Below are 57,081 nucleotides of genomic sequence, written 5' to 3'. Positions count from 1 at the left end.
CGCCGCGCTCGCGCAGGGCCGCCACCATCCCGGGGATGTCGGTGTTGTCGCCCAGGCGGCGCCCGTCCTCGGTGAGGACGAGTGTGTTGACGGCCTCGACGGCGGAGGCGGTGTCGCCGACCTCGTCCAGCAGCGGGATGACCGCCCGCTTGAGCGGCATCGTGAGCGACAGCCCCGCCCAGCGTCCGTCGCCCGGCAGGTCGGCCAGCCCGGCCAGGAACCCGGGCAGCGCGGCCTCGTCGACCTCGTAGCGGTCGTACGTCCAGTCGGTCAGACCCAGTTCCGTGTAGGCGGCGCGGTGCAGCACCGGGGAGAGGGAGTGCGCGATCGGCGATCCGAGGACCGCTGCCCTAGGCACGCGACGCCTCCCGAGGGCTCTTCGTCATGGGCTGGTCCCCTCGGCTGCGTGGTGTCCGGCGGTTCGGGCCGCCCCTCACAGGCCGGGGTCGGCCCCATCGAGTCTAGGGCCCGGTGATCCGCCGGGGCCGGGCAGCACCAGGGAGCCGCACGGGGGATGTTCCCCGCGCGGCGCCCCGGTGGCGGCTCAGCCGTTGTGCTTCTTGTCGAACTCCCTGGCGAGCTTGTCGTGCTCCGCCAGCGTCTCCGTGAACTCGGTCGTGTGCCCGTCCAGAGAGATGAAGTAGTACCACTTGCCCGGTTCGGGATCCATGGCCGCGGCCAGCGCCTTCGCGCCGGGGTTGCCGATCGGTCCCGGGGGGAGTCCCCGGTAGTAGTACGTGTTGTAGGGGTCGTCGAAGGTCCGGAGCTCCTTGAGCGAGAGATTGATCTCGCTCTGGTTCTTCAGGTAGTTGTACGTCGAGTCGAACTCGAGCTTGCCGTTGGTCTCGGTGTTGGTCGGCTTGAGGCGGTTGTAGACCACCCGCGACATCTTGCGGAAGTCCTCGTCCGACTTGCCCTCGGCCTGCACCAGGCTGGCCAGGGTGACGACCTGCAGCGGCGACTCCAGCCCCAGCTTCTCCGCCTTCGACTCCACGTCGTACTTGGTGTACTGCTTCTTGGCGTTGGTGACCATGCTGCGCAGCAGGTCGACGGGCTTGGTGTCCTTGCCGACGCTGTAGCGGCTCGGCCAGAGGAAGCCCTCGAGCGGGTCCTTGATCTCCTTGTTGTCGTCCGCCCAGTCGGGCAGCCCGAGCTTGCCGATCTGGTCCTCGGCGACCTTGGCGGTGGTGCCCTTGTCGAGCCCCAGCTTGGCGTCGACGATCTCGTAGATCTGCACGTCGCGCAGGCCCTCGGCGATGACCAGGACGTTCTGCGACTTCGGGTCGAGCATCATCGTGACGGCGCTGGAGGCGGCCATCTCCTTGTGCAGGACGTAGACGCCCGCCTGGATGGAGTTACCGTCGGGGTCCTTGCTGACGGCCGCGGTGAAGGCGTCGACGCTCTTGACCACGCCGGCCTTCTTGAGGATGTTGCCGATCTGGATACCGCTCGCACCCTGCGGGACCTCGACCTGGACCTCGCCGCTGCCCTTCCCCGCGAAGTCCGGCGGCGGGCCGAAGTTGCTCTGGTAGTAGCGGTAGCCGAACCAGCCGACACCGGCGATGCCGCCGCCGAGGACGACCAGCACGACCAGGCACGCCATGCCTGAGCGTCGCTTCTTGCCGCCCTTCCCGGTCTTGCCGCCCTTGCCCCCGTTGCCCGCACGGCCACGCCGGTCGTTGCGGCCCGGCTGCGGCTCGTCGTCCTCGTCGTCGTCCGCGCCGGAGAAGAACGAGTGGTCGTCGGCGGCGCCCGCCTCTTCGTCCCAGAGCGGGGCGTCCTGCTCGGCCGGGCGGGAGCGCTGCTGCCGTTGCGGCGGCTGCTGCTGCGGTTGCGGCGGGTGCTGCTGCGGTTGCTGCTGCAACTGCTGCGGCTGCTGGTACTGGGGCTGCTCTTCCGGGTAGCGCTGGTCGGGCCGCTGCGGGGGCGGGTAGCCGCCCTGCCCGTAGTAGTCGGGCTGCTGCTGGCCGCCGTAGCCGTCCTGGCCGTAGCCCGCCGGGGCGCCCCAGGAGTCGTACTGCTGCTGGGGGTCGTACGGATACTGCTGCTGCTGACCGGTGTTGCCGTAGGGGTCCCAGCCGCCCTGCTGTTGCTGGTACTGCGGGTGCTGCTGGTTCTGTGGGTGCTGGGGCTGGTGCTGGTGCTGTACCTGCTGAGGTTGCTGCTGGTACTGGGAATGCTGCTGGTGCTGCTGGTGCTGCTGGTATTGCTGCTGCTCCGGGTGTTGCTGCTGCCCCCACTGATCGCCGAAGAGAGGGTCTTCGGGGTGCCATGCTTCGGAGCCCGGGCTCCGGCCATAGTCAGTCATCGATCCCCTACGGTTCGGTTCGCGAGGCGGCAGCAGGCCGGCGCTTGTGGCGCGGGCGGGACGGGCCCGGCCCGTCGGCACCCACGGATCCAGCTGTGGCCGCCGTGCTGCGCGGAACGTTACCGTACCGCGATCAGATAAACGGTTCGACGCTCTCGCCCGGCTCTTTACCGGACACCCGTTCGGTCTCGAGGGCGCTCTGCAGGATGACCACGGCCGCCGCCTGGTCGACCACGGAGCGTCCCTTCTTCGCCTTGACGCCCGATGCGCGCAGTCCCTGCGTCGCCGTCACGGTCGTCATCCGCTCGTCCACCAGGCGCACCGGTACGGGGGAGATGATCTTCGCCACATCCACGGCGAAGCCGCGGGCCTTGGCCGCGGCCTGCCCCTCCCGCCCGTTGAGCGAGCGGGGCAGGCCGACCAGCACCTCGATCGGCTCGTACTCCTCGACGATCTGTGCGATGCGACGGCGCGCGGCCGGGGCGTCCCGGCCGGGCACCGTCTCGACGGGTGTGGCGATCAGCCCGTCGGGGTCGCACGAGGCGACCCCGATGCGGGCGTCCCCGACGTCGATCGCGATCCTGCGACCCCTGCGCATCGCGGCCTCAGGCCGTCTCTGCGACCAGTCGCTGCACGGCGGCGATGGCCTCGCCGACCGCGTCCGCGTTCTGGCCTCCGCCCTGGGCGACGTCCGGCTTGCCGCCACCGCCGCCGCCGAGGGTCTTGGCGGCGGTGCGGACCAGCTCGCCGGCCTTCAGGCCGCGCTCACGGGCCGCCTCGTTGGTGGCGATGACGGTCAGCGGGCGGTCGCCCGCCACGGCGAACAGGGCCACGACGGCCGCGCGGCCGCCGCCGATCCGCTGGCGGACGTCCAGGACGAGCTTGCGCAGGTCGTCGGCGCCGGTGCCGTCCGGGACCTGTCCGGTGACCAGCGCGACGCCCTTGACGTCCTGGGCGGAGTCGGCGAGCCCGGCGGCGGCCTGCAGGACCTTCTCGGCGCGGAAGCGCTCGATCTCCTTCTCGGCCTCCTTGAGCTTGGCGAGCATCCCGGAGATCTTCTCCGGGAGCTCCTCCGGGCGGCCCTTGACCAGCTGCTGGAGCTGGGCGACGACCGTGTGCTCGCGGGCGAGGAAGTTGTACGCGTCCACGCCGACCAGGGCCTCGACCCGGCGCACGCCGGAGCCGATCGAGGACTCGCCGAGCAGCTTCACCAGGCCCAGCTGGGCGGTGTTGTGGACGTGCGTGCCGCCGCAGAGCTCCTTGGAGTAGTCGCCGATCGTCACGACGCGCACCCGCTCGCCGTACTTCTCACCGAACTCGGCGATGGCGCCCTGCTTCTTGGCCTCGTCGATGCTCATGATCTCGGCGCTGACGTCGAGTTCGCGGGAGAGCACGGCGTTGATCTTCTGCTCGACGTCCGTCAGCACGCTGCCCGGCACGGCGGCCGGCGAGCCGAAGTCGAAGCGGAAGCGGCCCGGGGAGTTCTCCGAACCGGCCTGGGCGGCCGTGGGGCCGAGGGCGTCGCGCAGCGCCTGGTGGGTGAGGTGGGTGGCACTGTGGGCGCGGGCGATGGCCCGGCGGCGGCCGAGGTCGATCTTGGCGAGGACGCCGGAGCCGACCGTCACCTCGCCGACCTGGACGCTGCCCTTGTGCACGGTGACGCCCGGCACGGGCTGCTGCACGTCGCGGACCTCGATGACGGCGCCCGAGTCGGTGCGGATCCGGCCGGTGTCGGCGAGCTGGCCGCCGCCCTCGGCGTAGAAGGGGGTGCGGTCCAGGATGACCTCGACCTCGTCGCCCTCGTTGGCGGCGGGCGACGGCACACCGTCGACGAGCAGGCCGACGACGCTGGCCTCGCCCTCGTTGTCGGTGTAGCCGGTGAAGACTGTGCTGCCTGCGGTGTCGGCGACGGCCCGGTACGCCGACATGTCGACATGCCCGCTCTTCTTCACCAGGGCGTCCGCCTTGGCGCGGTCCCGCTGCTCCTTCATCAGACGGCGGAAGCCGTCCTGGTCCACCGACAGGCCCTGCTCGGCGGCCATTTCGAGGGTGAGGTCGATCGGGAAGCCCCAGGTGTCGTGGAGCAGGAAGGCCTTGTCGCCGGAGAGGACGCCGGAACCGGTGGACTTGGCCTCGGTGACGGCGGTGTCCAGCACATTGGTGCCGGCCTTGAGCGTCTTGAGGAAGCGGGACTCCTCGGCGAGGGCGACCGTCTCGATGCGCTTGCGGTCCTCGACGAGCTCCGGGTACTGCCGGCCCATCGTCTTGATGACGGTGTCCACGAGGTCGCCGACCACGGCGTCCGTGGCACCGAGCAGCCGCATGTTGCGGATCGCGCGGCGCATGATACGGCGCAGCACATAGCCGCGGCCTTCGTTGCCGGGGGTGACGCCGTCGCCGATGAGCATGACGGAGGTGCGCATGTGGTCGGCGACGACGCGCAGCGAGACGTCGGACTCGTGCGCGGCGCCGTAGGCGACGCCGGTGAGCTCGGTGGCCTTGTCGATGACGGCACGCAGGGTGTCGGTCTCGTACATGTTCTGCACGTCCTGCAGGATCATGGCGAGACGCTCGAGACCGAGACCGGTGTCGATGTTCTTGGCGGGCAGGTCGCCGAGGATGGGGAACTCCTCCTTGCCGCTGCCCTCCCCGCGCTCGTACTGCATGAAGACCAGGTTCCAGATCTCCACGTAGCGCTCGTCGTTGACGGCGGGGCCGCCCTCGACACCGAACTCGGGGCCGCGGTCGTAGTTGATCTCGGAGCACGGGCCGCAGGGGCCGGGGACGCCCATGGACCAGAAGTTGTCCTTCATGCCCAGGCGCTGGATGCGCTCGGCGGGCACACCCACGACGTCGCGCCAGATCTGCTCGGCCTCGTCGTCGTCCTTGTAGACAGTGATCCACAGCCGCTCGGGGTCGAGGCCGTAACCGCCGTCCGCCACGGAGCTGGTGAGCAGCTCCCAGGCGAACTTGATGGCGCCTTCCTTGAAGTAGTCGCCGAAGGAGAAGTTGCCGCACATCTGGAAGAACGTGCCGTGGCGCGTGGTCTTGCCGACCTCTTCGATGTCGGGCGTGCGGACGCACTTCTGCACGCTGGTGGCGCGCGGGAAGGGCGGCTTGACCTCACCCAGGAAGTAGGGCTTGAACGGGACCATGCCCGCGGGCACCAGAAGGAGCGTCGGGTCGTCGGCGATGAGCGACGCCGACGGCACTACGGTGTGCCCGCGCTCCTCGAAGAAACGCAGCCAGCGGCGGCGGATTTCTGCCGACTCCATCAGTGTTCGTCCTTCCGGTGGTGGTACGAGATCGCCGGCCGCGGGGCCGACATGTCGAGGTCGGGGGCCGTGCGGCCCAGTGCGTCGTTGAGCTGTCCCTCGCGCTCGGACATGCCGGCGCGGACGTCCTGCGCGAAGGTGCGCAGCCGGTCCCCGGCCTCGAGGGCCTTGTCGGCCGCCTTCGCCGCGAGGCTCTCGGGCGTCAGGCTGCGGATCTTGCGATGAACCTTGTTGGTGGCCCACACGCCGGCGGCGGCACCGGCGGTGAACCAGAAGGCACGGCGGAACATGCAGGTCAGCCCCTTGACTTACGGCGGCGGGCGGACGGGAGCGTCCGGCCGACGACCACGGTGCGCTTCTTGGCGGCGCCCTTGGCCTGCAGGGTGACCGCGCGCCGCACGCCGTAGCCGAAGGCCGCGACCTTCACGAGGGGGCCTCCGAAGGTGGAGGCGACGGTCGTGGACAGGGCGGAGGCGTTGGCGGTCACCTCGGCGACGTCGGAGGTGATGCTGTCCACGCGGGCCAGCTGGGCGTGGGCCGCGCGGACCGCGTCGGAGGCCTCGCCGAGCAGCGGCACGGCCTGGTCGGTCACCTCCGCCACGAGGCGGGTCGCCTGACGGAGCGCCTGGGCGAGCCGTACGAGTGCCACGGCGAGGAACGACACGAGGATCGCCCAGAAGACGGCCACGATGAGGCCGGCCACCTCTCCACCGGACACGTTGCCACTCCCTCGGATTCCACCGCGCGAACCAGGTACCGATCAGATACCGACCTTATCGCGACGGGCAGCACGCTCCGTACCGCATTGCGGGCCGGTGCCGCCCTCGACCGCCCCCGGGCGACGGGCCCGGATTGTACGTTCCGCTTATTCGACGATACCCTCCGTGACCCATGCGCCATGAGACGACGCCCGGCAACCTGCCGTGCGAGCTGAACCACTTCGTCGGCCGGCGGCGCGAGCTCGACGACGTGGCCCGCCTGCTGGAACGGGCCCGGATGGTGACGGTGACCGGCGTGGGCGGGGTCGGCAAGAGCCGGCTCGCGCTGCGCGCGGCCGCCGGTCTGCGCGCCGGCTTCGCCGACGGGGTCTGGCTGGCCGAACTCGCGGCCGTACGGGACCCGGGGCTGGTGGACCACGCCGTGGCGGACGCGCTCGGCCTCACCGACCACACCAGGCGCGGCCCCCGGGCCGCGCTCGGCGCTTTCCTGGCCCACCGCGAACTGCTCCTCGTGCTGGACTGCTGCGAGCCGCAGGTGGAGGCGGCGGCCGAACTGGCCGACGCGCTGCTGCGGCGGGCACCGGGACTGCGGGTGCTGGCCACCAGCAGGCAGCCGCTGGGAGTGGCGGGCGAGCACATCGTGGCGCTGGAGCCGCTGAGCGACGCCGACGAGGCGGTGGAGCTGTTCGCCGACCGGGCGGCCGCGGTGCTGCCGGACTTCACCGTGGACGCGGGCAACCGGGCCGAGGTGGAGGAGCTGTGCCGCCGCCTGGACGGGATCCCCCTGGCGCTGGAACTGGCGGCGGGCCGCGTGCGGGCGCTGTCGGTGCGGCAGATCACCGGGCGCCTGGACGACCGCTTCCGGCTGCTCACCCGGCGCGGCGGCACCGGCGGTCCCGAACGGCACCGCGCGCTGCGCACCGCGATCGGGTGGAGCCACGAGCTGTGCACCCCGCGCGAACGGCTGCTGTGGGCACGGCTGTCGGTGTTCGCCGGGGACTTCGACCTCGACGCGGCCGAGTACGTGTGCGCGGGCGGCGAGGTGCCGGCCGAGTCGATGGTGGACCTGCTGGCGGACCTGGTGGACAAGTCGGTGGTGCTGCGCCGCGAGGACGCGGGCGTGGTGCGCTACCTGCTGCTGGACACCGTGCGCGAGTACGGGCTGGGGTGGCTGCGCGAGCTGGGCGAGGAGCGTCGGCTGCGGACCCGGCACCGCGACTGGTACCTGGGCTTCGCCACCTGGGGCGAGATGGAGTGGTTCGGCGCGCGGCAGGAGGAGATCTCGGTCGGCACCGAGCGCGAGCTGGCCAATCTGCGGGCCGCGCTGGAGTTCTCCCTGGAGGACCCCGAGGAGTTGCGGACCGGGCAGTACCTGGCGGCGAGCCTGTGGTTCTTCTGGGTCGGCTGCGGCCGGCTCGCCGAGGGCCGCTACTGGCTGGAGCGCGCGCTGGCGGCCGACCACGAGCCGACGGGTCAGCGCGCCAAGGCGCTGTGGGTGTGCGGTTACGTCTCGATCCTCCAGGGCGACGGCACCGCGGCGCTGGGCATGCTCTACGAGTGCCGCGAGCAGGCACTGGCCCTCGGCGACGCGACGGCGGTGGCGTACGCGGTGCACCGCATGGGGTGCGGGGCGCTGCTCGGCGACGACCTGCCGCGCGCCAGGGCGCTGTTCGAGGAGGCGCTGGGCCACTACCGGACGCTGGGCGAGCTGAACAGCAACGTGATCATGGCCGAGGTCGAGCTGGCGATGGCCGTGGCCTTCGACGGCGACCTGGAAGGCGGGATCGAGCTGTGCGACCACATCCGTGAGGTCTGCGAGGACCACGGGGAGCGGTGGGCGCTGGCGTACGCGCTCTACACGCGGGCGGTCATCGCCTGGTGGCAGGACGACCCGGTGCTCGCCGCCGAACTCGCGGCCGAGTGCGTGCGGATCAACCACACCTTCCGCGACATGGTGGGCATCGTGCTCGGCATCGAACTGCTCGCGCTGCTGCGCGTCCCGGGGGACGCCCGGGAGGCGGCGGTGCTGCAGGGCGCGGCGGGCGGCATCTGGCGGCTCGTCGGGCTTCCGGTGTTCGGCTCGCGCCACTTCGGCATCCCCCACCAGCGCTGCGAGGAGCTGGCCCGCGCCGAGCTGGGCCGGCTCGGCTACGAGGGGGCGTACGCCGAGGGCCTCGTGCTCGACCTCGACGCCGCGGTCGCCAGGGCCCTGACCGGGCTGCCCCCGACGCGTCCCGGCCCGCGTCAGCCCCGCGGTCCCGTCCCGCCCGCCGACCCGCTACCCGCCGGCGCGCCGATCGGCCGGTCGGCCCAGGACTGATCGCCTCGGACCGGGTCACCCCGGGTACGCGAAAGCCCCGGCGCCCCGCCGGAAGGGCGGGGGCCGGGGCTGACGTGTGTGCCGGGTGCGGCAGGCGTCAGCGAGCGTAGTACTCGACGACGAGCTGCTCGTCGCAGATCACGGGGACCTCACGACGGTTCGGCAGACGGTCCAGGCGGAAGGCCAGCGCCTGCAGGTTGACCTGCAGGTACTTCGGGGTCTCGCCCTCGCCGGCCCAGCCGCCCTCGCGGGCGACCTGGAACGGGGTCTTGGCGCGGGAGCGCTCGCGGACCATCACGACGTCGTCGGGGGTGACGCGGAAGGACGGCTTGTCGACCTTGTGGCCGTTGACCTCGATGTGGCCGTGGACGACCATCTGGCGGGACTGGTAGATGGTGCGGGCCAGGCCGGCGCGCAGGACGAGGGCGTCCAGGCGGCGCTCGAGCTCGACGATCAGGGCCTCGCCGGTCTTGCCGCTGACCTTGCGGGCGCGGTCGTAGGCGCGGGCCATCTGGCGCTCGGAGATGTCGTACTGCGCGCGCAGGCGCTGCTTCTCCAGCAGTCGGACCTTGTAGTCACTGTTCTGCTTGCGGCCACGGCCGTGCTCGCCCGGCGGGTAGGGACGGGCCTCGAAGTACTTGACGGCCTTCGGCGTCAGGGCGATGCCGAGGGCACGCGACTTCTTGACCTTGGGACGCGACTGGTTCACGTTTCCCAGACCTCCATGTAAGTTAGGTAAGGCTTACCTTAGCGAAGGAGATCGTATGTCGCGCCCAGGGAACACCACACGCATCACGGACGTATCGGACGCCACACAGGGCGCCGCCGACACCAACGAGGGCGCCGACTTGACGGAGGTCCGATCAGCTCATGGTCAGCCGCGTCCCAGCGGGCATGAAATCGCCCGACTGCCGTCAGCAGCCGAGCGCACACGAACTCTCGTACAGAGTACCGCCTCCGCCATCCTGGTGATCCCCGGCCTGGTGCCCGACCTCCCCGAGCTCATGGTCCCCGAGGAGCGGATCGTGGGCACCGACGGCGACCTGTTCCTGCTGTTTCCCGCGGAATCGCCCGCCGTCCGGGCCGCGACGCACGCCGAGGACGACGATCTCACGGCTGTGCTCGACATCACGGACGTCGCCCCGGTCGCGGTGCCCGGGCGCATCCGCGGCCGCGCCTGGATCGCGGGCTGGGTCACCGTCGCGCGCGACCTGCCGGCCCCGGCCGGGAAGGTGCGGCTGCGACTGGAGGTCGGCGAGGCGTCGCTGGACGACCTGTGGGGCGCGGAGCAGGTGGAGCCGGACGAGTTCGCCGCCGCCAGCCCCGACCCGCTCGTCGACCACGAGGCGGAGTTGCTGCAGCACCTCGCGGCCGCCCACGCCGACCAGGTGGGCTGGCTGTGCGCACTCGCCGGCGGCGCCGGCGCCTGCCGCGGCATCCCCGCCACCGCGGTGCCGCTCGCCCTGGACCGCTTCGGGCTGCGGGTGCGCTTCACCGGCGAGGACGGCGTCTTCGACGCCCGCTTCGAGTTCCCGGAGCCGGTACGGGGCCACACCGACCTGCACCGGGCCATGCACGCGCTCTTCGACGCCGCGCAGGAGGCTGTGGCCGCACAGGACCGCTGAGCACCCGGGCGCTCCGCGCTACTCCCCCGCCAGACGCTCCCTGACCCGCTCCAGCACGTCGGCGTAGCGGGCCTCGGCCCCGTAGCGGGTCGGCTCGTAGTAGCGCCGGCCGTGGATCTCGTCCGGTGCGTACTGCTGGGCGGCGATGGCGCCGGGCAGATCGTGCGGGTACTGGTAGCCCGTGCCGTGGCCGAGCTTGGCGGCGCCCTTGTAGTGGCTGTCGCGCAGATGGGACGGGACCGGACCGGCCTTGCCCGCCCGCACGTCGGCGAGGGCGGCCCCGATGGCCGTCGTCGCGGCGTTGGACTTGGGGGCCAGGGCGAGCGCGATCGTGGCGTGGCTGAGGGTGAGCGCGGCCTCCGGGAAGCCGATCATCGCCACCGCCTGGGCCGCGGCGACCGCCGTGGGCAGCGCGGTCGGGTCGGCCAGGCCGATGTCCTCGCTGGCGGAGATCATCAGCCGGCGGGCGATGAACCGCGGGTCCTCCCCGGCCTCGATCATGCGGGCCAGGTAGTGCAGTGCGGCGTCCACGTCCGAGCCGCGGATGGACTTGATCAGCGCGCTGGCCACGTCGTAGTGCTGGTCGCCGTCGCGGTCGTACTTCACGGCGGCACGGTCGACGGTCTCCTCGAGGGTGCTCAGGGAGATCTCCGGCTCGCCCTTGGCCAGGGCCGCGCCCGCCCCCGCCTCCAGGGCCGTCAGCGCCCGGCGGGCGTCCCCGCCGGCGATCCGCAGCAGATGCTCCTCGGTGTCCCCCGGCAGCATGACCGCGCCCTTCAGGCCGCGCTCGTCGGTGAGCGCCCGGCGCAGCAGGCCGCGCAGGTCGTCGTCGGTCAGCGGCTCCAGGGTGAGCAGCAGGGACCGGGACAGCAGCGGGGAGATGATCGAGAAGTACGGGTTCTCGGTGGTGGCGGCGATCAGGGTGACCCAGCGGTTCTCGACCGCGGGGAGCAGGGAGTCCTGCTGGGCCTTGCTGAACCGGTGGATCTCGTCCAGGAAGAGCACGGTGTCGCGTCCGTAGCCGCCGGACTCGCGCTTGGCGCTCTCGATGACCGCGCGGACCTCCTTGACGCCCGCGGTGATCGCCGACAGCTCGACGAAGCGCTTGTTGGTGGCGTGGCTGACCACGTAGGCGAGGGTCGTCTTGCCGATGCCCGGCGGACCCCAGAGGATCACCGAGGACGGTCCCGCCGGTCCGCCGCCGCCCTCGCCGACCAGGCGCCGCAGCGGCGACCCCGGGCGGAGCAGATGGCCCTGCCCCACGACCTCGTCGAGGGTGCGGGGGCGCATGCGTACGGCCAGGGGGCTGCCTCCGGGCTCCCTCGACTGGCGTTCCTCTGCGGCGGCGGTGAACAGGTCGGGCTCCACGGCAAGGAAGCCTATGTCACCGCACCGACAGCGCGGCGCCGGCGTCAGATCAGGGTGCTCCAGTACGTCCACCAGCGGGTCAGGATCGCCACCGCGATCGCGCCGTACCAGAGGACGGGGACGACCCAGTGGAACTCCAGGACCAGGTCCCGGACCCTGGCGGGCGCCGGGATGATCTCGTGCTTGAGGTTGTGGACGAGGGTGTACCAGAACAGCGCGATGGTGACGACCCAGGCCAGCGAGCACCACAGGCACAGCGAGCCGATGTTGTACAGCGACTGGTACTGCAGCCACGTCACGAAGCCGACGCCGAAGAGCGTGCCGCCCTGCAGTCCGAGCCAGAACCAGCGGCGGTAGCGGGCGCCGGCGAGCATCCCCGCGGCGAGGGCGATGACGACGGGGTAGGCGACCATGCCGATCATCGGGTTGGGGAAGCCGAAGGCGTGCGCCTGCTCGCTCTTCATGATGTTGCCGCAGGAGATGATCGGGTTCAGGCTGCAGCCGGGGACGAAGTTCGGGTCCTCCAGCAGCTTGAACTTGTCGATCGTGATGACCCACGAGGCGAGCAGGCCGAGCGCACCGCAGACCACGAGCAGCCAGGTGAAGGCCCTGCCCGCGCCGATGAGTCCGTCCGCGGACTCCTGGCTCCCGCTGTCGGTGCGAGCCGTGTCAACCGCCGTAGTCACCATGTCGCCGTTTCCGTGGGTGGGGGATGTGCCGCACTGCCCAACGGGTCGGACCCGCCGGAAGTGCCGGGTCCCATGGTGCCGTGTCACCCGCGCGAGCGACAACGGCCGGGCGGGAGGGCTGAATTCGCGTGCCGTACGTACACGTGTCTTCACGCTGTGCTATTGACCCGTGGCGGCGTTCACCGAGAACCACGCTCGCCAAAAATGCGTGGATATAAGACATATAGGATTCTGAGTGGACCCGTACATCCGAGGAATCACCCCGACGGGGAGAGGTGCCCCATGCGTCGACCCGAGTGGGTGCCCGCAGGGACGGACGTGGAGACGCCCAACGCCGCCCGGGTCTACGACTACTACCTGGGCGGGTCCCACAACTTCGAGGCCGATCGCGACATGGCGCGCCAGGCCATGGCGCTCTGGCCCGACCTGCCGGTGATCATGCGTGCCAACCGCGCCTTCCTGCGCCGCGCGGTCCAGCACCTCGCCGACCTGGGCATCACCCGCTTCCTCGACATCGGCTCCGGGATCCCGACCTTCGGCGCCGTGCACGAGGTCGCGCGGGCCGTCGACCCGCGAGCGCGCGTGGTGTACGTGGACATGGACCCGATCGCGGTGGCGCACAGCCGTCTGATGCTCCAGGACGACCCGCTCAGCGCCATGGTGATGGCCGACATGACCGACACCGGCGACCTGCTCTCCCGGCCCGAGGTCACCGACCTGCTCGCACCCGGGGAGCCGGTCGGCGTGCTGCTGGTGGCGATGCTCCACTTCGTCACCGACGCCGAGGACCCCGGCAAGATCGTGGGCGCGCTGCGCGACGCCGCGCCGCCCGGCAGCCACCTGGTGCTCACCCACGCCTCCCGTGAGAGCCGCCCCCGGCAGGCGGACTCACTGGCGGAGCTGTACGCCCGGCGAACCACGACACCGCTGGTCATGCGGACCAGGACGGACGTGGCGGCCTTCTTCGACGGCTGGGAGCTCCTGCCGCCGGGGCTGGTCTGGCTGTCCGAGTGGCGACCGGAGGACCCGGAGTCCGTGGGGCCCCACCCCGAACGGATGTCGGGTCTGGCCGGCGTGGGGCGGCGGCCGTGAGGGAGTCGCCGTCTCCCGTCGCGGGCCCCGCCCCGGACTTCGCGGACGCCTGGTCGCACCTGCTGCGCTCCGGCCCGGGGCTGGCGCTGCCCCCGCAGACCCTGAGCCGGGTGGCGGCCACGACCGCGGACCTGCTCCGCCGGGCGCTCGGCGACCGCACGTGCGACACCACGCTCGCGGAACAGGCCGGCACGCTGCTGGTGGAGGCCCACTTCACCGACCCGGAGATTTTGGCGGCCGCCGTGGCACTGCTGCAGAACCAGCCGGCCGGTCCCGAGCGGGCGCCGGTCGTGGCGGGCGCCTTCGCCTCCGGCTGGGCGGCCGCGCTGCGCGAGCGGACCCTGCGCGAGCAGGAGGCGATCCAGCGTGCCGCGTTCCGGGCCCGTGAGGACGCGGAGCGGGCCAGGAACGCCTCGGAGGCCCGCTTCCGCGCGCTGTTCGAGCACGCCGCCATCGGTATCGGCATCGCCGACGTGGACGGGACGATCGTGCAGTTCAACCAGGCGCTGCGGGAGCTGCTCGGGGCCCGCCCGGAGGACCTGTGTGGTCGCCGGGTCACCGAGCTGGTGCACCCCGAGGACGCCCCGGGCGTGTGGGAGGCGTACGAGGACCTGGTCAAAGGGCGCCGCGAGCGGTTCCAGTGCGACAAGCCGTACTACCGGCGCGACGGCGAGGTGGTGTGGACGCACCTGACCGTCTCGCTGATCCGTGACGAGCACGGGGAACCCCGCTACCAGGTGGCGATGGTCGAGGACATCACCGACCGCTACCGGCTCCAGGAGCGGCTGCGCCACCAGGCCACCCACGACCCGCTGACCGGGCTGCCCAACCGCACCGCGTTCTTCGAGCGGCTGGAGGGCCTCTTCGAGCAGCCGCCGCCCGACGCGCGCTTCGGCCTGTGCTACGTCGACCTCGACGGCTTCAAGGTCGTCAACGACAGCCTCGGCCACGAGACCGGGGACCAGCTGCTGACGGCGGTGGCGGAGCGGCTGGACGCCGCGCTCGCTCCGCTCGGGCACCTGGTGGCCCGGCTGGGCGGGGACGAGTTCGTGGTGCTGCTGGAGGAGTGCCGGGGCGACCAGGAGGCGGTGGCGGTCGCCAAGCTCGTCCTGACCACGCTCTCGCGGCCCTTCCTCGTGGGCGACCAGCAGCTGACGATCGGCGCGAGCGTCGGGGTGCTGGCGCAGCGGATCGCCGCCACCACGCCTGGCGCGGCGGTGCGGGCGGCGGATCTGACGCTCTACCGCTCCAAGGAGGCCGGACGGGGCCGCTGGACGCTCTTCGACCCCACGCACAACGCGCGCGCCGTGAGCCGCTACGCCATCTCCGTGCGACTGCCGGTGGCACTGGACCGCGGGGAGTTCTTCGTCGACTACCAGCCGCTCTGCTCGCTCTCCGACGGCTCCCTGGTGGCGGTGGAGGCCCTGGTGCGGTGGCGTCACCCCGAGTTCGGGGTGCTGGGCCCGGACGAGTTCGTGGGGACGGCGGAGGAGACCGGGCTGATCATGCCGCTGGGCCGCTGGATCCTGGAACGCGCGGTCGGGCAGGCGGCCGCCTGGGTGCGGCGGTACGGGGAGGCGGCCCCGCAGATCAACGTCAACCTGGCGGTCCGTCAGATCCGCAACCCCGGCCTGGTGCACGACGTCACGTCGATCCTGGACAGCACCGGCCTCGAACCCGGGCGGCTGGAACTGGAGATCACCGAGAGCGCGGTGATCGGACCCGAGGACGAATCGCTGCGCGCCCTGCAGGCGATCGCCGACGCCGGGGTCTCCCTGGCCGTCGACGACTTCGGCACCGGCTGGTCGAACCTCGCCTATCTGAGGGATCTCCCGGTGTCCGGACTGAAGATCGCCGGAGCGTTCGTCACGGACCCCCACCGCGCCGGGACGGACGACCCGGTGGGCTGGCGCATCGTCGGCGGACTGGTGTCCCTGGCGCACGCGCTCGGACTCACGGTCACCGCCGAGGGCGTGGAGAACTCGCAGCACGCCCGGCGGCTGCGCTCACTGGGCTGCGACTGGGGCCAGGGCTGGTACTTCGGCCGGCCGATGCGGCCCGAGCGGATCGCCCGGTGGATCGAGCGGGGCCGCCTCGACTGACCCGTGGCCGGGGGGCCGGTGCGCCGACGGCGCGGCCGGCCGGTGGGAGCACCGGCCGGCCGTGCCACCGCGTACGGTTCAGGCGAGCCGCTCGCGCACGGCCGCGACGACGCCGTCGAACGGAACGGCGCTCTGCTCGCCGCTCTCCAGGTCCTTGACCTGCACGACGCCCTCGGCGAGGTCGCGCTCGCCGGCGACGATCGCGAGACGCGCGCCCGAGCGGTTGGCGGACTTCATCGCGTTCTTCAGGCCCTTGCCGCCGAAGGCGAAGTCCGTGGCGACACCCGCCCGGCGCAGCTCGGTGACGGCACCGAACAGCACCCGGCGCGCCTCCTCGCCCATCGGCACCGCGAACACCTGTGTGGGCGCGGGCAGTTCGAGCTCGATGCCCTCGGCCTTGAGGGCCAGCACCGTGCGGTCCACACCCAGCGCCCAACCCACCGACGGCAGCTCGGGGCCGCCGATCATCTCGGACAGGCCGTCGTAGCGGCCGCCGCCGCCGACCGCGGACTGCGAGCCGAGGCCGTCGTGGACGAACTCGAAGGTGGTGCGGGTGTAGTAGTCCAGACCGCGCACCAACTTGGGGTCGTCCTCGAACTCCACGCCCGCCGCCGTCAGCAGCTCACGCACCTGCTCGTGGTACGCCTTGCACCCCTCGCACAGGTGATCGCGCATCATGGGCGCGCCGACGAGCTGCTTCTGGACGCTCTCGCGCTTGTCGTCCAGGACGCGCAGCGGGTTGATCTCGATCCGCCGGCGGGTGTCCTCGTCGAGGTCGAGGCCACGCAGGAAGTCCTGGAGGGCGGCCCGGTAGACCGGGCGGCACTCGCGGTCGCCCAGCGAGTTGAGCAGCAGGCGGAAGGTGCGCAGCCCGAGCGAGCGGTAGGCGTCCACCGCCAGGATGATCAACTCGGCGTCCAGCGCCGGGTCCTCGGCGCCGATCGCCTCGGCACCGACCTGGGAGAAGTGCCGGTAGCGCCCGGCCTGCGGCCGCTCGTAGCGGTAGTACGAGCCGGAGTACCAGAGCTTGACCGGCAGATTGCCGGCCTTGTGCAGGTTGGCCTCCAGCGCGGCGCGCAGCACGGAGGCGGTGCCCTCGGGGCGCAGCGCCAGCTCCGTACCGCCCTTGGTGGTGAGGGTGTACATCTCCTTGGTCACGATGTCGGTGGACTCGCCGACGCCGCGGGAGAAGAGCTCGACCTGCTCGAAGCCGGGGGTCTCGACGTAGCCGTAGCCGGCCCGCCGCAGCGGCGCGGAGAGCGCTTCGCGCACCGCCAGGAACACGGCGGAATCGGGCGGCAGGAGGTCATAGGTGCCCTTGGGGGCCTGGAAGGTGCTCACTGGGAGGTCTCTCGTCACATTCCTCGTCGCGGAGGGGACGGGTGGTCGTCCCCTCCGAGGCCGCGGGCCACCTCCGCCAGATACGGATTGGTGGCGCGCTCACGGCCGATGGTCGTCTGGGGTCCGTGGCCGGACAGCACCACGGTCGAGTCGTCGAGCGGCAGGCACACACGGGCCAGCGACACGTAGAGCTCGTCCATGGAACCGCCGGGCAGATCGGTGCGGCCTACGGAGCCGGCGAACAGCAGGTCGCCCGAGAAGAACACCGAGGGGATCTCGGTCGTCTCCGGGAGCCTGAACGTCACCGACCCCTTGGTATGGCCGGGCGCGTGCGCCACGGACAGCTCGAGACCGGCGAGCGCCAGCGTGCTGCCGTCGGTGAGCTCCTTCAGGTCGTCGGGCTCGCCGATGGTGAGGTCGCCGAGCAGCTGCGCGCCGATCGAGCGGCCGAGGGCCTTCTCCGGATCGTTCAGCATGTAGCGGTCCCGCGGGTGGATCCAGGCCGGGACGCCATGGGCCCCGCAGACCGGGACGACCGATGCCGTGTGGTCGAGATGGCCGTGGGTGAGGATGACGGCGACGGGCTTGAGACGGTGTTTGGCGAGCGTGTCCTCGACGCCCTGGGCCGCTTCGTGGCCCGGGTCGATGATCACGCACTCCTCTCCGGCGGCGGGGGCGACCACGTAGCAGTTGGTGCCCCAGGCCCCGGCGGGGAACCCGGCAATGAGCACGTTCGTCCTTCTGTCGGCTGTCGTTCTCGGCAGGTCGTCCGCACAACGGCGGCCCCACGAGCCTACCGGCGCGAACGCGGCCATCGCGAACCAGTAACGTCGCTGGACTGGGGGGCGCGCCGGGCGCGAAGATCGGCGGCGTACTCACATTCGGACGTGACGAGCAGAAGGCATCGGGAGACGGCTCAGTGGTCACCAAGGATCAGCGGCGGCGCCAGCTCGCCCGGGACAAGTTCGAGCGGCAGCACGAGCGCCGTGTGCAGGCCCAACGCAAGACCGTGCGGCGCAACGCGGTGGTCGCCGCCGTGCTCGCGGTCGTCCTGGCGGCGGGCGCCACGGCCTGGGCGGCCGGCGCCTTCGGCCCGGACGCCAAGAAGGACGACGCCGCTTCCGCGGACGTCTCCCCCACCCCCGCGGAGCCGAGCAAGGCGCCCGACCCCTGCGCCAAGCCGGCCGAGGGCAGTCCCGGCACGGAGCAGTGGAAGAAGGAGCCCGCGGTCACCGTCGACACCGCGGCGAAGTACACCCTCGCGCTGCAGACGACCTGCGGCGACATCGCGCTGGACCTCGACGCGAAGAACGCCCCTCACACGGTCAACTCCTTCGCGTTCCTGGCCGGCAAGGGCTACTTCGACCACACCAAGTGCCACCGGCTCACCACCAGCGGCATCTACGTGCTGCAGTGCGGCGACCCGACGGGCCAGGGCACGGGCGGTCCCGGCTACACCATCCCGGACGAGAACCTGAAGGCGAAGGAGATCGCCGGCGGTGCGTACCCGGCGGGCACGGTGGCGATGGCCAACACCGGGCAGGCGCACACCGGCGGAAGCCAGTTCTTCCTGGTCTACAAGGACAGCCCGCTGCCGCCGAACTACACCCCGTTCGGGACGATCAGCGCGGCCGGCATGAAGGTGCTGGACAAGATCTCCGCCGCGGGCGAGTCGACCGGCGCCGGTGACGGCGCCCCGAACGCCACCGTGGTGATCAACAAGGCGACGGTCGGGAAGTCCTGACCGCCGCGTCCCGCACCCGCGGGTTAATTTCGCGGGTGCGGGATGCGGACAGCCGGGGCACCGGTCGCCTATGTTGGCGTTGTGTAGGGTGCCTGCTTCGACGGCTGCACCATGGATGTGAGCGGACCGTCGGACCGGCCTGGGCACGGCCCGGCCGAATGGAACTGTGGACGATGCCCGCGAGCCGTGCGACGGCCGGGCATCACGTGGAGGAGGCGCTGTGAGCAGCGACCCGTGGGGCCGCGTCGACGAGACGGGGACCGTGTACGTGCGTACGGCCGATGGCGAGCGCGAAGTCGGCTCGTGGCAGGCAGGCTCCCCTGAGGAGGCGCTGGCCTACTTCGAGCGGAAATACGAGGGCCTCGTCGTCGAGATCGGCCTCCTCGAACGCCGGGTGAAGACCACCGACCTGGCCCCCAAGGACGCGTTGACCGCCATCGAGCACCTGCGCACCGCGGTGACCGAGGCGCACGCCGTGGGCGACCTGGCCGCGCTGGGCAAGCGGCTGGACGCGCTGACCGAGCAGGTCGACGCGCGCCGCGAGGAGCGCAAGGTCGCCAAGGCCAAGGCCTCCGAGGAGGCCAGGACGGCCAAGGACGACCTGGTCACCGAGGCCGAGCAGCTGGCGCAGAGCGAGCAGTGGCGGGCCGCCGGCGAGCGGCTGCGCGCCCTGGTCGACATCTGGAAGGGCCTGCCCCGGCTGGACCGCAAGACCGACGACGAGCTGTGGCACCGCTTCAGCCACGCCCGTTCGGTCTTCTCCAAGCGGCGCAAGGCCCACTTCGCGGCGCTCGACGCGCAGCGCGAGGACGCCCGCCGCCGCAAGGAGAAGCTGGTCGAGGAGGCGCAGGCGCTGTCCGGCTCCACCGACTGGGGTCCGACGGCGGCGCGCTACCGCGAGCTGATGACCGACTGGAAGGCCGCCGGCCGCGCCCAGCGCGAGGCGGAGGACGACCTCTGGAACCGCTTCCGCGGCGCCCAGGACGTCTTCTTCGCGGCCCGCTCCGAGGTCTTCGCCGAGCGCGACACCGAGCAGCGCGAGAACCTCACGCTGAAGGAGGAGCTGGCCATCGAGGCCGAGAAGCTGCTCCCGGTCACCGACCTGAAGGCGGCGCGCGCGGCCTTCCGCGGCATCAACGAGCGCTGGGAGGCCATCGGCCACGTGCCGCGCGACGCCCGGCCGCGCATCGAGGGCCGCATGCACGCGGTGGAGCGCGCGATCCAGGAGTCCGAGGAGTCCGAGTGGCGCCGCACCAACCCCGAGGCGCGGGCTCGTGCCGCGGGCCTGACCGGGCAGCTGCAGGCGGCCGTCGACAAGCTGCGTGAGCAGATCGAGGCGGCGCGGGCGGCGGGGAACACCGCCAAGGCCGAGAAGCTGCAGCGGGAGCTGGACGGGCGCCAGGCGCTGCTCGACCAGGCGCTCAAGTCCCTGGACGAGTTCGGCGGCTGAGTTTCACCCGGGCATCACCCGGACCACGGCGAAGGGCCCGTACGCGAGGCGTACGGGCCCTTCGCCGTGTCTGCGTCAGCGCTGGCGCGCCGACGTCACGCGGTAGACGTCGTAGACGCCCTCGACGCCGCGGACGGCCTTCAGGACGTGCCCGAGGTGCTTGGGGTCGCCCATCTCGAAGGTGAAGCGCGAGGTGGCCACCCGGTCGCGGGAGGTCTGCACGGCGGCGGACAGGATGTTGACGTGCTGGTCGGACAGGACGCGTGTGACGTCCGACAGCAGCCGGGACCGGTCCAGCGCCTCGACCTGGATGGCGACCAGGAAGACCGAGGACTGGGTCGGTGCCCACTCGACGTCGATGATCCGCTCGGGCTGCTGCGAGAGCGACTCGACGTTCACGCAGTCGGCCCGGTGCACGGAGACGCCGTTGCCGCGGGTGACGAAGCCGATGATCGGGTCGCCCGGCACCGGGGTGCAGCAGCGGGACAGCTTGACCCAGACGTCCTTCTCGCCCTTGACGATCACACCCGGGTCGGCGGCCGAGCGCCGCTTGGTGCGGCTGCGCGAGGGGGTCGTGACCTCGGCGATGTCCTCGGTCGCGCCCTCCTCGCCGCCCAGTGCCTCGACGAGCTTGTGCACGACGGACTGCGCGGTGATGTGCCCCTCGCCGATCGCCGCGTAGAGCGCGGAGATGTCGGGGTAGCGCATCTCGTGGGCGAGGGTGACCAGGGAGTCGCCGGTGAGTACCCGCTGGATCGGCAGGTTCTGCTTGCGCATCGCCCGGGCGATGGCCTCCTTGCCCTGCTCGACGGCCTCCTCGCGGCGCTCCTTGGAGAACCAGGCGCGGATCTTGTTGCGGGCGCGTGGGGACTTGACGAAGCCGAGCCAGTCGCGGGACGGGCCGGCGCCCGCCGCCTTGGAGGTGAAGACCTCCACCGTGTCGCCGTTGTCGAGGGTCGACTCCAGCGGTACCAGGCGGCCGTTGACCCGCGCCCCTATCGTGCGGTGTCCGACCTCGGTGTGGACGGCGTACGCGAAGTCGACGGGGGTCGCACCGGCGGGCAGCGCGATGACATCACCCTTGGGGGTGAAGACGAAGACCTCGTTGCGGGACAGGTCGAAGCGCAGCGACTCCAGGAACTCGCCCGGGTCCTCCGTCTCCTTCTGCCAGTCGAGCAACTGCCGCAGCCACGCCATGTCGTTGACGGCGTCGTCCTTCTTGGCGGACTTCGGGCTGTCGGTGCGCACCTTGGAGGCGCCGGCGACGGCCTCCTGCTTGTACTTCCAGTGCGCCGCGATGCCGTACTCGGCGCGGCGGTGCATGTCGAAGGTGCGGATCTGGATCTCGACCGGCTTGCCGCTGGGCCCGATGACCGTCGTGTGGAGCGACTGGTACATGTTGAACTTGGGCATCGCGATGTAGTCCTTGAACCGCCCCGGCACCGGGTTCCACCGCGCGTGGATGGTGCCCAGCGCCGCGTAGCAGTCGCGGACGGTGTCGACGAGGACGCGGATGCCGACCAGGTCGTAGATCTCGGCGAAGTCCCGGCCCCGCACGATCATCTTCTGGTAGACGCTGTAGTAGTGCTTGGGGCGGCCGGTGACGGTCGCCTTGATGCGGGCGGCACGCAGGTCCTGCTGCACCTGGTCGGTGACGACCGCCAGGTACTCGTCCCGCTTGGGGGCGCGCTCGGCGACCAGCCGGACGATCTCGTCGTACATCTTGGGGTAGAGGATCGCGAAGGCGAGGTCCTCCAGCTCCCACTTGATGGTGTTCATGCCCAGCCGGTGCGCCAGCGGGGCGTAGATCTCCAGCGTCTCGCGGGCCTTCTTCTCCTGCTTCTCCCGCTTGAGGTAGCGCATGGTGCGCATGTTGTGCAGGCGGTCGGCGAGCTTGATGACCAGCACGCGCGGGTCCTTCGCCATGGCGACGACCATCTTGCGTACCGTCTCGGCCTGCGCGGCCTCGCCGAACTTGACCTTGTCCAGCTTGGTGACGCCGTCCACCAGCAGGGCGACGGAGTCGCCGAAGTCGCGGCGCAGCGCGTCGAGGCCGTACTCGGTGTCCTCGACGGTGTCGTGCAGCAGCCCGGCCATCAGCGTCGCCGGGTCCATGCCCAGCTCGGCCAGGATCGTGGTGACCGCGAGCGGGTGCGTGATGTACGGGTCGCCGCTCTTGCGCTTCTGCCCGCGGTGCCACCGCTCGGCGACCTGGTAGGCGCGCTCGATCTGGCGCAGCTGCGACGAATCGCCCTTGGGGTCGTTGCTGCGCACTATGCGCAGCAGGGGCTCCAGGACCGGGTTGTACGGGCTGGACCGCTGCACACCGAGCCGGGCGAGGCGGGCACGGACGCGGTTGGACGAGGTGGCGGGCCGGTTCGGGGCCACGCTCCCGGGAGTGCGTACGGGCCGGGCGGCAGGGGCCGCCGGGGCGGCGGGAGCGGGCTTGGCGGCCTTGCCCTCCGCAGGTGCGGCCGGTGCGGCGGGCGCGACGGGAGGAGCCGTGGAGAGGGAAGCCGCCTGCTTCTTCCCGTCTGCGGCGGTCATCGGCTGAGCCTGCCTGGCCTCTTCTTGCAAGGGCACTCCTTCTGGTCCCCTCCCGGCCGGAAGACGGGCGAGGAGGGAAGTTCCGAGACACCATGGTAGCGATCTGATCGGGTGAACCGCGTCCCGTCCGCCCCGTGGACCCCCCCCGAAACGCCCGGAGGCGGGCTCCCGCGCCGCTTCCGCGGCCGGGAGCCCGCCTCCGGCGAGCCAGTGGCTCAGACGGCGATCAGCGCCTCCAGGGGGGCGCCGGCGAGGGACGGGGCGAGGCGGGCGCGGCCGCCCAGGAAGCCCAGCTCCAGGAGGACCGCGACGCCCGCGACCTCGGCGCCGGTGCGGCGGATCAGCTCCAGGGACGCCTGGGCCGTGCCGCCGGTGGCGAGCACGTCGTCGATGACCAGGACCCGGTCACCGGCCGAGAAGGCGTCCTGGTGGACCTCGATCTCGGCGGTGCCGTACTCCAGCTCGTACGCCTGGCCCAGCGTCGCCCCGGGCAGCTTGCCCGCCTTGCGCACGGGCACGAACCCGAGCCCGGCGCGGGCGGCCGCCGGGGCGGCGAGGATGAACCCGCGCGCCTCGAGGCCGACGACCTTGTCGGCGCCGTGCCGGACGCAGAGCCCGGCCAGGGCGTCGATCAGCGCGTTGAACGCCGCGGGGTCGGCCAGCAGCGGAGTGATGTCCTTGAACATCACGCCCGGCCTGGGGTGGTCGGGCACGTCCCGGATACGGCTGAGCAGCAGGCTGCGCAACCCCTCCGGGGTGGCGTCCGTCGTGGTCATCGCCTGGGTTCCTCGGTGCTCGTCCGCTGTGTCTCGTCCGTCGTCCGCCCCGTCCTCAGTGGCGCTTGCCGGAGGGACGGTTGCGGCCGCGGTTGTTGCGGGCCGGCTGGGTGCGCTGACTGCCGACGACGGCGCCCGCGTGGGTGTCCTCGTCCGACCCGCCGTCCGCGTCCCCGTCCGCGGGGGAAGCGTCCTGCTGCTCGTCCTCGGCGTCGCCGCCACGGCGGGCGTCGGCGGCGCGCTTGGCGAGCACGCGCTTGCGCAGCGCCTTCATCTGCGGGTCGCGCTCCTTGAGGTCGGCGACCAGCGGGGTCGCGATGAAGATCGAGGAGTACGCACCGGCGGTGAGGCCGACGAAGAGCGACAGGGCGATGTCGTTGAGCATGCCGGCGCCGAGCAGGCCGCCACCGACGAAGAGCAGGCCCGCCACCGGCAGCAGCGCCACGACCGTGGTGTTGATCGAACGCACCAGGGTCTGGTTGAGGCTCCGGTTGGCCAGCTCGCTGTACGTGTAGCGGTTCTGCTTGGTGATGTCCTTGGTGGACTCCTTCAGACCGTCGAAGACGACGACGGTGTCGTAGAGGGAGTAGCCGAGGACGGTCAGCAGACCGATCACCGTGCCGGGGGTGACCTCGAAGCCCACGATCGCGTACACGCCGATGGTGATCGTGAGGTCGTGGATGAGGGCGATCAGGGCCGCCACGGCCTTGCGCCACTCGAAGGCGATCGCCAGGTAGATCGTCACCAGGACCATGAAGATCACCAGGCCCTGGAAGGCCTTCTTGGAGATCTCGTCGCCCCAGCTCGGACCGATGATCTGCGGGTCGATGTCGTTCGCCTTGACGTTGAGATCCGTGGCGATCTCGCCCTGGATCTCCTTCGCCTCGTTGAGCGAGATGTCGCTGATCTGGATGCGGACGGCGCCGGAGCCGAGCTTCTGCACGATGGCCTGGTGCCCGCCGGTGTTGTCGGCGACCTTCTCCTGGACCTGGCTGACCGACATCTCGGTCTTCGGGGTGGTGAAGACCGCGCCACCGGAGAACTCGATGCCGAGCTTGAGGCCGTTCACGGCGAGACCGACGATCGCCGCGATGGTGATGAGGACCGAGACGCCGTACCAGAGCTTGCGGTGGCCGACGAAGTCGTAGGAGATCTCGCCTCGGTGCAGGCGGTGCCCGAGGTTACCGAGCCGGGACATCAGGCCTCCTTGACGTCGGTACGGGCCGCGGGGCGGCGGGTGCGGCGCAGCGGGGGGTTGACGCCCAGGGCGCGCGGGTCGAGCCCGGACCAGGGGTGTCCGCCGGCGTAGAACTTCTTGCGGGCCAGGATCGTCATCAGCGGCTTGGTGAAGAGGAACACCACGGCCACGTCGAGCAGCGTCGTCAGGCCCAGGGTGAACGCGAAGCCCTGCACCTTGCCGACCGAGACGACGAAGAGCACGGCGGCGGACAGGAACGACACGAAGTCCGAGACGAGGATCGTGCGGCGGGCGCGCGGCCAGCCGCGGGCGACGGCCGGCTGCAGGGAGCGGCCCTCGCGCAGCTCGTCACGAATGCGTTCGAAGAAGACGATGAACGAGTCGGCGGTGATGCCGATGGCGACGATGGCGCCGCAGACCGCGGGCAGGTTCAGCGCGAAGCCGATGGCCGGGCCGAGCAGCGTCATGATCTCGTAGGTGAGGATCGCCGAGACGATGAGGCTCAGGATCGCCACGAAGCTCAGGCCGCGGTAGTAGGCGACCAGGTAGAGCACGACCAGGGCGAGGCCGACGCCGCCGGCGATCAGACCGCCGTGCAGCTGCTCGCCGCCGACCGCCGCCGACACCTTGGTGACGTCCGACTTGTCGAAGGTCAGCGGAAGCGAACCGTAGGACAGGACGTTCGCGAGCTCCTCCGAGCTCTCCTGGGTGAAGCTGCCGTAGATCTCGGCGCTGCCGCTCAGGGTCTGGTTCACCGAGGGGGCGGAGACCACCTCGTTGTCCAGCACGATCGCGAACTGGTTGTTCGGCGGCTGCTGCTGGGACAGCTGCGAGGTGATCTTCGAGAACGCCTTGGAGCCGGCGCCGTCGAAGTTCAGGGTGACGACCCAGCCGTTGCCGCCCTGGGTGTCGAACTGCGCGGCGGCCTTGCTGACGTTCTTGCCGTCGACCGCGGCGGGACCGAGGGCGTACTTGGCGGTGCCGTCCTGGTTGCACGCGACGATCTTGTCGGTCGGCTTGGCCTTGAGGTTCAGGTTGGCGCGCGTCTTCGCGTCGGAGCAGTCCAGCGCGGCGAGCTTCGCCTGCAGGTCCTCGGGGATCGAGGTGTCCAGCGCGCTGCCCGGGGCCGCGGTGCTCGCCGAGGGCGACGGGTTCGGCGAGGGCGCGCCCGAGGCGGGGGCGGACGGCGTCGACGAGGCCTTCAGCGCGTCGGTGACGGCGCGGCCCTGCGTCGAGGCGCTCGCGGACGGGGAGCCGGAGACCTTGGCACCGGTCGAGGCGCTCGCGGACGGCGACGCCGGGGAGGAGGGCGAGCCCGAGGGGCTGCCGCTCGGCGAGGCCGGGGTCGCCGGGGTGTTGGCCACCTCGGCGAGCACGGGCCGGAAGTAGAGCTGGGCGGTGGTGCCGACCTGCTGCTCGGCCTGCGCGGCGTTGGTGCCCTTGGGGATGTTGACGATGATGTTCCGGTCGCCCTGGATCTGGCTTTCGGCTTCCGAGACACCCAGACCGTTGACACGCCGGTCGATGATCGACTTGGCGGTCTCCATGTTGGTCTTGTTGATCGCGCCGACCTGGTCGCTCTTGGCCGTCAACGTGATGCTCGTACCGCCGGCGAGGTCGATGCCCAGCCGGGGGGTGGTGTGGCCGGAGAGGAACATCCCTCCGGTGAGCGCCACGATGGCCAGCAGGATCACTGCCAGCGCCCGCCCGGGGTATCCCTGGCTCCCCGAGGGCCTACGGCCCCTCTTCGGTGCTGCCACCTTCTCGATTCTCCCTGTCCAACCGCCCTGCGACCTGCGCGCAGCGGAGCGGCACGATGAGTAGTACGGACTTGCCGACCCTGGAAAAGTACCGGGCGGGCCGTTACTTCTTGTCGGTGCCGTCCGTCTTGGCGTTCTCGGTCGCGGCCTCGTCGGCGGACTTGCTCAGGTCGACGGCCTCGTCGGCGTCGGCCTTCTCGGCGTCGTCGACGTCCTCGGCGCCCTGCGCCTCGAGCTCGGGCTCCGGGTCGATGCCGTGCACGATGCGGTCGTACTCGGCCTGGTCGAGGACCGCGGCGACGGCGTTCCTCGCGAAGTGCGCGTGGACGCCGTCGGCCAGCTCCAGCAGGACCGTGTCCTCGTTGACCTCCTTGACGACGGCGTACATGCCGCCGATCGTCCGGATACCCGAACCGGGGGCCATCTGGTCACGCATCTGCGTGGCCTGGCGCTGCTTGTTCTTCGCGGAGCGGGTCATCAGCAGCATGACACCGATGATCAGGACGAAAGGCAGGATTTGAACCAGATTCATGGTGTCTTGACGATCCTTCGCACGGCCGCTGGGGCCTGGTCTACGGGATTGTGGCGTCGGTCCCGGAGGGACGACGTCGGCGGAGTCTAAGCGTTCGTTCGCCGGTGGAACAACGCCAAGCATTACACCGAGGTTCCTGCGGCGGCGAGTCTCCCCGCCGTCAAGGGCCGAACAGCCCGTCTTGCCCGGGTCCGCCGCCCTGTGGCGGCACGAGGCCGAGGTGCGCCCACGCGGCGGGAGTGGCGACCCGGCCACGGGGTGTGCGCGCCAGCAGCCCCTCGCGCACCAGGAACGGTTCGGCCACCTCCTCCACCGTCTCCCGCTCCTCCCCCACGGCCACCGCCAGTGTCGACAGCCCCACCGGGCCGCCGCCGAAGAGCCCCAGCAGGGCGCGCAGCACGGCGCGGTCCAGCCGGTCCAGGCCGCGCCCGTCGACCTCGTACACCTCCAGCGCCTGCTCGGCGACCTCGCGCGTGATCACGCCGTCGGCCTTGACCTGCGCGAAGTCCCTTACGCGGCGCAGGAGTCGGTTGGCGATACGCGGCGTGCCCCGGGAGCGGCCGGCGATCTCGGCGGATCCCTCGGGTTCGATGTCGACGTCGAGCAGCCGCGCGGATCGGTGGATGACCCGCTCCAGCTCGGCCGGGGCGTAGAACTCCATGTGGCCGGTGAAGCCGAAGCGGTCGCGCAGCGGCGGCGGCAGCAGTCCCGCCCGGGTGGTGGCGCCGACCAGGGTGAACGGCGGCAGTTCGAGGGGGATGGCGGTGGCGCCGGGCCCCTTGCCGACGATGACGTCGACCCGGAAGTCCTCCATCGCCATGTACAGCATCTCCTCGGCGGGCCGCGACATCCGGTGGATCTCGTCGAGGAAGAGCACCTCGCCCTCGGCGAGTGAGGACAGGATCGCCGCCAGGTCCCCGGCGTGCTGGATGGCGGGGCCGGAGGTGATGCGGATCGGGGCGCCCATCTCCGCCGCGATGATCATCGACAGGGTCGTCTTGCCGAGCCCGGGGGCACCGGAGAGCAGCACGTGGTCCGCGGTGCCGCCGCGCCGGCGCGCGGCCTTGAGCACCAGGTCGAGCTGCTCACGGACCCGCTCCTGGCCGACGAACTCCTCCAGCGCCTTGGGCCGCAGCGCCGCCTCGACGGCCTGGTCCTCGCCGTCGGCGGCGGCGCCGACGAGACGGTCGGCGGTGGTCGGTACGGACTCGTCGTCCCAGTTCACTTCGGTGCGCCTTACGCTCGGCGGGCTACGGTCAGCGGGCTCGGTTCAGGGTCTGCAGGGCGGCCCGCAGCAGGGCCCCGACCTGCGGCTCGGCGCTCGCCTCCGCCTGCGGCGTCACGGCGGCCACGGCCTCCTCCGCCTCGCGCGGCTGGTAGCCCAGGCCGATCAGCGCTGCGTGCAGCTGCTCGCGCCACGAGGCGGGCCCTGCGGCCACCGCGGGACGTGCGGCGCCCGCTCCGCCGACGGGAGCGCCGAGGCGGTCCTTGAGCTCCAGCAGCAGCCGCTGGGCGCCCTTCTTGCCGATGCCCGGGACGGCGGTGAGGGCCTTCTCGTCGCCGGTGGCGACGGCCGTGCGCAGCGTGTCCGGGCTGTGCACGGCGAGCATGGCCTGGGCGAGGCGGGGGCCGACGCCGCTGGCGGTCTGGAGCAGTTCGAAGACCTGGCGCTCGTCGTCGTCGGCGAAGCCGTACAGGGTGAGGGAGTCCTCGCGGACCACGAGGGAGGTGGCGAGCCGGGCCGGCTCCCCCAGGCGCAGGGCGGCGAGGGTGCCCGGGGAGCACTGGACGGCCATCCCGATGCCGCCGACCTCGATCACGGCCGTGTCGGGGGCGAGGGCGGCGACCGGCCCGCTGACGAAGGCGATCATGTGCTGGGCTCCTGGGTTCGTGCTCGGGCGACGGCCTGCTGGAGGCGGTTGGTCGCGGTGCCGCGCCAGATGTGGCAGATGGCGAGCGCCAGTGCGTCGGCGGCGTCGGCGGGTTTGGGTGGTGCGTCGAGCCGCAGCAGCCGGGTGACCATGGCGCCGACCTGTGCCTTGTCGGCCCGACCGCTGCCGGTGACGGCTGCCTTGACCTCGCTGGGGGTGTGCAGGTGGACCGGCAGCCCGCGGCGGGCGGCGCACAGCATGGCGACCGCGCTGGCCTGGGCGGTGCCCATCACGGTGCGCACGTTGTGCTGGCTGAACACCCGTTCCACGGCGACCGCCTGGGGCGCGTACTCGTCCAGCCAGGCCTCTATGCCGCGCTCGATCAGCACGAGTCGGTGGCCGATGTCGGCGTCCGCCGGGGTGCGGACGACGCCGACCCCCGCCATGCGCAGCGGTCTGCCCGGAACCCCGTCCACCACGCCGACGCCGCACCGGGTCAGCCCCGGGTCCACGCCCAGCACACGCACCGCACCCCTCCCTCCCTCGGACAGCCGTTCAGCGGGTTCCTGGAGGCTATCGGGTGCCACCGACAACGACGGCGGCCCGGTGGGGGTGTGTCATCCCCACGGGCCGCCGTCCTGTCGTGCGTCCTGCGGACGGATCAGGCGTCGACCTTCTCCATGACCTCGTCGGAGACGTCGAAGTTGGCGAAGACGTTCTGCACGTCGTCACTGTCCTCGAGCGCGTCGATGAGCTTGAAGATCTTGCGGGCGCCGTCCTCGTCGAGCTCCACCTGCATGGTGGGGACGAAGTTGGCCTCCGCGGAGTCGTAGTCGATGCCGGCGTCCTGCAGCGCCGAGCGCACCGCGACGAGATCGGTGGCCTCGCTGAGCACCTCGAAGGACTCGCCGAGGTCGTTGACCTCCTCCGCGCCGGCGTCCAGCACCGCGCCGAGCACGTCGTCCTCGTTGAGCTCGCCCTTGGGCACGATCACGACGCCCTTGCGGTTGAACAAGTAGGACACCGAGCCCGGGTCCGCCATGGAGCCGCCATTGCGGGTCATGGCGACGCGCACGTCGGAGGCGGCGCGGTTGCGGTTGTCGGTGAGGCACTCGATGAGCACCGCGACACCGTTGGGACCGTAGCCCTCGTACATGATCGTCTCGTAGTCGGCACCGCCCGCCTCGAGACCGGCACCGCGCTTGACCGCGCTGTCGATGTTCTTGTTGGGCACCGAGCTCTTCTTGGCCTTCTGGATGGCGTCGAAGAGGGTCGGGTTACCGGAGATGTCGGCGCCGCCGGCACGGGCGGCGACTTCGATGTTCTTGATCAGCTTCGCGAAGAGCTTGCCGCGCTTGGCGTCGATCACGGCCTTCTTGTGCTTCGTCGTAGCCCATTTAGAGTGGCCGGACATCAGCCTGTCTCCTTCACGTCACCGATTGCTTCACGAACATTGCGATCCTACCGGGATCGCGTCACCCGGCGGCGCGCACCATGTCGACGAAGTACCGGTGCACCCGGTGGTCCCCGGTCAGTTCGGGGTGGAACGAGGTGGCCAGCAGGTTGCCCTGGCGGACGGCGACGACGGTGCCGTCGTCGAGTCGCGCCAGCGTGGCGACGCCGCTGCCGGTGGACTCGACCCAGGGGGCGCGGATGAAGACGCCCTGCACCGGGCCGCCTTCCACACCTTCGACCTCGACCGCGGTCTCGAAGGACTCGTTCTGCCGGCCGAAGGCGTTGCGGCGCACGATCATGTCGATCCCGCCGAAGGTGTCCTGGTCGTCCCTGCCGTCCAGGATCTTGTCGGCGAGCATGATCATGCCGGCGCAGGTGCCGTAGACCGGGAGCCCGTTCCGGATGCGGTCGCGCAGCGGTTCCATCACGCCGAAGAGCGTGGCGAGCTTGGAGATCGTGGTCGACTCGCCGCCCGGGAGCACCAGGCCGTCCACCTCGGCCAGTTCCTCCGGCCGCCGCACGGGACGCGCCAGGGCGTCGGCCTCGGCGAGCGCGACCAGGTGCTCGCGGACGTCGCCCTGCAGGGCGAGGACTCCGATGGTCGGGGGGCTGCTGGACACGGGGCGGGACCTTCCGGGACGTCGGGCGGGGCAACGGACGATGGGCAGACCGTCGCCGGCCTGCCCGTCGCGGGGCGCTGGGGCGCTTACCAGCCGCGGTTGGCGTAGCGCTCGGCCTCGGGGAGGGTGTCGCAGTTGATGCCGACCATGGCCTCGCCCAGGTTGCGGGAGGCGTCCGCGATGATCTTGGGGTCGTCGTAGAAGGTGGTGGCCTTCACGATGGCGGCGGCGCGCTTGGCCGGGTCGCCGGACTTGAAGATGCCGGAGCCGACGAAGACGCCCTCGGCGCCGAGCTGGCGCATCAGCGCGGCGTCGGCCGGGGTGGCGACACCGCCGGCGGAGAAGAGCACGACCGGCAGCTTGCCGAGCTCGGCGACCTCCTTGACGAGCTCGTACGGGGCGCGCAGCTCCTTGGCGGCGGCGTACAGCTCGTGGTTGTCGTAGCCGCGCAGGCGGGCGATCTCGTTCTTGATCTGGCGCAGGTGACGGACGGCCTCGACCACGTTGCCGGTGCCGGCCTCTCCCTTGGAGCGGATCATGGCCGCGCCCTCGGCGATACGGCGCAGGGCCTCGCCCAGGTTGGTGGCGCCGCAGACGAAGGGGGTGGTGAAGGACCACTTGTCGGAGTGGTTGACCTCGTCGGCCGGGGTGAGGACCTCGGACTCGTCGATGTAGTCGACGCCGAGCGACTGCAGGACCTGGGCCTCGACGAAGTGGCCGATGCGGGACTTGGCCATGACCGGGATCGAGACGGCTTCGATGATGCCCTCGATCATGTCCGGGTCGGACATGCGGGCCACGCCGCCGTCCTTGCGGATGTCAGCCGGGACCCGCTCCAGCGCCATGACGGCGACGGCGCCCGCGTCCTCGGCGATCTTGGCCTGCTCGGGGGTGACGACGTCCATGATCACGCCGCCCTTGAGCTGCTCGGCCATGCCGCGCTTGACGCGGGCGGTGCCGGTCTCGGGGGACTCGGGGGTGCTGGGAAGCGTGGTGGACACGGGGACCTCACTCGGGGACTCAACTGCGGGACGGTGGCAGCCCCCGGCGTCTCCCGGCCCCTGTCAGGGTCGTCCGGCGGAACACCGATGGTTGCTCTGTGTTTCATGGTGGACCGCACGAAGTGGACCGCAAAAGGGCCAATCGCTCCTCAGTGGCCTGCCACGCCCTCCACGGTCAGGACGACCGGCGGCTCGTCGTCCATCTCGAAGGTCACCGGCTGCGGCGCGTACCCGGCCAGCCGGAACCAGCGCACCTTGCGGTGCGCGCGCAGCGCCCTGGCGGCGCGCACGGCGTCGTTGTGGAAGCGCCGCGCCATCGGCACCCGGCGCACCGCCTGGGTGAGCTCGTGGGCGGCCTCGTCGCCGCCGGGGGCGGCCCGTACGGCGTCGACGGCGTCGGACTCGGCGAAGACGGCCCGCAGCGCCTGGCTCAGTTCGCTCTCGGCCACCTCGCGCTGCTCGTCCTCCGCCTGCCGGGCGGAGTGCGCCGCCTCGTAGAGCACGATGCTCGCCGCCGGGTCCAGCACCCCCGCGGTGGCCAGTTCCTGCGCCACGGAGGCCCTGCGCAGCAGCTGCGCGTCCAGCGCGGCCCGGGCGGCGTCGATACGGGCGTGCAGGCGGTCCAGCCGCCCCGCGGTCCAGCTCAGGTAGAGGCCGACGGCGACCAGCGCCACGGCGACCCAGATGAAGGTGGTCACGGGCCGCAAGGCTACCGGTGCGACCGGTACGGGCCACCGGGCCACCGGGCCACCGGTCTCGGGCCCCGGTCGCGGGTGGGTGCCGGTCGCGGGTGTCAGTCGCGCGCGAAGCCGAAGCGGGCCCGCAGGCCCACCCGCTCGTCGGTGGCGACCGACGCGGCGCCCGCGGTGACGGTCTCGTACACCGCGAGGATGTCGGCGGCCACGACCGACCAGTCGAAGCGCCGGACGTGCCGCGAACCGAGCTCGCGCAGCTGCGCGCGCCGCTCGGCGTCGCCCAGCAGCCGCAGCGCGGAGGCCGCCAGCGCGTCCGGGTCCTCGTTGGGGAAGAGCTCGCCGGCCGCGCCCCCGTCGAGCACCTGGCGGAAGGCGTCCAGGTCGCTGGCGAGCACCGGCGCCCCGGCCGACATGGCCTCGACGAGGATGATCCCGAAGCTCTCCCCGCCGGTGTTGGGCGCCACGTACAGGTCGACGCTGCGCAGCAGCCGCGCCTTGTCCTCGTCGCTGACCATGCCGAGGAACTCGACCCGCTCGCGCATCTCCTTGGGCAGGTCCTCCACGGCCTCGGCCTCGTCGCCGCGCCCGGCGACCAGCAGCCGTGTTCCCGGCCGCTCGGCGAGGATCTTCGGCAGGGCCTTCATCAGCACCGGCAGGCCCTTGCGGGGCTCGTCGATCCGCCCGATGAAGCCGATGGTCCGGCCCCGCTCCTCGCCGGCGGAACCCCCGCCCTGCCACTCCGTCTTGGGCTCCGCGTCGGCGAAGAAGCGCACGTCGACGCCGTTGGGGATGACCACAGCGTCCCCGCCCAGGTGCTCGACCAGGGTGCGGCGGGCGTACTCGCTGACCGCGATCCGGGCGCTGATCTTCTCCAGCGCCGCCTGGAGGATCGGGTAGGCGGCGATCATCGCCCGGGAGCGCGGGTTGGAGGTGTGGAAGGTGGCCACGATCGGCCCCTGCGCGGCCCAGCAGGTCAGCAGGCCGAGCGAGGGCGAGGAGGGCTCGTGGACGTGGATGACGTCGAAGGCCCCCTCGTGGAGCCAGCGGCGCACCCGCGCGGCCGACAGGAACCCGAAGTTGAGCCGCGCGACCGAGCCGTTGTACGGCACGGGCACGGCGCGTCCGGAGGAGACGACGTACGGCGGCAGCGGGGTGTCGTCGTCGGCCGGCGCCAGGACGGAGACCTCGTGGCCGAGCGCGATGAGGTGCTCGGCGAGGTCGCGGATGTGGAACTGGACGCCGCCGGGGACATCCCACGAATACGGGCTGACGATCCCGATCCTCAAGGCTTCTCCGTTCCGGAGCGGTCGGCGGGGTCGCCGGACACCGGGGAGGACGCCGCGCCGCCCCCCGCGGGTTGCCCGGCCGGCCCGTCGGCCCGGGGTTCGAGGTCGGCGAGCCACAGCCTCTGCAGCATGTGCCAGTCCTGGGGGTGCTCGGCGATGCCGGCGGCGAACACGTCCGCCAGGCGCTGCGTCATGACGGCGGTCCGCTCCGCCCGCGTGCCGCCCTCCGGCACCTCGATCGGGGCGTGCACCTGGCCCTGGAGGTTGGGCGAGTCGTCGTACCAGAGGGTGACCGGCAGCAGCAGCGCCCCGGTCTGCTGGGCGAGGAGGGCGGGGCCCGCGGGCATGCGGGTGGCCTCGCCGAAGAAGTTCACCCGGACCCCGGAGGAGGACAGGTCCCGGTCGGCGACCAGGCACACCAGGCCGCCGCCGCGCAGCCGCCGGGCCAGCGCGCCGAAGGCGGCGCCGCCGGTGTGCGGCAGCACCTCCATGCCCAGGCCCTCGCGGTAGGCGACGAAGCGGTCGTACAGGGTCTCGGGCTTCAGCCGCTCGGCGACGGTGGCGAAGGGCACCCCGAGCCTGGTGGTGACCCAGGCGCCCGCGAGGTCCCAGTTGGCCATGTGCGGCAGGGCGAGGACGACGCCGCGGCCGGAGGCCAGGCCCTCCTCGAGGAGGTGCAGGTCCTTGCAGTCGAACGAGGAGCGGATGCGTTCCTTGCTCCAGGCCGGCAGCCGGAAGGACTCCATCCAGTAGCGCAGGTACGAGCGCATGCCGGCCTTCGACAGCTCGCGCAGCCGCGCCTCGCCGGCGTCGGGCACGACCCTGGCCAGGTTGGACTCCAGGCGCTGCACGCCCTTGCCGCGGCGGTTCCAGGCCAGGTCGGCGATGGACCGGCCGAGCCGTGCCGCGACGGGTTCCGGCAGCCGTTTGACCGCGCCCCAGCCCAGTCCGTACAGCGTGTCGGTCAGCCCGTCCTTCACGCCCGTCCGCTCCCTTCGTGCGCCGCCGCGTCGGCCTCGAAGGCCTCGCGGCGCACGGTGATCACCCGCTGCACCAGCGTCACCAGGCTGCCGACGGCCACGATCCACAGGGCGATCGGCAGCAGCCACTGGATCCCGGGGACGCCGAACTTGTGGAGCCCGGCGAAACCGCAGGCCACCAGTGAGATCACCAGTCGCTCGGCCCGCTCGACCAGGCCGTTCACCGCGACCGGCAGTCCGATGCTCTCACCGCGCGCCTTGGTGTACGAGACCACCTGGCCGCTGGCGAGGCAGAAGATCGTCACCGCGCACAGCGCCAGGTCGTTCCCGCCCCCGGCGTACCACAGCGCCAGCCCGCCGAAGATCGCCGCGTCGGCGACCCGGTCCAGGGTGGAGTCCAGGAAGGCGCCCCAGCGGCTGGAGACGCCCGCCTGGCGGGCCATGTTCCCGTCGACCAGGTCGGAGAAGACGAACAGGGTGATGACGACCGTGCCCCAGAAGAACTCGCCCCTGGGGTAGAAGACCAGCGCTCCCGCGACCACGCCTCCCGTGCCGATCAGCGTGACCGTGTCGGGACTGACGCCCCGGCGCAGCAGGAACGCGGCGAACGGTGTGAGGACACGCGTGAAGAAAGCACGCGCGTACTTGTTCAGCATGGCCTTCCCGGAGGTTCGGTGTGGGTGCCCCGGCGCGGCCCCTTTCGGCCGCCCGGCTGGCCCATCGTAGCCAGGCGCGTTCCGGCGCAGGTCCGTGGCTCCCTTCCTGTCGCAGCACGTACGACGTATGGACGCACCGTGACGGGCGTGGGAAGGTCGAATTACCGCGGGCGTCACTGCAGACCGCCTGGGCGGGTGGTCTCCCGTGGCGCCAGTCCCCATGCCATGACGGACCGGGAGGCGAGGCACATGGGCGACAGGAGAGATGCAGGTCCGGGAGCCGCCGGAAGGGCATTGGCGGCCGGCCGGCCCGAGGACGTGCGCAACGTGGTGCTGGTCGGCCACAGTGGCTCCGGAAAGACGACACTGGTCGAGGCGCTCGCCCTGGCGACAGGGACCGTGAACCGCGCCGGTCACGTGGCCGACGGCGGGACCGTCTCCGACCACGACGAGATCGAGCACCGTCAGCAACGCTCGGTACAGCTCTCGCTCGTACCGGTGGAGTGGGACGGGATCAAGGTCAATCTGCTGGACACCCCCGGGTACGCCGACTTCGTGGGGGAACTCAGGGCCGGTCTGCGAGCGGCGGACGCGGCCCTCTTCGTCGTCTCGGCGGCCGACGGCGTCGACGGCGCGACCCGGATGGTCTGGGAGGAGTGCGCGGCGGTCGGCATGCCGCGCGCGGTCGTCGTCACGCACCTGGAGGCGGCACGGGCCGACTTCGACGAGATGACCGAGACCTGCCGTGAGGCCTTCGGGGGCGACTCCCCCGACACGGTGCTGCCGCTGTACCTCCCGCTGCACGGCGAGGAGACCGCGGACGGCCACGCGCCCGTGACCGGGCTCATCGGCCTGCTGTCGCAGCGGGTCTACGACTACTCCTCCGGCAAGCGCGAGGAGCGCCCGCCGGACGAGGGGCAGTTGCCGGAACTGGACGACGCGCGCGCCCGGCTCATCGAGGGGATCATCGCCGAGAGCGAGGACGAGACCCTCATGGACCGCTACCTGGGCGGCGAGGAACTCGACCTCAAGACGCTGATCCAGGACCTGGAGCGCGCCGTGGCGCGCGGCTCCTTCCACCCCGTGCTGGCCGCCGCGCCGGCCGCCGAGGGCTGCAAGCAGGGCATCGGCACGGTGGAGCTGCTGGAACTGATCACCGGCGGCTTCCCGACGCCGCTGGAACGCGAGGTCCCGCAGGTCACCACGCCCCAGGGCACCTCGCACGCACAGCTCACCTGCGATCCCGACGGGCCGCTGGCCGCCGAGGTCGTGAAGACCTCCTCCGACCCGTACGTGGGGCGGATCAGCCTCGTGCGGGTCTTCTCCGGCACCCTGCGCCCCGACGAGACGGTCCACGTCTCCGGCCACGGCCTGGAGGACCGCGGCCACGAGGACCACGACGTCGACGAACGCGTCGGCGCCCTGTCCTCGCCGTTCGGCAAGCACCAGCGGACGGTGCCGCACTGCATCGCCGGCGACCTGGCCTGCGTCGCCAAGCTGACCCGCGCGGAGACCGGCGACACCCTCTCCGCCAAGGACGACCCGCTGCTCATGGAGCCCTGGCTGATGCCGGACCCCCTGCTGCCGGTCGCGATCCAGGCGCACAGCAAGGCCGACGAGGACAAGCTGTCCGTCGGCCTGTCCCGGCTCGTCGCCGAGGATCCCACGATGCGGCTGGAGCAGAACCCCGACACCCGGCAGGTCGTGCTGTGGTGCCTGGGCGAGGCCCACATGGACGTGGCGCTGGAGCGGCTGCGCACGCGCTACGGCGTGCAGGTCGACGCGGTGCCGCACAAGGTGGCGCTGCGCGAGACCTTCGGCGAGAAGTCGACGGCGCGCGGACGGCATGTCAAACAGTCCGGCGGGCACGGCCAGTACGCCATCTGCGACATCGAGGTCGAGCCGCTGCCGGTCGGCTCCGGCATCGAGTTCGTCGACAAGGTCGTCGGCGGCGCGGTACCGCGGCAGTTCATCCCCTCGGTGGAGAAGGGCGTGCGCGCCCAGGCCGCCAAGGGCGTGGCCCTCGGCTTCCCGGTCGAGGACATCCGCATCGTCCTGGTCGACGGCAAGGCGCACTCGGTGGACTCCTCCGACGCCGCCTTCCAGACCGCGGGGGCGCTCGCCCTGCGCGAGGCCGCGTCGCAGTGCCGGATCCACCTGCTGGAACCGGTCAGCGAGATCCGGGTGATGGTGCCCGACGAGTACGTCGGGCCGGTCATGAGCGACCTGTCCGGGCGCCGCGGCCGGGTGCTGGGCACCGAACCGGTCGGCCTGGGACGCACATTGGTGCGGGCCGAGGTACCGGAGATCGAGATCGGGCGGTACGCGGTCGACCTGCGGTCGCTGTCGCACGGCACCGGACGGTACGGCCGCAGTTACGCCCGGCACGAGCCGATGCCGCCTCAGCTGGCGCAGAGACTGAGGGAGCAGCACGCCCAGGAGTCCGGCAGGTAACCCCTCACGGGGGAGGTCGGCGGCCCGGCGGAACGATCTTCTTCCGCCGGGCCGATGACGCATGTCACACGCCCCGTATACGCTGGGTGGGCGGCGTCGCAGGTGTGCCGGTGCCGCGGCCGGGGAAAGGGCCGGGCGGGTTCACTTCCGCGCGGGCGGGGACCAGAAGGGGGCGGCAGTGACCGACGGTTTCGACTTCCTGAGCCCGGGCGCGCAGATACCGCTGAGCGGTGTCGACGGCCAGACGGGGGCCACCCAGGCACTCGCGTCGGCCGCGTACCGGGACAGTCCCCTGGAGGCCCTGTCGACGGCCGACGAGGGGCATTCGTCGGTCCAGGCCGGGAAGGTCAAGTTGCTGCGGGCGAACCTGGGCGAGGCCTTCGCCCGCGCCGTGCAGAACCGGATGCTCGGCGGCTCCCGCAATGACCTGGTGCAGTCCTTCGGTGCGGAGCCGCAGACCGTGGTCGAGCACTGCCTGGCCGCCAACCGGATCCGCCAGGAGCGCGACGGCAAACTGACGGCCGTCATGGCCGTGTTCGGCCTGCTCTTCCTGCCCGGCATGCTGATCTGGCTGGGCGCCTTCCAACTCCGCGCGGTGGTACGGAAGTCCGAGGGGTCCCGGGCGGGGCTGCTCGGCTCGGTGGTCCTGATCGTGGTCGGCTTCTTCGCCGTCCTGTTCGTCCTCAACCCGCCGCTCACCGGCTTCTGGTCACAGTATCTGCGGGTGATGATGGTGGCCCCGGTCCTGGGCTGGTTCTGGGCGAAGCGGATCTGCGAGCAGACCGCCAAGGACCTGCGCGAACGCTGGGCGGGGCTGGTCTCCGGCAGCGGCGTCGGCGCCAAGATCCCCGAGGCCGTACCGCGCAACCCCAACCAGACCCGGGCCGAGACGCTGCGCCAGAACCTGGCCAAGCTCTCCGCGGAGCAGCAGAGCAACGTGGTCTTCTACGCCGGCCCCAAGGGCGTGCTCGGCATGGGCGCCCGTTGGGGCGTCTGGCGGATGGCCGAGGAGCTCGTCCCGCGCGAGGGCCTGAGCGAGATCCACCCGTTCCGCAGCTGGGACGTGATCAAGGTGATCCAGGGCAAGCTCCGCGACCTGCAGCGCGGCCCCCTGCACACCGGCGGCTTCCCCAAGCCCCAGGTGCAGCACTGGATCGTCTCCCATGTCGGTGCGGGCGCCAAGAAGGTCGCCCGGCCCACCGGCTCGGACGTCGACGGCTACACCGTCCGGGACTTCGAGATCCAGCGGATCTGCAACGAGCAGCAGTTCGACAAGGGCAACCGGCACTATCTGGGCGTGCAGTTCGTGGTCTGGGACGGCCAGCTGGTGATCACCATGATGGTCACCGTGACCGTGCTGGCGAGCACGCTGCGGACCGAGGTGACCGGGCACGTCCTGGGGCCTGTGCACTCCCTGTTCACCACGGCGCCGGAGGCCAAGGAGAAGGAGATAGCCCACCCGTTCAAGTTCTGGGAGAAGAAGAAGGTTCAGCTGCCGCTCGTGGCGAGCGACGAGGTGGTGCGGCTGGCCGCCCGCGCCCCCCTGACGCGCTTCCCCCAGATACTCGACCACCTCGGCGGCAAGATCGTCCTGCCCGAGCCCTTCGGGTTGCGGCACAGCTGGGCCTCGACGCCCTGGACGCACCGCTTCATGGCCGACGACGCCTTGCGCGCCGCCACCCCGGTGCTGCGCGCGGTGCACTCCGCGGTCATCACCGTCATGAAGGAGAACGGGGTGGACGTCACGAAGTTCACCAACCGCTCGGACATACTGAGCAACATGGTGCAGGACGCCTCGCCCAGCGAGGCCGACGTCTACTGACGGGGCCCCGGTCGGGACGGCGTCCGGGCCGTCCCGGTCCGGGAAGTCCGGCGGCCGGCGGAAGCGGGCCGGATCAGGCGGCCGGCCAGGCGTCCGCGAGCATCTTGCGGGTGTCGGCGAGGAGCTGCGGCAGCACCTTGGTGTGGCCGACCACCGGCATGAAGTTGGTGTCGCCGCCCCAGCGCGGCACCACGTGCTGGTGCAGGTGCGCGGCGATCCCGGCGCCCGCCACGGTGCCCTGGTTCATGCCGATGTTGAAGCCGTGCGCGCCCGAGGCCGAGCGCAGCGCGGCCATGGCGCGCTTGGTGAACTCGGCCAGCTCGGTGGTCTCCGCCGCGTCGAGGTCGGTGTAGTCCGCGACATGGCGGTAGGGCACCACCATCAGGTGGCCGCCGTTGTACGGGTAGAGGTTGAGGACCGCGTACACGGCGTCGCCGCGCGCGATGACCAGCCCGTCCTCGTCACTCATATCCGGAATCACGCAGAAGGGGCAGCCGTCCCCGGCCCCGGGGCCGGTCGGCTTGTTCTCGCCCTGGATGTACGCCATGCGGTGCGGCGTCCACAGGCGCTGGAACGCGTCCTGCGTCCCCACTCCGTTCTGCAGTTCCGGCTCACTCGTCATGCCTTGCAGCATATGGCGTCGTCGCGGCCCTGCGTGTCGCCGGGGGCACTCCCGACCGTGGGGCACGATGCTGGCCCCATGCCCATGGATGACGAGCGGCGGCTGCACGAGTGGGAACGTCGGGGCAGCGTGCCGCTGTCCATCGCGTCCCTGGTGTTCCTCGTCACGTACGCGGTGCGCGTGCTCGCCCCCGACCTGCCGCCCGACTGGTCCGACCTGCTGCTCACGATCACCGTCGTGACCTGGGGGATCTTCGTGGTGGACTACCTGGTCCGGGTGGCCGTCGCACCGCACCGATGGAGTTACGTCCGTCGGCGCTGGCTCGACCTGGTCGTGGTGATCCTTCCGCTGCTGCGCCCGCTGCGCCTGCTGCAGCTCTACGGGAAGATCCAGAACCGCCACAAGCAGCCGCGGCTCTCCCTGGAGGCCCGGGTCATGGCGTACGCGGGGCTCAGCGCGCTGCTCCTCGGCTTCGCGGCGAGCCTGCAGGTCTACGCGGACGAGCACGACGCCCCCGGCGGGCAGATCCGCACCTACGGCGAGTCGGTGTGGTGGCTGTGCTCCACGATCACCACGACCGGCTACGGCGACCTGGTGCCGGTGACGGTGCGCGGGCGGGTCATCGCGGTGGGCGTGATGTTCCTGGGCGTCGTCCTGATCGGCGCGGTCGTCGGGTCGTTCTCGGCCTGGCTCACCCAGAGCTTCCGCCGCGCCGACGAGCGGCAGGACGCGGGCGGGCCCCCGGAGGGCTGACCTCCGGGGGCCCGTCGCCGTGTGCGGTACCGGCGGTTCAGACCTGGACGCGGTCCTCGACGGCCTTGGCGATCTCGGCGATCGCCTCGTCGCGCGGGATGCCGTTCTTCTGCGAGCCGTCCCGGTAGCGGAAGGAGACCGAACCCGCCGCCATGTCCTCGTCGCCGACGATGACCATGAACGGCACCTTGCTCCGCTGCGCGTTGCGGATCTTCTTCTGCATCCGGTCGGCGGAGGCGTCCACCTCGACCCGCAGGCCCTTCTTCCTCGCCTCGGCGGCGAAGTCCTGCAGGTAGGACACGTGCGCGTCGCCGATCGGGATGCCGACCGCCTGGACGGGGGCCAGCCACGCCGGGAAGGCGCCCGCGTAGTGCTCCAGCAGCACCGCGAAGAAGCGCTCGATGGAACCGAAGAGCGCCCGGTGGATCATGACGGGGCGCTGCTTGGTGCCGTCGGCCGCCGTGTACTCCAGGTCGAAGCGCTCGGGCAGGTTGAAGTCGAGCTGCACGGTCGACATCTGCCAGGTGCGGCCGATGGCGTCCTTGGCCTGGACGGAGATCTTGGGGCCGTAGAACGCGGCACCGCCCGGGTCGGGGACGAGCGGGAGGCCCTGCTTCTCGGCCACCTGCCGCAGCGTCTCGGTGGCCTCCTCCCAGATCTCGTCGGAGCCGACGAACTTCTCCGGGTCCTTGGTGGAGAGCTCCAGGTAGAAGTCGGTCAGACCGTAGTCGCGCAGCAGGTTGAGGACGAAGGTGAGCGTCTTGTCGAGCTCGTCCGCCATCTGCTCCTTGGTGCAGTAGATGTGCGCGTCGTCCTGCGTGAAACCGCGGGCACGGGTGAGTCCGTGCACGACACCGGACTTCTCGTACCGGTACACGGTGCCGAACTCGAACAGGCGCAGCGGCAGTTCACGGTAGGAGCGGCCGCGCGCGTCGAAGATCAGGTTGTGCATCGGGCAGTTCATGGGCTTGAGGTAGTAGTCCACGCCCTCGTCGAGCTGCATGGGCGGGTACATGCCGTCGGCGTACCAGTCCAGGTGGCCCGAGGTCTCGAAGAGCTTCCCCTTGGTGGCGTGCGGGGTGTAGACGAACTCGTAGCCCTCCTCCTCGTGCCGGCGGCGCGAATAGTCCTCCATGACCCGGCGGACGATGCCGCCCTTGGGGTGGAAGACCGCCAGGCCCGAGCCGATCTGCTCCGGGATGGAGAACAGGTCGAGTTCGGCGCCGAGCTTGCGGTGGTCGCGCTTCTCGGCCTCGACGAGGAAGTCCAGGTACTCCTTGAGCTCGTCCCTGGACGGCCAGGCGGTGCCGTAGATGCGCTGCAGCTGCTTGTTCTTCTCGCTGCCGCGCCAGTAGGCGGCGGCCGAACGCATCAGCTTGAACGCCGGGACGATCCGGGTGGAGGGCAGGTGGGGACCGCGGCAGAGGTCCTTCCAGCACAGCTCGCCGGTCTTGGGGTCCAGGTTGTCGTAGATGGTCAGCTCGCCGGCGCCGACCTCCGCGGAGGCGCCCTCGGCGGCCTCGGCGGCAGAGCCCTTGAGGCCGATCAGCTCCAGCTTGTAGGGCTCGTCCGCGAGTTCCTCGCGGGCGGCGTCGTCGCTGACGGCACGGCGGGAGAAGCGCTGACCGCGCTTGACGATCTCCTGCATCTTCTTCTCGATGCGCTTGAGGTCGTCGGGGTGGAAGGGCTTCTCGACGTCGAAGTCGTAGTAGAAGCCGTCCTTGATCGGCGGGCCGATGCCGAGCTTGGCCTCCGGGAAGAGCTCCTGCACGGCCTGGGCCATCACGTGCGCGGTGGAGTGGCGCAGGATGTTGAGGCCGTCCTCGCTGGCGATCCCGACGGGCTCGACCTCGTCGCCGTCGGCGACCTCGTACGCGAGGTCCTTCAGCTGGCCCCCGACACGCGCGGCAACGACGGTGCGGTCGCCGTCGAAGAGCTCGGCCGCCGTCGTGCCCGTGGTGACCAGCCGCTCTTCCTGCTCCTCGGAATCGCGTTTGATGATCACACGGACGTCTGACACCGGTCTCTCCTGACGTATGTCCCACTGGCTCCGGCAGCGGAATGCTGCACCGCTGAATCCTACCGAGCCGCACCGGTGCCCCGCGAAGCGATAGCACCGGGCGGCGCGGCCGCCGTCCGGCGGGGGTGGCCGGTCAGCCCCCGAAGGAGTCCTCGAAGGTGTCGACGCCGCCGTGCAGGGCCTTCATCAGCCGGTCGCGGTCGGCCTCGTCGACGTGGACGGGAGCCGGCGCGGACGGGTGGGTGAGGTGCCGGAAGCCGGTACGCCGCTCCAGCCGCCCGGAAAGCCGCACGGGCAGCCCCACCAGATGCGCCTGGGCGGCGATGCGGTAGCCCTCCTCGGGCAGGCGGACGCGTACGTGGCGGACGTCCGCGCCGGCCAGGACCCGCAGCCGGATGGTGCCGCCCCCGGAGGGACGCGGCCGGCGCAGCCGGGTGACGGTGCCGGTGACGCGCACGTCCACCGACGGTTCCTCGCGCACGTAACGATCACTGGCGGCCTCCAGCGCGGGGAGGTCGCCAGGGGAGAACTCGACCGGCTCCGGCACGGTCGCGAACCCGGCGGGTGCCCCGGCCGCCGGAGCCCAGGCGAGGGCGACCACCACGCCCTCGGTGCCGCGCACCATCCGGATCAGGGAATCGGCCAGTTCGTGGCAGACGCCGAGGCCCACCGCCGCGTCGAAGGCCTCCATGCCACCGGTGGTGCGCTGGTAGTCCACGGCGTCCCGGGTGGCCTGCAGGGCGCGCAGCAGCGTGGTCACGGTGCGGCGGCCCTCCGGGACCGGCACGTACGCGGTGAGCTGGTGCCCCGGCGCGTCACCGACCAGCACCCGCTCCAGGAAGGCGTCGGCGTACCCCGTGTGGCGCGCGCCGAAGTAGCCGAAGCGGTCGCGTTCGGCGCGGGCGGCGGACATGAGCATGGCGCGGGCGGCGCCGCGCAGTTGCTCCGCCGCCGTCCACGGCACCGCCGCGCCCGCGGCCGGCGGCCGCTCGCGGTGCCAGCGGATCTCGTCGCCCGGGACGGCGAGTGCGGTCAGCACCTCGCGCGCCGAGGGCTCGCCGCAGCGGGCGAGGGCGTCCAGGGCCTCGCCCAGCAGCTCGGTGTGGTCGGCGTAGCGGGCGCCCGCGGTACGCCGCTCGGGCACCAGCAGACTGGTCCGGGCGGCGGACTCCGGCTCGCCGGGGGGCGTCCAGCGTGTGTAGCGGCCCGGGGCGCCGCCGCGCCTCCGCCAGCCGTGGCGGGCGAGCAGCGCGACGAGGACGCCGGGGTCGACCCGCTCGGGGTCGGGCGGGACGAGTGCGTCGTCGGCCGTGCGGCTCATCAGGGCCTCCCTCCCGCCCCGACCCGCGTCATGATCTCGCACAGGGCCCGGTCGTCGAAGATCCGCGCGGTGGGTATCCGCACGGTGGTCTTGCGCCTGCCGGTCACCGCGTGGCCGGCGAGGTTCGTCCAGTAGCAGCAGTGCCGCAGCTCCAGCCGGTCGTGGCTGGCGCGCAACCACTCCTCCTGGGTGCGGGGCACGAGCATCACCACGAGGATCTTGTGCACCGAGACCGGGTTCCGGGCCAGCTTCACCAGGTGCTCGTTCTCGAGCGTGAAGGCGAAGGTGGGACCGGGAGGCCGCGGGGCGACCTGGTAGGTGCACTTGAGCTGCACCTTGATCGTGACCTCGTCGTCCACGCTGTGGCCGTGCGAACTGTGGCTTATGTGCCAGTCGATGCCGTTGTCCGGGAAGGGCTGGGCGAGCGAACAGCCGGCGGCAGCCGCCACCGCGTGCAGATATCCCACTTGGAGGGTTTCCATGCAGCTGGTGGTGGCGAGTCCGCCGCGCAGCGAAGCGTTCCGCTCGGACAGCAGCCCACCCGGGCCGGGCTGCTCGAGCGCCATCGCTCTCCGTGCCTTTCCGGGCCGGGAATCCTGGCGATCCCCGTTACCATCATCATCCCCACCAGCGACAAGTCGCAAACCGTTGCGGTTCGGTGACGTGCGGTCACGGGTACGTACCGTAAGGGCGGCCGTTCGGCCGCCCAAATCCTGCGATCCGCACGGGAGGTGCGCCATGCCGCACTGGTACGACGGCCCGCTGGCCGCCTTCGACACGGAGACCACGGGGGTCGACGTGGAGCACGACCGGGTCGTCTCGGCCGCGTTGGTGGTCGAGGACGCCCCCGGCATACCCGCCAGGACGACGCGCTGGCTGGTGGACCCGGGGGTCCCGGTGCCCGAAGGGGCCCGCGCGGTACACGGGCTGGACGACGACTACCTCCGCGCCAACGGACGCCGCCCGGGCCCGGTGGTGGAGGAACTGGCACGCGCGCTGGCCGATCAGGCCGCGGCCGGCGTGCCGCTGGTGGTGATGAACGCGCCCTTCGACCTGACGCTGCTCGACCGGGAGTTGAGGCGCCACCGCGGCATGGCCCTCGACACCTACCTGATCCGCGGTCCGCTGCGCGTCCTCGACCCCCGGGTCCTGGACAAGCATCTCGACCGCTACCGCAAGGGCCGCCGCACCCTGACCGACCTGTGCGCGCACTACGGCGTCGTACTGACCGACGCCCATGACGCCGCGGCGGACGCCCTCGCCGCGCTCGCCCTCGTGCGGGTGCTGGGGCACCGCTTCGCCGCGCGGATCGGCCAGGTGCCGCCCGCCGAACTGCACGCCCGGCAGGCCCTCTGGCACGCCGGCCAGGCCCGCGGGCTGCAGGCGTGGTTCGCCCGCAGCGGCACGGACGACCGGGTCGACCCCGCGTGGCCACTGCGGCCGTCGCCGCTACGGACCCCCGAGGAGCCGGCGGCCTAGCCGCACGACGAAGGGCCGGTCCGTGATGGACCGGCCCTTCGTGAGGGTGGGCGATACTGGGATCGAACCAGTGACCCCTTCGGTGTGAACGAAGTGCTCTCCCGCTGAGCTAATCGCCCGGGACGACCTGAACAATACAGGGCACGGGCGGCTGCGTTCAAACGGCTTCCCGGCCGGGTGCGTCCTCCCCGCGCAGCCGGGCTGCCATGCCGCGCCGCCCCTGCCGCATCATCAGGGCGTGGTTCGCCCGGAACAGCGGCCGGCACGGCACGGCCAGCCGCCGTATCAGCGGCTTGTTGACGATCACGTCCTCCTCGAAGAGGAGCCGGGTGCCACCGCCGGCGCCGTCCGCACCGACCGTCCACCGCACCCACCCCTCCAGATCCCCGTACATCGCCACCTCCAGGACCCGCGCCCGCGGGTCGCGGCGGGTCTGGTGCGCGGTGACGAACAGGTCGTACGGCAGGACCGAGCGGAAGCGCAGGGTGCCGGCGGTCTCGCCGGTCCGCCGCACCTCGCGGACCTGGGGCCACCAGGCCGGGTACTCGTGCGGACGCTCCAACAGGCCGTACACGGCCTCGGGCGGGGCGGCGATCCGCCACAGGCTGCGGAAGCGGTAACGGCTCCAGTCCATGAGGCCAGTGTGCGTACTCAGCACGGATCTGAGTACCGGCGCGCATGCCCGTGCACGTGGGCCGCGCCACACTCCGAGCCATGGAGACGACGCCCCCGCCGCACGACCGCTGCCCCGCATGCGGCACCTATCTGCCCGTGACGGCGCCGCCCGCCTGCCCGCGCTGCGCGCTGCCCCTGGTCGGGCCGGTCGCCGGGGAACTGCGCGAGACCGACCGCGCGCTCCTGCGGCTGGACGCCGAGCGCGGCCGCCTCCTCGTACGGCGCGGGCAGTTGCTGGCGCAGCTGCGGCCGCCGTACCCGCAGGCGCCGTGGGGCGCGGGGCCGGACGCGCCGTCGCGGCGGGAGACGTCGCCGCGCGCGGTGCAGAACGTGCTGCTGGCCCTGGGCGGCGTGCTGCTGGCGGTCGCCGCCGTCGCGTTCACCGTCATCAGCTGGGGCCGGCTCGGCATCGGCGGCCGGGCCGCCGTCCTGGGCGCCCTGACGCTCGCGGCGACGGGCGTCCCCGCGCTGCTGCTGCGGCGCACACTGAACGCGACGGCCGAGGTGGTCGCCTGCCTAGGCCTCGTCCTGCTGCTGCTCGACGCGTACGCGCTCCACCGCGTGGCCTTCGCCGAAGCCGACGGGCTGCGCTACGCGGCCGTGTCCCTCGCCGCCGTCGCCGCGCTCTGGGCCGGGTACGGGAAGGCGCTCGGGCGGCTCGTGCTGCCGGTGCCCTTCGCCGTGGCGATCGGTCAACTCCCCCTGGTTCTGTGGGCGTCGGCGCAGGAGTCGGTGTACGGGATCGCGGCCGCCCTGCTCGTCACGGCAACGCTGGACGCGGGGGCCGCCCTCCTCACCGGCGGGCGCGGGACGCGGATCACCGCCGCCGTCGCCGGCACCGTCGTCGGGGCGGCCGGGCTGCTCACCGCGGGCGGGCTCTCCGTCTCCGCCGACGACGGCGGCGCGGCACTGCGCGCCGGCGCGCTGCTGCTGGGCGCCGCGGCGGTGGCCCTCGCCGTCGCACTGCGGCCGCCGGTGCCCGCCGCCGTGTCCGGGATCCTGGCCGGGGTCGCGGCGCTCGCGGCCGTGGGCGGCGCGGGCGGGATCGTCCGGACCGGCGTGACCGCCGACTGGATCGTGCCGGGATACCTGGTGTGCGCGGTAGTCGTGCTGGGCGCCGCGGTCTTCGCCGTCCCGGCCCGTCTGCGCCCGGTGGCCGCCGGTCTCGCGGCCGGCGCCGCCACGGTGCACGCCCTGGCACTGCTGTGGGCGCTGCCCCCGCTGGCCGTGGGCGTGCTCACGCCCGACGCGTGGGAGGACCCGTACAGCGCGGTCGCGGTGGCCGGCCTGCTCGCCGCCGAACTGGCCGCGGCGGCACGGCTGCACCGCGGCACCCCGTACGCCCCGCTCGCCGCCTCCGGCGCCCTGGTGTCGGCCGCGGTCGCCGTCTGCGCCCCCGGTCCGCTGCCCGTACGGCTCGTCGTCGTGGCCGCCCTGCTCGCGCTGTCGGCCAGGGCGCTCACCTGGACCGCCCTGGTGAGCGCGTGCGGGCTCGCCGCGACGGCCGCCGCCTGGGCCCACCCGGAGCGCACGACGACGCTCACCGTGCTCGCCGTGCTGCTGGCCTGCTTCGGCGCGCTGTACGCCGCGGCGTCGCGCACCCGCGTGCTGACCGCCTCCGCCGTCGTCGCCTGCGCGGCGGGCCTCGCCTGGACCGGACTGCCCGCCCACGCGGCGGCGTTCACCCTCCTCGCGATCGCCGCGGCAGCCCAGGCCGCCGCGCTCCGCGCCCCCGGACGCCCCTTCGAGCACCCCGGCCACGCCGCCGCCCTCCTCGGGATCGGCCTCGCAGCCGACGACCCGGCGCTGCTCGCCCTGGCACTGGCCCTCGCGGGTCTCCTCGCCGCGGCCGTCGCCGCGCTGCGATCCGACCGGCGCCGGCTCGGGTACGTCGCGACCTGCCTGATGGTCGCGGCCGGCTGGGTGCGCCTCGCGGCGTCCGGCGTGGACGCCCCGGAGGCGTACACGCTCCCCGTCACGGTCGCCGCCCTGGCCGTCGGTGCGCTGCGGCGGCGCCGCGACCCCGCGTTCTCCTCCTGGGCCGCCTACGCCCCCGGGCTCGCCACGACCCTCCTCCCGAGCCTCGCCGCCGCCTGGGGCGACCCCGGCTGGGTTCGCCCCCTGTGCCTGGGCGCGGCCTGCCTCGCCGTGATGCTCCTCGGTGCCCGCCACCGCCTGGCGGCGCCGCTCCTGCTGGGGGCGGCCGTGCTCGCGCTCGACGCGCTGCACGAGTTGGCCCCCTACATCGCCCAGGCCCTCGGCACGGTCCCCCGCTGGGTGCCGCTCGCCCTGGCCGGCGCCCTCCTGCTGGGGGTGGGGGCGACGTACGAGCGCCGTCTGCGCGACGTGCGGCGCGTGCGGGAGGCGCTGGGGCGCCTGCGGTAGGAATCGTGCGGGTGGGTTGTGGTGCGGCCGGTTGTCGTGTGCGGCACCGTCGTGGTTGCGGTTGGGGGTTGCCCACCCGCCCTCCCTCCCCCAAGCCTTCAGCCGGGGGCCCCCATGGGCGCACCCCGCCACACCCTCTCCCGCCGGTTCGGGCGCATGACGGCCGGAGGGGGTGATGGGGGGAGTCCCCCTCCGCCGACCGAACCGCACCGGGTATACCGGCGAGGTGATCGAACTTCACCCCGGGGAAGACCCGCCCACCTTCAAGGCCGTCCTTCTGGACTGGGTGGGAACGCTCATCGTCCCCAAGTGGGGTCCTGACCACGCCGGTCCCAAGGGCGGGTCGTGGATCGAGGGCGCTTTGCGGCGCCTCGCCCGGGACACCTCGCCGACGGAGGTACGGCGGCTCAGCGCGGCACTCGACGCGGCGATCAGGCAACCGGAAGTGGCGCAGGCGATGACCGGCGCGGACGCGTCCGTGGAGTCGTACCGTGCCGGGTTCGCACGGTGGGTCTCGGCGGCGGACATCGCCTGGTCCCTGATGGACGCCCTGTACGACGAGCTCGCGCAGCCGGACGTCGATCTCTTCGCGACGGACGTGGAGCGGACACTCGCGACGCTGAAGACCGCCGGGGTACGGGTGGCCGTGGTCAGTGACGTCCACTTCGACATCCGCCCCTGGTTCGTGAAGGCGGGCCTCGACGGTTACGTCGACCGGTTCGTGCTGTCGTTCGAGCACGGTGTCTGCAAGCCCGACCCCGCCATCTTCCGGCTGGCGTTGGACGCGCTCGGGGTGGGCCCCGAAGAGGCGCTGATGGTCGGGGACCGTTCCGGCCACGACGGTGCGGCGGTCGAGGCGGGCATCGCGACACTGCTGGTCCCACCGCTCGCCGAGGCCACCGAGGAGCGCCTCCACCTCGTGCTCGCGTCCTGCGGACTGCGGCCGCACGTGCGCCCCTGACGCCCCCTCCGGCCGTTGGTCGCCCGCGATACGGAGGGGGCGGGGGAGTTGGGGGCACCCCCGGCCGAAGGTTGGGGGAGGGTGGGCGTTCTGGACGCTGACGTGTATTTGTTGTGCGGCACAGACGGCAAGGACCTGGACCGCCCGCCATGCACCTGAATATGCGGTACAGAATGCCCAGCCCCGGAGGCCCCGCCCCCGGCCCACCACGAACCGCGCGAGGCCCGCACCAATCGCGCCGGATGGGGGTCCCCCCGGCCGAAGGCTGGGGGAGGGCGGGAGGGCGGGGGACAGCCCGCCGCAGGCGCAAACAACCCGCACACAACAACCGGGCCCCACAGAACGCACCCCGCCCCACGGGCTACCCGCCGGCCCGGCGCTCCACCGCGACCGCCGCCCCCGCCACGCACCCCAACGCCACCGCCCCCAGCGGCAAGAGCATCCACGCGGCCACCCCGGCCAGCACCGCCCCGCCCGCCAGAAGCAGCGTCCCCCCGGGGTCGCCCGCACAGCGTCGCACGGCGCGGCCGGCCGCACCCCGGCCGCCCTCCCCGGGCCGCCAGAGCGCGGCGGCGCGAAGCCCCGTCACCACGAGGGCGACCGCGGCGAGCACGCTGAACCCGGTGAGGGCTCCCCCACCGGGCAGCGCCCCGGAGCGGGCCACGGCCAGGTCGAGCCCGAGCAGTGCGAGCGCGCCCCACCACACAAGCGTCCGGCCCCAGCCGGCGCGGGTCGCGGCGACGGTCTCCGCCGCGAAGTCGCGCCAGGTGGACCGCTCCCCGTCCAGGTGCCGCCGCAGGTGTCCGCAGGCGGCGGCGAACGCGGGCAGCGCGGTGACGAGCGGCAGTGCCGCCACCACCAGCCACACCCCGGTCAGCAGGCACTCGGCGAACAGCGCGAACTGCGCGAACCGGGCCGCGGAGCGACGGCGGGCGCCCTCGGCCGCGGCCGTGGGCGTCATCCCTTCAGCCCCGAGGTGGCGGCGCCCTCGACGAGGTGGCGCTGGAAGGCGAGGAAGAAGAGGAGGACGGGCAGCAGGGCGACCAGCGACATGGCGACCATGCCGCCGTAGTCGGCCACGCTGTCCTGGTCGATGAACATCTTCAGCCCGAGCGAGACGGTGTACTTGTCGGGTTCGTTCAGGTACAGCAGGGGCCCGATGAAATCGTTCCAGGACCATATGAACGTGAAGATGGCGCTCGTGATGAGTGCGGGCCGGCACAAAGGGAGCACGATGCTCCAGAAGATGCGCGGATGCCCGCAGCCGTCGATGCGCGCGGCCTCGTCCAATTCCCGGGGGAGATTGCGCATGAATTGCACCATGAGAAAGACGAAGAACGCGTCCGCGGCGAGATATTTCCCGAGCAGCAACGGAACGTAAGTGTTGATCAGGTCGAGTTTCTGGAAGAGCACGTACTGCGGGATGATGAGCACCTGGAAGGGCAGCAGCAGCGTCGAGATCATCACCGCGAAGAGCAGATTGCGTCCGGCGAAGCGGATCCGGGCGAAGGCGTAGGCCGCCGGCGAGCAGGAGATGAGCACGCCCACCACCGAACCGAGCGCCAGGACGAGCGAGTTGGTGAAGAAGGTGGAGACGGGGATGTCGGCGATGCCGCGGGTCAGCCGGCGGTAGTTGTCGGCGATGGGCCGGCCGGGCAGCAGTTCGAGGCTGCCGACGATCTCGTCGCCCGGCTTGAACGAGGCCCCGACCAGCCACACCACCGGGTAGAGGATGACCGCGAGCAGGGCCAGGGCGCCCGCGTGCCAGGCGAGGGTGCGCGCCGTGCGGCGGCGGGCGGTGGCGGCGGGGGTCATCGGGCGTCCGTCCCTTCCTCGTAGTGGACCCAGTTGCGCTGGGTGCGGAACAGCACCGCGGTCAGCAGTCCGATGCCCAGCATCAGCATCCAGGCCATGGCGGACGCGTAGCCCATGCGGAGGTTGCGGAAGCCCTGTTCGTACAGGTACCAGGTGTAGACGAGCAGGGAGTCGGCCGGGCCGCCCGCCCCGCCACCGCTGCCGCCGAGGACCACCGCCGAGGTGAAGACCTGGAAGGAGTGGACGAGTTCGAGCAGCAGGTTGAAGAAGAGCACCGGGGAGATCATCGGCAGCGTGATGGAGCGGAACCGCCGCCAGGCCCCGGCCCCGTCGACCTCCGCCGCCTCGTACAGCTCCCGCGGCACCTGCTTCAGCCCCGCCAGGAAGATCACCATCGGGGCGCCGAACTGCCAGACGGTCAGGGTGACGAGGGTGGGCAGCGACCAGTCCGGGTCACCGACCCAGCCGCCGGCGTCCCAGCCCACGAAGTGCATCGCGCGGTCCACGACGGCGTCGTCCTGGAACACCGAGCGCCACACGATGCCGATGCTGACGCTCGCCCCGATCAGCGACGGCGCGTAGAAGGCGGAGCGGTAGAAGCCCTGCCCGCGGCGCGGCCGGACCAGCAGCAGCGCCACGCCGAGTGCCGCGGCGAGCTTGAGCGGGGTGCCGACCAGCACGTACTCCAGCGTCACCCGCACCGAGTGCCACCACCGGTCGTCGGCGAACATGTCGCGGAAGTTCCGCAGCCCGATCCACCTCGGGGAGTCGAAGAGGTTGTAGTCGGTGAAGGCCAGGTAGAGCGAGACCAGCATCGGGCCCAGCGTCAGCAGCAGGACACCGACGCACCACGGGGTGAGGAACAGGTAGCCGGCCAGGGTCTCCCGGCGCCGGCCGGCGGCGCCCCGGGGGCCCTCGGCGGGACGGCCCTGAGGCGCGCGGGGCCGCTCGGCGACCCCCGTCCGGGCGATCTGGGTGCGGGTCACGGGTCGTCCCCTCAGGAGCCGAGTGCGGTCTTCGCCTCGCTGAAGAACTGCGTGACGGCGTCGTCGACCGACGTCTTGCCCAGGGCGACTTCGCCGTAGATCCGCAGGAAGGCCGCCTCCGCGACGTCCGCGCCCGCGGGATGCGGGGTGATCGGCTCGATGACGCCGGTCACCGACTTCTCGTAGGCGGCGATCTGCGCGTCGACGCCGGTCGGTTCGTACGCGTCGAACTGGGCGTTGGTCGGCAGGACACCGCGGTTGTAGCCCATGATCTTCCCGACCTCGGGGTCGTGGACCATGAAGTCGATGAACTCCGCGACCTCCTCGGGGTGTTTGGTGCGGGCGGAGCCGCTGAGCATGAGCGAGGAGATGTACTGACCGGTCCTGGTGCCGTCGGTGGTGGGGACCGGGGCCAGGGCGAGCTCGGTGTCGGTCTCGGCGGCGTAGCGGACGATGAAGTTGTCCCAGGTGAACTCGGCGGCGGAAAGGTCGCCGCTGACCGAGGACTTGGGCTTGATCTGCTCGCTCTTCTTGGCCGGGACCAGGTCGCCCGCCTTGTTGCCGGCGTAGTGGTCGCCCCACCACTGCCGGAGGTCGCCCTCGGTGAAGCCGAGCTTCTTGTCGGCGGTGAAGAAGGCCTTGCCGTTCTGGCGCAGGTAGAGGTCGTACAGGTACATGACCCCGCCGTTGTCGCTGGCGCCGTACAGGTCGCCCTCGGCGGCGCTGATCTTGTGGACGGCGGTGTCGAACTCGTCCCACGTCCAGCCGGCGGCGGGGGTGACGCCGACGCGCTCGAAGGCCTCGGGGTTGTAGACGAGGGCGAAGGTGTTGCCGCCGACCGGGACGCCGAGCAGCCTGCCGTCGACCTCGCCGGCCTTGTCCAGGCCGGCCCGGAAGTCGTCCATGCCGAGCTTTCCGGCCTTGACCTGGGCGTTCAGGTCGAGCAGCAGGTTCTTCTCGCCGTACTTGCGCAGGAAGGCGACCGAGTTCTGGAAGACGTCGGGGGCGTTGCCGCCCGCGGCCTGGGTGTTGAACTTGCTCCAGAAGTCGGCGTACTCGGCGAAGTCCGTCTTGACCTCGATGTGCGGGTGGTCCTTCTCGAAGAGCGCGATCGTCTTCCTGATCAGCTCGGCCCGGTCCTGGGCGCCCCACCACGAGTAGCGGATGGTCACGGTCCCGCCGTCCGGGTCGCCGTCGCCACCGCCGCAGCCGGCCGCCAGCAGCGCCAGTGCGGCGACCGCGGCCCCGGCCGCCCGCGGGCCCCGTGACCCGCGCACACTCCGTCGAACGCTCACGACATGCCCCCTTCGGGCAGACGCCACCCCGCGTCCCGCGGAGGGCCTGAAACGATTAAGGCAAGCGCTTGCCGAGAAACCGTAGGGAGACCCTGTCAGGGCGTCAATGCTTACGACGGAGAATGACGGAAAGCGCTTCCCGCGCCTACCCGAAACACCGGGACCACCGGACACACGACGAGGGCCCGGAAGCCGCTCTCGGCTTCCGGGCCCTCGGTCCGGGTGGGCGATACTGGGATCGAACCAGTGACCCCTTCGGTGTGAACGAAGTGCTCTCCCGCTGAGCTAATCGCCCCGGTGCGGAGACAACATTACCGCATGTCAGCGGGTGCCCCGACCATCGCGGACAGCGCACCCACGATGACGGTCGACCCTTTCGCGGCGTCACGAGTGCAGGTCGGCCTTCCACGGCATCACGAAGCCGAACCGCCACACGTAGTAACCCAGCAGCGCGCCGATGATCACCAGCCCGATGACGGTCAGCGTCAGGTTCCGCCGCCGCACCTTCGGGTCGAGTGCCTTCTGTGCCGCCTCGGTCACCTTCCGCTTCGTCCAGCGCAGCACCAGCTGGGCCCAGACGAACTCGGTCGCCCAGACCGCCATGCCGGCGAAGATCACCACCCAGCCGGGCCCCGGCAGCGGGAGCAGGACCACGCCCGTCCCGACGATCGCCAGACCCACCAGGAAGACCCCGACCTGCCAGCTCACGTGCAGCGCGCGGGAGCGCCGGATGAAACCCGGCGCCCTCGACCCCAGCGGGCGCTCGGAGCCCTCGGGCTCCCCGTCCTCGCCGCCCCCGTCGCCCCCGTCATCGGGGGTCGCGGGATCCATGGCCACAGCCACCTCCCGCTCGTCACTCTCCGCAGTCATACAGCCAAACTTACCCGAAACCGCTTCATCACCGGAATGGCTCGCCGGGGAGGAAAAGAACTCGGCCGGACGAGGTACCGGAACCCTCACAAACCCGTCAGAGGGGTTTACAACGTCCCCGCAGGTGGCATGTCGATTTCGCCGACGTGCGAATCCCCGAGCGCACACTGAGCGAAAGGCCCTGGCGCTTATGAACACCACGGTCAGCTGCGAGCTGCACCTGCGCCTCGTTGTGTCGAGCGAATCGTCACTGCCCGTACCCGCGGGCTTGCGGTACGACACGGCCGATCCCTACGCCGTGCACGCCACCTTCCACACCGGTGCCGAGGAGACAGTCGAATGGGTGTTCGCCCGCGACCTGCTCGCCGAAGGTCTGCACCGGCCCACCGGCACCGGCGACGTCCGGGTCTGGCCGTCCCGCAGTCACGGCCAGGGCGTCGTGTGCATCGCCCTCAGCTCTCCGGAGGGGGAGGCGCTGCTCGAGGCCCCTGCGCGGGCCCTGGAGTCGTTCCTCAAGCGGACCGACGCCGCGGTGCCCCCCGGCACCGAACACCGTCATTTCGACCTGGACACCGAGCTCTCGCACATCCTCGCCGAGAGCTGAGTCCACCGACCGTCCGTCGCCGTACGCATCTCGGGGGTACGGCGCGGACCCGACCTGCCGGAGCCGTCGTCGGGGAGCAGCGCGCTCCACGACGACGGCTCTCGCGCTACAGTCACCGGAACGCCCGACCCACCAGGCCAGGGAGAGAGCGATCCCGTGCTGATCAACCATGACACCAGGTGCGCACTCGACTGCGTGGTGGATCTCATCAACACCACACCGGAGAGTGACGGCCGCGAGGGTCTGGCCGATCTCGCGGCGCTGCGCGCCTTCGTGGAGCGCAACGAGGTCAGCGACATCGGTTCGCTCGACGAGGACGACCTCGTCGCCGTGCGGGCCGTCCGGCAACTCTTCACCCAGGTCTTCTCGGCGCCCGCCACGCCCGAGGCCGCGGCACTGATCAACTCCCTCGTCGCCGAGGCCGGCACCACGCCCCGGCTGACCGACCACGACGGCTACGACTGGCACGTCCACTACTTCGCCCCGGGCGCCTCCCTCGCCGACCATCTGGCGGCCGACTGCGGGATGGCCCTGGCGTTCCTCCTCGTCGCCGGGGAGCGGGAGCGGCTGCGCCGCTGCGACGCCCCGGACTGCCGGCGCGCCTTCGTCGACCTGTCACGGAACCGCTCGCGCCGCTACTGCGACAGCCGCACCTGCGGCAACCGCCTCCACGTCGCCGCGTACCGGGCGCGCCGCCGCGAGGCCGTCGCCGTGCCGGCTCAGAACGGCCAGAGGTCGTAGAGCCCGCCCAGGGCGAGCAGACCGCCGATCACGGTCAGGAACAACATCAGCGGCGGCTGGGAGAGCGCGAAGAGGCAACCGCGTGGCTCGTCGTCGTCTGCTTCGGCTTGCATGGCCTTACGGTGTGCTCGGAGGGACGCGAACCCGCACAACCGTACGCCCCCGGGCATGCCAAATCGCGCTCAGGGGGCGGTAGTTGAAGTCCGCCACGGCGATGATGACCTAACCCCGCCACCCCCTGCCACCAACACGCCGCTCAGATCCCCCTGCGCTTGAGGATCTCCTCGATCTCACCGAATTCGGCCAGGTCGGGATCGGTCTTCGCCGCCTTCGGGACCGGTTTCTTCCCCTGTGCCAGGGCCGGCGCCCCCGCACCCGGAGCGACCGCCCGGTCCGGCTTCGCCTCCGGGACGGCCTTGCGGCGCCCGGCGACCCGCGCGAGGACGTACAGCACGACCGCCAGGGCGAGCACGGCGAAGCCCGCCCACACCGAAGGCTTGAACACCAGGTCGGCGGCCCAGTCGGCGACGGCCCGGACGACGGTCCCGACCAGCGAGACCAGGCCCGTCATGTACAGGCCGACAGGCAGCAGTGCCGCCGCCGCGATCATCGTCGCTCTGCGGAACCTGCGCCGGTAGGCGGTGAGCAGGGCGATCGCCAGGCCCGCCGCGGACAGCGCGACACACACGGTCGAGGTCAGCATGCGGAGCTCCTCCGAAGTGGTCTGCTCGCTCCATCGTGCACCCGTGCCCCGCCGCCGGGCCACGGCCCGGCGGCAACCTCGGGGTGATCTCCGGGGCGGCTCCTCCCCCGGTGGGAGACTGGCCCCATGAACGAAGCGACTCCCCGCACCGTCGTCCTCGAGTAC

General features: G+C 71.8%; 53 protein-coding genes and 2 tRNA genes (2 of these 55 only partly in view). 15 read left to right on the top strand and 40 right to left on the bottom strand.

The genetic code is table 11. The features are described 5' to 3' along the window. From OIE69_RS32150 to OIE69_RS32125, 6 genes are all read right to left on the bottom strand, one after another. Positions 1-358: the 5' portion of a shikimate dehydrogenase gene (locus OIE69_RS32150; protein WP_326577772.1), read on the bottom strand. The gene continues 476 nt to the left of window position 1, outside the view; 358 of the gene's 834 nt are visible here — the first part of the coding sequence; the start codon lies at positions 356-358; its stop codon lies off the left edge, out of view. A gap of 186 nt (positions 359-544) precedes the next feature. Beyond that, positions 545-2,308 (bottom strand): endolytic transglycosylase MltG, encoded by a 1,764-nt coding sequence (gene mltG, locus OIE69_RS32145; RefSeq protein WP_326577771.1) that lies wholly within the window; start codon positions 2,306-2,308, stop codon positions 545-547. A gap of 133 nt (positions 2,309-2,441) precedes the next feature. Continuing rightward, the gene (ruvX, locus tag OIE69_RS32140; RefSeq protein WP_326577770.1) at positions 2,442-2,906 is read right to left on the bottom strand and encodes a Holliday junction resolvase RuvX; all 465 of its coding nucleotides are present in this window, start codon (positions 2,904-2,906) and stop codon (positions 2,442-2,444) included. A gap of 7 nt (positions 2,907-2,913) precedes the next feature. After that, on the bottom strand, positions 2,914-5,583 hold the full coding sequence (gene alaS, locus OIE69_RS32135; RefSeq protein WP_326577769.1) for an alanine--tRNA ligase: 2,670 nt from the start codon (positions 5,581-5,583) through the stop codon (positions 2,914-2,916). Continuing rightward, entirely contained in the window at positions 5,583-5,873 is a 291-nt protein-coding gene (locus OIE69_RS32130; RefSeq protein ID WP_326577768.1) for a DUF6167 family protein, read from the bottom strand. Before OIE69_RS32130 ends, alaS begins: the two co-directional genes overlap by 1 nt. 5 nt (positions 5,874-5,878) lie before the next feature. Further along, positions 5,879-6,301, bottom strand: coding sequence for a DUF948 domain-containing protein (locus tag OIE69_RS32125; RefSeq protein ID WP_326577767.1), 423 nt, complete (start codon positions 6,299-6,301; stop codon positions 5,879-5,881). A 173-nt stretch (positions 6,302-6,474) separates the two neighbouring features. Between OIE69_RS32125 and OIE69_RS32120 the strand changes: the two genes are divergently transcribed. Then, on the top strand, positions 6,475-8,622 hold the full coding sequence (locus OIE69_RS32120) for an ATP-binding protein (protein ID WP_326577766.1): 2,148 nt from the start codon (positions 6,475-6,477) through the stop codon (positions 8,620-8,622). A gap of 97 nt (positions 8,623-8,719) precedes the next feature. On the opposite strand, the gene rpsD is transcribed toward OIE69_RS32120, so the two are convergent. Continuing rightward, positions 8,720-9,331 (bottom strand): 30S ribosomal protein S4, encoded by a 612-nt coding sequence (gene rpsD / locus OIE69_RS32115; protein ID WP_326577765.1) that lies wholly within the window; start codon positions 9,329-9,331, stop codon positions 8,720-8,722. 199 nt (positions 9,332-9,530) lie between these two features. On the opposite strand from rpsD, the gene OIE69_RS32110 reads away from it, so the two are divergent. Continuing rightward, complete coding sequence (locus OIE69_RS32110) at positions 9,531-10,247, top strand: DUF2470 domain-containing protein (RefSeq protein ID WP_326581481.1); 717 nt, start codon at positions 9,531-9,533, stop codon at positions 10,245-10,247. Between the two features lie 18 nt (positions 10,248-10,265). Here OIE69_RS32110 and OIE69_RS32105 read toward each other — a convergent pair whose 3' ends face one another. Together OIE69_RS32105 and OIE69_RS32100 are read right to left on the bottom strand one after the other, a co-directional pair. Beyond that, positions 10,266-11,615: a replication-associated recombination protein A gene (locus OIE69_RS32105; protein WP_326577764.1), complete on the bottom strand. Its 1,350-nt coding sequence runs from the start codon at positions 11,613-11,615 to the stop codon at positions 10,266-10,268. A 44-nt stretch (positions 11,616-11,659) separates the two neighbouring features. After that, positions 11,660-12,304, bottom strand: coding sequence for a vitamin K epoxide reductase family protein (locus OIE69_RS32100; RefSeq protein ID WP_089227767.1), 645 nt, complete (start codon positions 12,302-12,304; stop codon positions 11,660-11,662). Between the two features lie 282 nt (positions 12,305-12,586). On the opposite strand from OIE69_RS32100, the gene OIE69_RS32095 reads away from it, so the two are divergent. Then, positions 12,587-13,396 (top strand): SAM-dependent methyltransferase, encoded by an 810-nt coding sequence (locus tag OIE69_RS32095; protein WP_326577763.1) that lies wholly within the window; start codon positions 12,587-12,589, stop codon positions 13,394-13,396. Further along, on the top strand, positions 13,393-15,498 hold the full coding sequence (locus OIE69_RS32090) for a putative bifunctional diguanylate cyclase/phosphodiesterase (RefSeq protein ID WP_326577762.1): 2,106 nt from the start codon (positions 13,393-13,395) through the stop codon (positions 15,496-15,498). The genes OIE69_RS32095 and OIE69_RS32090 overlap by 4 nt, the downstream gene beginning before the upstream one ends. 78 nt (positions 15,499-15,576) lie before the next feature. Here the strand turns inward: OIE69_RS32090 and hisS are convergent, their stop codons facing one another. Together hisS and OIE69_RS32080 are read right to left on the bottom strand one after the other, a co-directional pair. Continuing rightward, positions 15,577-16,839, bottom strand: coding sequence for a histidine--tRNA ligase (gene hisS, locus OIE69_RS32085; RefSeq protein ID WP_326577761.1), 1,263 nt, complete (start codon positions 16,837-16,839; stop codon positions 15,577-15,579). Positions 16,840-16,853: 14 nt separating this feature from the next. Then, entirely contained in the window at positions 16,854-17,570 is a 717-nt protein-coding gene (locus OIE69_RS32080) for an MBL fold metallo-hydrolase (protein WP_326577760.1), read from the bottom strand. A 188-nt stretch (positions 17,571-17,758) separates the two neighbouring features. Here OIE69_RS32080 and OIE69_RS32075 point away from each other — a divergent pair, with 188 nt between their 5' ends. Then, complete coding sequence (locus OIE69_RS32075; protein ID WP_326577759.1) at positions 17,759-18,583, top strand: peptidylprolyl isomerase; 825 nt, start codon at positions 17,759-17,761, stop codon at positions 18,581-18,583. Positions 18,584-18,803: 220 nt separating this feature from the next. Beyond that, positions 18,804-20,033, top strand: a complete 1,230-nt coding sequence (locus OIE69_RS32070) for a DUF349 domain-containing protein (RefSeq protein ID WP_326577758.1) — start codon at positions 18,804-18,806, stop codon at positions 20,031-20,033. A gap of 75 nt (positions 20,034-20,108) precedes the next feature. Here OIE69_RS32070 and OIE69_RS32065 read toward each other — a convergent pair whose 3' ends face one another. The 15 genes from OIE69_RS32065 to pgsA form a co-directional block, all read right to left on the bottom strand. Then, on the bottom strand, positions 20,109-22,580 hold the full coding sequence (locus OIE69_RS32065; protein ID WP_326577757.1) for a RelA/SpoT family protein: 2,472 nt from the start codon (positions 22,578-22,580) through the stop codon (positions 20,109-20,111). A 215-nt stretch (positions 22,581-22,795) separates the two neighbouring features. Continuing rightward, positions 22,796-23,356: an adenine phosphoribosyltransferase gene (locus OIE69_RS32060; protein ID WP_326577756.1), complete on the bottom strand. Its 561-nt coding sequence runs from the start codon at positions 23,354-23,356 to the stop codon at positions 22,796-22,798. Positions 23,357-23,411: 55 nt separating this feature from the next. Beyond that, on the bottom strand, positions 23,412-24,554 hold the full coding sequence (secF, locus tag OIE69_RS32055) for a protein translocase subunit SecF (RefSeq protein WP_326577755.1): 1,143 nt from the start codon (positions 24,552-24,554) through the stop codon (positions 23,412-23,414). Then, entirely contained in the window at positions 24,554-26,314 is a 1,761-nt protein-coding gene (gene secD / locus OIE69_RS32050) for a protein translocase subunit SecD (RefSeq protein ID WP_326577754.1), read from the bottom strand. The genes secF and secD overlap by 1 nt, the downstream gene beginning before the upstream one ends. Before the next feature lie 103 nt (positions 26,315-26,417). Then, positions 26,418-26,846: a preprotein translocase subunit YajC gene (gene yajC / locus OIE69_RS32045; protein ID WP_326577753.1), complete on the bottom strand. Its 429-nt coding sequence runs from the start codon at positions 26,844-26,846 to the stop codon at positions 26,418-26,420. 160 nt (positions 26,847-27,006) lie between these two features. Then, on the bottom strand, positions 27,007-28,071 hold the full coding sequence (gene ruvB / locus OIE69_RS32040; RefSeq protein WP_326577752.1) for a Holliday junction branch migration DNA helicase RuvB: 1,065 nt from the start codon (positions 28,069-28,071) through the stop codon (positions 27,007-27,009). Between the two features lie 31 nt (positions 28,072-28,102). After that, positions 28,103-28,717, bottom strand: a complete 615-nt coding sequence (gene ruvA, locus OIE69_RS32035; RefSeq protein WP_089227754.1) for a Holliday junction branch migration protein RuvA — start codon at positions 28,715-28,717, stop codon at positions 28,103-28,105. Next, on the bottom strand, positions 28,714-29,244 hold the full coding sequence (gene ruvC / locus OIE69_RS32030; RefSeq protein WP_326577751.1) for a crossover junction endodeoxyribonuclease RuvC: 531 nt from the start codon (positions 29,242-29,244) through the stop codon (positions 28,714-28,716). The genes ruvA and ruvC overlap by 4 nt, the downstream gene beginning before the upstream one ends. A 134-nt stretch (positions 29,245-29,378) precedes the next feature. Beyond that, complete coding sequence (locus OIE69_RS32025) at positions 29,379-30,131, bottom strand: YebC/PmpR family DNA-binding transcriptional regulator (protein ID WP_326577750.1); 753 nt, start codon at positions 30,129-30,131, stop codon at positions 29,379-29,381. Between the two features lie 61 nt (positions 30,132-30,192). Further along, positions 30,193-30,792: a pyridoxal 5'-phosphate synthase glutaminase subunit PdxT gene (pdxT, locus tag OIE69_RS32020; protein WP_089227751.1), complete on the bottom strand. Its 600-nt coding sequence runs from the start codon at positions 30,790-30,792 to the stop codon at positions 30,193-30,195. Between the two features lie 86 nt (positions 30,793-30,878). Further along, positions 30,879-31,793 (bottom strand): pyridoxal 5'-phosphate synthase lyase subunit PdxS, encoded by a 915-nt coding sequence (gene pdxS, locus OIE69_RS32015; RefSeq protein ID WP_326577749.1) that lies wholly within the window; start codon positions 31,791-31,793, stop codon positions 30,879-30,881. Between the two features lie 149 nt (positions 31,794-31,942). Next, positions 31,943-32,500, bottom strand: a complete 558-nt coding sequence (locus OIE69_RS32010; protein ID WP_326577748.1) for a LemA family protein — start codon at positions 32,498-32,500, stop codon at positions 31,943-31,945. An 86-nt stretch (positions 32,501-32,586) separates the two neighbouring features. Further along, entirely contained in the window at positions 32,587-33,774 is a 1,188-nt protein-coding gene (locus tag OIE69_RS32005; RefSeq protein WP_326577747.1) for a glycosyltransferase family 4 protein, read from the bottom strand. After that, on the bottom strand, positions 33,771-34,754 hold the full coding sequence (locus tag OIE69_RS32000) for a phosphatidylinositol mannoside acyltransferase (RefSeq protein ID WP_326577746.1): 984 nt from the start codon (positions 34,752-34,754) through the stop codon (positions 33,771-33,773). Before OIE69_RS32000 ends, OIE69_RS32005 begins: the two co-directional genes overlap by 4 nt. Beyond that, positions 34,751-35,410, bottom strand: coding sequence for a phosphatidylinositol phosphate synthase (pgsA, locus tag OIE69_RS31995; RefSeq protein ID WP_089227746.1), 660 nt, complete (start codon positions 35,408-35,410; stop codon positions 34,751-34,753). The genes OIE69_RS32000 and pgsA overlap by 4 nt, the downstream gene beginning before the upstream one ends. A gap of 249 nt (positions 35,411-35,659) precedes the next feature. On the opposite strand from pgsA, the gene OIE69_RS31990 reads away from it, so the two are divergent. Next, positions 35,660-37,864, top strand: coding sequence for an elongation factor G-like protein EF-G2 (locus tag OIE69_RS31990; protein ID WP_326577745.1), 2,205 nt, complete (start codon positions 35,660-35,662; stop codon positions 37,862-37,864). A 178-nt stretch (positions 37,865-38,042) separates the two neighbouring features. Further along, on the top strand, positions 38,043-39,686 hold the full coding sequence (locus tag OIE69_RS31985; RefSeq protein WP_326577744.1) for an MATE family efflux transporter: 1,644 nt from the start codon (positions 38,043-38,045) through the stop codon (positions 39,684-39,686). A gap of 73 nt (positions 39,687-39,759) precedes the next feature. On the opposite strand, the gene OIE69_RS31980 is transcribed toward OIE69_RS31985, so the two are convergent. Further along, positions 39,760-40,320 (bottom strand): HIT family protein, encoded by a 561-nt coding sequence (locus OIE69_RS31980; protein WP_326577743.1) that lies wholly within the window; start codon positions 40,318-40,320, stop codon positions 39,760-39,762. 66 nt (positions 40,321-40,386) lie between these two features. Between OIE69_RS31980 and OIE69_RS31975 the strand changes: the two genes are divergently transcribed. After that, positions 40,387-41,061, top strand: a complete 675-nt coding sequence (locus tag OIE69_RS31975; RefSeq protein ID WP_326577742.1) for a potassium channel family protein — start codon at positions 40,387-40,389, stop codon at positions 41,059-41,061. 37 nt (positions 41,062-41,098) lie between these two features. Here the strand turns inward: OIE69_RS31975 and thrS are convergent, their stop codons facing one another. The 3 genes from thrS to OIE69_RS31960 form a co-directional block, all read right to left on the bottom strand. Continuing rightward, positions 41,099-43,081 carry a threonine--tRNA ligase gene (gene thrS / locus OIE69_RS31970; protein ID WP_089227742.1) on the bottom strand — a complete coding sequence of 661 codons (1,983 nt, stop codon included), beginning with the start codon at positions 43,079-43,081 and terminating at the stop codon, positions 41,099-41,101. Between the two features lie 133 nt (positions 43,082-43,214). Then, entirely contained in the window at positions 43,215-44,402 is a 1,188-nt protein-coding gene (locus tag OIE69_RS31965) for a hypothetical protein (RefSeq protein ID WP_326577741.1), read from the bottom strand. Next, positions 44,402-44,968, bottom strand: a complete 567-nt coding sequence (locus OIE69_RS31960) for a DUF4365 domain-containing protein (protein ID WP_089227740.1) — start codon at positions 44,966-44,968, stop codon at positions 44,402-44,404. The genes OIE69_RS31965 and OIE69_RS31960 overlap by 1 nt, the downstream gene beginning before the upstream one ends. A 172-nt stretch (positions 44,969-45,140) precedes the next feature. On the opposite strand from OIE69_RS31960, the gene OIE69_RS31955 reads away from it, so the two are divergent. Next, positions 45,141-45,881, top strand: coding sequence for an exonuclease domain-containing protein (locus OIE69_RS31955; RefSeq protein ID WP_326577740.1), 741 nt, complete (start codon positions 45,141-45,143; stop codon positions 45,879-45,881). A gap of 47 nt (positions 45,882-45,928) precedes the next feature. Here OIE69_RS31955 and OIE69_RS31950 read toward each other — a convergent pair. Further along, positions 45,929-46,000: transfer RNA gene (locus OIE69_RS31950), tRNA-Val, on the bottom strand. A gap of 38 nt (positions 46,001-46,038) precedes the next feature. Then, positions 46,039-46,515 (bottom strand): SRPBCC family protein, encoded by a 477-nt coding sequence (locus OIE69_RS31945; RefSeq protein WP_326577739.1) that lies wholly within the window; start codon positions 46,513-46,515, stop codon positions 46,039-46,041. An 80-nt stretch (positions 46,516-46,595) separates the two neighbouring features. Here OIE69_RS31945 and OIE69_RS31940 point away from each other — a divergent pair, with 80 nt between their 5' ends. Together OIE69_RS31940 and OIE69_RS31935 are read left to right on the top strand one after the other, a co-directional pair. Further along, entirely contained in the window at positions 46,596-48,941 is a 2,346-nt protein-coding gene (locus OIE69_RS31940) for an SCO7613 C-terminal domain-containing membrane protein (RefSeq protein ID WP_326577738.1), read from the top strand. 226 nt (positions 48,942-49,167) lie between these two features. Then, positions 49,168-49,902, top strand: coding sequence for an HAD family hydrolase (locus OIE69_RS31935; RefSeq protein WP_326577737.1), 735 nt, complete (start codon positions 49,168-49,170; stop codon positions 49,900-49,902). Between the two features lie 361 nt (positions 49,903-50,263). On the opposite strand, the gene OIE69_RS31930 is transcribed toward OIE69_RS31935, so the two are convergent. The 6 genes from OIE69_RS31930 to OIE69_RS31905 all read right to left on the bottom strand — a co-directional run bounded on the left by OIE69_RS31930 (position 50,264) and on the right by OIE69_RS31905 (position 54,868). Further along, complete coding sequence (locus OIE69_RS31930) at positions 50,264-50,863, bottom strand: hypothetical protein (protein ID WP_326577736.1); 600 nt, start codon at positions 50,861-50,863, stop codon at positions 50,264-50,266. After that, positions 50,860-51,717, bottom strand: coding sequence for a carbohydrate ABC transporter permease (locus OIE69_RS31925; RefSeq protein WP_326577735.1), 858 nt, complete (start codon positions 51,715-51,717; stop codon positions 50,860-50,862). The genes OIE69_RS31930 and OIE69_RS31925 overlap by 4 nt, the downstream gene beginning before the upstream one ends. After that, positions 51,714-52,703 carry a carbohydrate ABC transporter permease gene (locus OIE69_RS31920; RefSeq protein ID WP_326577734.1) on the bottom strand — a complete coding sequence of 330 codons (990 nt, stop codon included), beginning with the start codon at positions 52,701-52,703 and terminating at the stop codon, positions 51,714-51,716. Before OIE69_RS31920 ends, OIE69_RS31925 begins: the two co-directional genes overlap by 4 nt. Before the next feature lie 11 nt (positions 52,704-52,714). After that, entirely contained in the window at positions 52,715-53,998 is a 1,284-nt protein-coding gene (locus OIE69_RS31915) for an ABC transporter substrate-binding protein (RefSeq protein ID WP_392567595.1), read from the bottom strand. Between the two features lie 223 nt (positions 53,999-54,221). Further along, a tRNA-Val gene (locus OIE69_RS31910) sits at positions 54,222-54,293 on the bottom strand. A gap of 89 nt (positions 54,294-54,382) precedes the next feature. Beyond that, complete coding sequence (locus OIE69_RS31905; protein WP_326577733.1) at positions 54,383-54,868, bottom strand: TIGR02611 family protein; 486 nt, start codon at positions 54,866-54,868, stop codon at positions 54,383-54,385. A gap of 190 nt (positions 54,869-55,058) precedes the next feature. Between OIE69_RS31905 and OIE69_RS31900 the strand changes: the two genes are divergently transcribed. Both OIE69_RS31900 and OIE69_RS31895 read left to right on the top strand, forming a co-directional pair. Further along, complete coding sequence (locus OIE69_RS31900) at positions 55,059-55,472, top strand: SsgA family sporulation/cell division regulator (protein ID WP_003959770.1); 414 nt, start codon at positions 55,059-55,061, stop codon at positions 55,470-55,472. Between the two features lie 156 nt (positions 55,473-55,628). Continuing rightward, entirely contained in the window at positions 55,629-56,213 is a 585-nt protein-coding gene (locus OIE69_RS31895; protein ID WP_326577621.1) for a CGNR zinc finger domain-containing protein, read from the top strand. Here OIE69_RS31895 and OIE69_RS31890 read toward each other — a convergent pair. Then, positions 56,192-56,326 carry a hypothetical protein gene (locus OIE69_RS31890; RefSeq protein WP_018564240.1) on the bottom strand — a complete coding sequence of 45 codons (135 nt, stop codon included), beginning with the start codon at positions 56,324-56,326 and terminating at the stop codon, positions 56,192-56,194. The genes OIE69_RS31895 and OIE69_RS31890 overlap by 22 nt on opposite strands. Positions 56,327-56,469: 143 nt before the next feature. Further along, positions 56,470-56,916: a hypothetical protein gene (locus tag OIE69_RS31885; RefSeq protein WP_326577620.1), complete on the bottom strand. Its 447-nt coding sequence runs from the start codon at positions 56,914-56,916 to the stop codon at positions 56,470-56,472. Between the two features lie 126 nt (positions 56,917-57,042). On the opposite strand from OIE69_RS31885, the gene OIE69_RS31880 reads away from it, so the two are divergent. Further along, positions 57,043-57,081: the beginning of a DsbA family protein gene (locus OIE69_RS31880; RefSeq protein WP_326577619.1), read on the top strand. The gene runs 468 nt beyond the window's last position; only the first 39 of its 507 coding nucleotides appear in the window; its start codon is at positions 57,043-57,045; its stop codon lies off the right edge, out of view.

Origin of the sequence: Actinacidiphila glaucinigra (genome assembly GCF_035918135.1) — a bacterium.
GTDB lineage: Bacteria > Actinomycetota > Actinomycetes > Streptomycetales > Streptomycetaceae > Actinacidiphila > Actinacidiphila glaucinigra.
Note: the sequence above shows the minus strand (reverse complement) of the source record. Positions and strands in the feature narration are given on the sequence as shown.

Excerpts from the sequence above, each read along its gene's own strand:
- OIE69_RS31975 (WP_326577742.1), top strand. The coding sequence starts at position 40,387 with ATGCCCATGGATGACGAGCGGCGGCTGCACGAGTGGGAACGTCGGGGC.
- OIE69_RS31990 (WP_326577745.1), top strand. The coding sequence starts at position 35,660 with ATGGGCGACAGGAGAGATGCAGGTCCGGGAGCCGCCGGAAGGGCATTG.
- yajC (WP_326577753.1), bottom strand. The coding sequence starts at position 26,846 with ATGAATCTGGTTCAAATCCTGCCTTTCGTCCTGATCATCGGTGTCATG.
- OIE69_RS32130 (WP_326577768.1), bottom strand. The coding sequence starts at position 5,873 with ATGTTCCGCCGTGCCTTCTGGTTCACCGCCGGTGCCGCCGCCGGCGTG.
- mltG (WP_326577771.1), bottom strand. The coding sequence starts at position 2,308 with ATGACTGACTATGGCCGGAGCCCGGGCTCCGAAGCATGGCACCCCGAA.
- OIE69_RS32025 (WP_326577750.1), bottom strand. The coding sequence starts at position 30,131 with ATGTCCGGCCACTCTAAATGGGCTACGACGAAGCACAAGAAGGCCGTG.
- ruvX (WP_326577770.1), bottom strand. The coding sequence starts at position 2,906 with ATGCGCAGGGGTCGCAGGATCGCGATCGACGTCGGGGACGCCCGCATC.
- ruvA (WP_089227754.1), bottom strand. The coding sequence starts at position 28,717 with ATGATCGCCTTCGTCAGCGGGCCGGTCGCCGCCCTCGCCCCCGACACG.
- OIE69_RS32060 (WP_326577756.1), bottom strand. The coding sequence starts at position 23,356 with ATGACCACGACGGACGCCACCCCGGAGGGGTTGCGCAGCCTGCTGCTC.
- OIE69_RS31890 (WP_018564240.1), bottom strand. The coding sequence starts at position 56,326 with ATGCAAGCCGAAGCAGACGACGACGAGCCACGCGGTTGCCTCTTCGCG.
- OIE69_RS31925 (WP_326577735.1), bottom strand. The coding sequence starts at position 51,717 with ATGACCCCCGCCGCCACCGCCCGCCGCCGCACGGCGCGCACCCTCGCC.
- OIE69_RS31905 (WP_326577733.1), bottom strand. The coding sequence starts at position 54,868 with ATGACTGCGGAGAGTGACGAGCGGGAGGTGGCTGTGGCCATGGATCCC.
- OIE69_RS31965 (WP_326577741.1), bottom strand. The coding sequence starts at position 44,402 with ATGAGCCGCACGGCCGACGACGCACTCGTCCCGCCCGACCCCGAGCGG.
- secF (WP_326577755.1), bottom strand. The coding sequence starts at position 24,554 with ATGTCCCGGCTCGGTAACCTCGGGCACCGCCTGCACCGAGGCGAGATC.
- OIE69_RS31885 (WP_326577620.1), bottom strand. The coding sequence starts at position 56,916 with ATGCTGACCTCGACCGTGTGTGTCGCGCTGTCCGCGGCGGGCCTGGCG.
- OIE69_RS32120 (WP_326577766.1), top strand. The coding sequence starts at position 6,475 with ATGCGCCATGAGACGACGCCCGGCAACCTGCCGTGCGAGCTGAACCAC.
- OIE69_RS31900 (WP_003959770.1), top strand. The coding sequence starts at position 55,059 with ATGAACACCACGGTCAGCTGCGAGCTGCACCTGCGCCTCGTTGTGTCG.
- OIE69_RS32100 (WP_089227767.1), bottom strand. The coding sequence starts at position 12,304 with ATGGTGACTACGGCGGTTGACACGGCTCGCACCGACAGCGGGAGCCAG.
- OIE69_RS31945 (WP_326577739.1), bottom strand. The coding sequence starts at position 46,515 with ATGGACTGGAGCCGTTACCGCTTCCGCAGCCTGTGGCGGATCGCCGCC.
- OIE69_RS31960 (WP_089227740.1), bottom strand. The coding sequence starts at position 44,968 with ATGGCGCTCGAGCAGCCCGGCCCGGGTGGGCTGCTGTCCGAGCGGAAC.
- alaS (WP_326577769.1), bottom strand. The coding sequence starts at position 5,583 with ATGGAGTCGGCAGAAATCCGCCGCCGCTGGCTGCGTTTCTTCGAGGAG.
- OIE69_RS31930 (WP_326577736.1), bottom strand. The coding sequence starts at position 50,863 with ATGACGCCCACGGCCGCGGCCGAGGGCGCCCGCCGTCGCTCCGCGGCC.
- pgsA (WP_089227746.1), bottom strand. The coding sequence starts at position 35,410 with ATGCTGAACAAGTACGCGCGTGCTTTCTTCACGCGTGTCCTCACACCG.
- OIE69_RS32095 (WP_326577763.1), top strand. The coding sequence starts at position 12,587 with ATGCGTCGACCCGAGTGGGTGCCCGCAGGGACGGACGTGGAGACGCCC.
- OIE69_RS31980 (WP_326577743.1), bottom strand. The coding sequence starts at position 40,320 with ATGCTGCAAGGCATGACGAGTGAGCCGGAACTGCAGAACGGAGTGGGG.
- OIE69_RS31955 (WP_326577740.1), top strand. The coding sequence starts at position 45,141 with ATGCCGCACTGGTACGACGGCCCGCTGGCCGCCTTCGACACGGAGACC.
- OIE69_RS31940 (WP_326577738.1), top strand. The coding sequence starts at position 46,596 with ATGGAGACGACGCCCCCGCCGCACGACCGCTGCCCCGCATGCGGCACC.
- OIE69_RS32065 (WP_326577757.1), bottom strand. The coding sequence starts at position 22,580 with ATGACCGCCGCAGACGGGAAGAAGCAGGCGGCTTCCCTCTCCACGGCT.